The organism is Prosthecobacter sp., assembly GCF_014879935.1.
In the GTDB taxonomy this organism is placed as follows: domain Bacteria; phylum Verrucomicrobiota; class Verrucomicrobiia; order Verrucomicrobiales; family Verrucomicrobiaceae; genus Prosthecobacter.
The window spans coordinates 1-57671 of the sequence record NZ_JACSRD010000195.1 but is presented as its reverse complement, the minus strand read 5'-3'; the positions used below and the strand labels follow the sequence as shown (position 1 = coordinate 57671).

46 protein-coding genes and 1 pseudogene (1 of these 47 running past the window's edge) are annotated in these 57671 nt (G+C 62.6%); 26 read left to right on the top strand and 21 right to left on the bottom strand.

The features are described from left to right. The 10 genes from IAE77_RS21530 to IAE77_RS21485 all read left to right on the top strand — a co-directional run. Positions 1-1754, top strand: partial view of a BatA domain-containing protein gene (locus IAE77_RS21530; protein ID WP_294231229.1) — the 3' portion only. The gene continues 217 nt to the left of window position 1, outside the view; 1754 of the gene's 1971 nt are visible here — the last part of the coding sequence; the start codon falls outside the window, past its left edge; its stop codon occupies positions 1752-1754. Then, positions 1754-3937 (top strand): hypothetical protein, encoded by a 2184-nt coding sequence (locus IAE77_RS21525; protein WP_294231228.1) that lies wholly within the window; start codon positions 1754-1756, stop codon positions 3935-3937. The genes IAE77_RS21530 and IAE77_RS21525 overlap by 1 nt, the downstream gene beginning before the upstream one ends. A gap of 50 nt (positions 3938-3987) precedes the next feature. Next, on the top strand, positions 3988-4230 hold the full coding sequence (locus tag IAE77_RS21520) for a UPF0175 family protein (RefSeq protein WP_294231227.1): 243 nt from the start codon (positions 3988-3990) through the stop codon (positions 4228-4230). Next, a complete protein-coding gene (locus IAE77_RS21515) occupies positions 4227-4643 on the top strand; it encodes a DUF3368 domain-containing protein (protein ID WP_294231226.1) in 417 nt (138 codons plus the stop codon). Before IAE77_RS21520 ends, IAE77_RS21515 begins: the two co-directional genes overlap by 4 nt. Before the next feature lie 71 nt (positions 4644-4714). Beyond that, complete coding sequence (locus IAE77_RS21510) at positions 4715-8035, top strand: hypothetical protein (protein ID WP_294231225.1); 3321 nt, start codon at positions 4715-4717, stop codon at positions 8033-8035. Beyond that, a complete protein-coding gene (locus tag IAE77_RS21505) occupies positions 8032-10380 on the top strand; it encodes a hypothetical protein (RefSeq protein WP_294231224.1) in 2349 nt (782 codons plus the stop codon). Before IAE77_RS21510 ends, IAE77_RS21505 begins: the two co-directional genes overlap by 4 nt. Then, entirely contained in the window at positions 10377-11450 is a 1074-nt protein-coding gene (locus IAE77_RS21500; RefSeq protein ID WP_294231222.1) for a squalene--hopene cyclase, read from the top strand. Before IAE77_RS21505 ends, IAE77_RS21500 begins: the two co-directional genes overlap by 4 nt. A 6-nt stretch (positions 11451-11456) precedes the next feature. Then, positions 11457-14744 (top strand): TlpA disulfide reductase family protein, encoded by a 3288-nt coding sequence (locus IAE77_RS21495; RefSeq protein WP_294231221.1) that lies wholly within the window; start codon positions 11457-11459, stop codon positions 14742-14744. A gap of 41 nt (positions 14745-14785) precedes the next feature. Next, a complete protein-coding gene (locus IAE77_RS21490; RefSeq protein WP_294231219.1) occupies positions 14786-15013 on the top strand; it encodes a hypothetical protein in 228 nt (75 codons plus the stop codon). Then, a complete protein-coding gene (locus IAE77_RS21485; RefSeq protein ID WP_294231217.1) occupies positions 15010-16533 on the top strand; it encodes a sodium:solute symporter family protein in 1524 nt (507 codons plus the stop codon). Before IAE77_RS21490 ends, IAE77_RS21485 begins: the two co-directional genes overlap by 4 nt. Before the next feature lie 116 nt (positions 16534-16649). On the opposite strand, the gene IAE77_RS21480 is transcribed toward IAE77_RS21485, so the two are convergent. The 3 genes from IAE77_RS21480 to IAE77_RS21470 all read right to left on the bottom strand — a co-directional run bounded on the left by IAE77_RS21480 (position 16650) and on the right by IAE77_RS21470 (position 24673). After that, entirely contained in the window at positions 16650-21164 is a 4515-nt protein-coding gene (locus IAE77_RS21480) for a hypothetical protein (protein ID WP_294231215.1), read from the bottom strand. Between the two features lie 133 nt (positions 21165-21297). After that, a complete protein-coding gene (locus IAE77_RS21475; RefSeq protein WP_294231213.1) occupies positions 21298-23901 on the bottom strand; it encodes a serine/threonine-protein kinase in 2604 nt (867 codons plus the stop codon). A 16-nt stretch (positions 23902-23917) separates the two neighbouring features. Beyond that, the gene (locus IAE77_RS21470; RefSeq protein WP_294231211.1) at positions 23918-24673 is read right to left on the bottom strand and encodes a hypothetical protein; all 756 of its coding nucleotides are present in this window, start codon (positions 24671-24673) and stop codon (positions 23918-23920) included. Positions 24674-24759: 86 nt separating this feature from the next. On the opposite strand from IAE77_RS21470, the gene bioA reads away from it, so the two are divergent. The 3 genes from bioA to IAE77_RS21455 are packed head-to-tail and all read left to right on the top strand — an operon-like array spanning position 24760 to position 26857. After that, entirely contained in the window at positions 24760-26013 is a 1254-nt protein-coding gene (gene bioA, locus IAE77_RS21465) for an adenosylmethionine--8-amino-7-oxononanoate transaminase (RefSeq protein ID WP_294231209.1), read from the top strand. Between the two features lie 30 nt (positions 26014-26043). Continuing rightward, positions 26044-26442 carry a hypothetical protein gene (locus IAE77_RS21460; protein WP_294231207.1) on the top strand — a complete coding sequence of 133 codons (399 nt, stop codon included), beginning with the start codon at positions 26044-26046 and terminating at the stop codon, positions 26440-26442. Next, positions 26435-26857 carry an HNH endonuclease gene (locus IAE77_RS21455; protein ID WP_294231205.1) on the top strand — a complete coding sequence of 141 codons (423 nt, stop codon included), beginning with the start codon at positions 26435-26437 and terminating at the stop codon, positions 26855-26857. The genes IAE77_RS21460 and IAE77_RS21455 overlap by 8 nt, the downstream gene beginning before the upstream one ends. A 10-nt stretch (positions 26858-26867) precedes the next feature. Here IAE77_RS21455 and IAE77_RS21450 read toward each other — a convergent pair whose 3' ends face one another. Together IAE77_RS21450 and IAE77_RS21445 are read right to left on the bottom strand one after the other, a co-directional pair. Next, a complete protein-coding gene (locus tag IAE77_RS21450; protein ID WP_294231203.1) occupies positions 26868-27962 on the bottom strand; it encodes an inorganic phosphate transporter in 1095 nt (364 codons plus the stop codon). A gap of 20 nt (positions 27963-27982) precedes the next feature. Beyond that, positions 27983-28615 carry a DUF47 family protein gene (locus IAE77_RS21445; protein WP_294231202.1) on the bottom strand — a complete coding sequence of 211 codons (633 nt, stop codon included), beginning with the start codon at positions 28613-28615 and terminating at the stop codon, positions 27983-27985. A gap of 353 nt (positions 28616-28968) precedes the next feature. Between IAE77_RS21445 and IAE77_RS21440 the strand changes: the two genes are divergently transcribed. Genes IAE77_RS21440 through IAE77_RS21425 form a run of 4 tightly spaced genes read left to right on the top strand, consistent with a single transcriptional unit; the run spans position 28969 to position 35173 of the window. After that, a complete protein-coding gene (locus tag IAE77_RS21440) occupies positions 28969-30024 on the top strand; it encodes an efflux RND transporter periplasmic adaptor subunit (RefSeq protein ID WP_294231200.1) in 1056 nt (351 codons plus the stop codon). Continuing rightward, on the top strand, positions 30021-30716 hold the full coding sequence (locus tag IAE77_RS21435) for an RraA family protein (protein WP_294231198.1): 696 nt from the start codon (positions 30021-30023) through the stop codon (positions 30714-30716). Before IAE77_RS21440 ends, IAE77_RS21435 begins: the two co-directional genes overlap by 4 nt. A 15-nt stretch (positions 30717-30731) precedes the next feature. Further along, entirely contained in the window at positions 30732-33851 is a 3120-nt protein-coding gene (locus IAE77_RS21430) for an efflux RND transporter permease subunit (RefSeq protein ID WP_294231196.1), read from the top strand. Further along, entirely contained in the window at positions 33848-35173 is a 1326-nt protein-coding gene (locus IAE77_RS21425) for a TolC family protein (RefSeq protein ID WP_294231194.1), read from the top strand. Before IAE77_RS21430 ends, IAE77_RS21425 begins: the two co-directional genes overlap by 4 nt. Before the next feature lie 228 nt (positions 35174-35401). On the opposite strand, the gene IAE77_RS21420 is transcribed toward IAE77_RS21425, so the two are convergent. Next, a complete protein-coding gene (locus IAE77_RS21420) occupies positions 35402-35800 on the bottom strand; it encodes an EF-hand domain-containing protein (protein ID WP_294231193.1) in 399 nt (132 codons plus the stop codon). Positions 35801-35972: 172 nt separating this feature from the next. After that, positions 35973-36464, bottom strand: a complete 492-nt coding sequence (locus tag IAE77_RS21415) for an MOSC domain-containing protein (RefSeq protein WP_294231191.1) — start codon at positions 36462-36464, stop codon at positions 35973-35975. A 117-nt stretch (positions 36465-36581) separates the two neighbouring features. On the opposite strand from IAE77_RS21415, the pseudogene IAE77_RS30955 reads away from it, so the two are divergent. The 3 genes and pseudogenes from IAE77_RS30955 to IAE77_RS21400 form a co-directional block, all read left to right on the top strand. Continuing rightward, positions 36582-36665: pseudogene (locus IAE77_RS30955) on the top strand (exonuclease); the annotation flags it as partial. Between the two features lie 128 nt (positions 36666-36793). Then, positions 36794-37882 carry a Fic family protein gene (locus tag IAE77_RS21405; protein ID WP_294231187.1) on the top strand — a complete coding sequence of 363 codons (1089 nt, stop codon included), beginning with the start codon at positions 36794-36796 and terminating at the stop codon, positions 37880-37882. Further along, complete coding sequence (locus IAE77_RS21400) at positions 37875-38423, top strand: hypothetical protein (RefSeq protein WP_294231185.1); 549 nt, start codon at positions 37875-37877, stop codon at positions 38421-38423. Before IAE77_RS21405 ends, IAE77_RS21400 begins: the two co-directional genes overlap by 8 nt. On the opposite strand, the gene IAE77_RS21395 is transcribed toward IAE77_RS21400, so the two are convergent. The 6 genes from IAE77_RS21395 to IAE77_RS21370 all read right to left on the bottom strand — a co-directional run bounded on the left by IAE77_RS21395 (position 38410) and on the right by IAE77_RS21370 (position 41445). Continuing rightward, complete coding sequence (locus tag IAE77_RS21395) at positions 38410-38703, bottom strand: DUF1778 domain-containing protein (RefSeq protein WP_294231182.1); 294 nt, start codon at positions 38701-38703, stop codon at positions 38410-38412. The two genes, IAE77_RS21400 and IAE77_RS21395, sit on opposite strands and share 14 nt — an antisense overlap. Positions 38704-38802: 99 nt before the next feature. Further along, entirely contained in the window at positions 38803-38976 is a 174-nt protein-coding gene (locus IAE77_RS21390; RefSeq protein ID WP_294231180.1) for a hypothetical protein, read from the bottom strand. A 23-nt stretch (positions 38977-38999) separates the two neighbouring features. Further along, positions 39000-39350 (bottom strand): DUF6527 family protein, encoded by a 351-nt coding sequence (locus IAE77_RS21385; RefSeq protein ID WP_294231178.1) that lies wholly within the window; start codon positions 39348-39350, stop codon positions 39000-39002. Positions 39351-39352: 2 nt separating this feature from the next. Continuing rightward, positions 39353-40720: a ThiF family adenylyltransferase gene (locus IAE77_RS21380; RefSeq protein ID WP_294231177.1), complete on the bottom strand. Its 1368-nt coding sequence runs from the start codon at positions 40718-40720 to the stop codon at positions 39353-39355. Next, positions 40717-41118, bottom strand: coding sequence for an E2/UBC family protein (locus tag IAE77_RS21375; RefSeq protein ID WP_294231175.1), 402 nt, complete (start codon positions 41116-41118; stop codon positions 40717-40719). The genes IAE77_RS21380 and IAE77_RS21375 overlap by 4 nt, the downstream gene beginning before the upstream one ends. Positions 41119-41124: 6 nt before the next feature. Further along, positions 41125-41445: a multiubiquitin domain-containing protein gene (locus tag IAE77_RS21370; RefSeq protein ID WP_294231173.1), complete on the bottom strand. Its 321-nt coding sequence runs from the start codon at positions 41443-41445 to the stop codon at positions 41125-41127. 7 nt (positions 41446-41452) lie between these two features. Here IAE77_RS21370 and IAE77_RS21365 point away from each other — a divergent pair, with 7 nt between their 5' ends. After that, positions 41453-41962, top strand: coding sequence for a helix-turn-helix domain-containing protein (locus tag IAE77_RS21365; RefSeq protein ID WP_345781004.1), 510 nt, complete (start codon positions 41453-41455; stop codon positions 41960-41962). Continuing rightward, a complete protein-coding gene (locus IAE77_RS21360; RefSeq protein ID WP_294231171.1) occupies positions 41949-42821 on the top strand; it encodes an ImmA/IrrE family metallo-endopeptidase in 873 nt (290 codons plus the stop codon). Before IAE77_RS21365 ends, IAE77_RS21360 begins: the two co-directional genes overlap by 14 nt. 4 nt (positions 42822-42825) lie before the next feature. Here IAE77_RS21360 and IAE77_RS21355 read toward each other — a convergent pair whose 3' ends face one another. From IAE77_RS21355 to IAE77_RS21320, 8 genes are all read right to left on the bottom strand, one after another. Beyond that, on the bottom strand, positions 42826-45024 hold the full coding sequence (locus tag IAE77_RS21355) for an NADP-dependent isocitrate dehydrogenase (RefSeq protein WP_294231169.1): 2199 nt from the start codon (positions 45022-45024) through the stop codon (positions 42826-42828). Positions 45025-45209: 185 nt separating this feature from the next. Beyond that, positions 45210-48428: a DUF4838 domain-containing protein gene (locus tag IAE77_RS21350; RefSeq protein ID WP_294231168.1), complete on the bottom strand. Its 3219-nt coding sequence runs from the start codon at positions 48426-48428 to the stop codon at positions 45210-45212. A 137-nt stretch (positions 48429-48565) separates the two neighbouring features. After that, entirely contained in the window at positions 48566-49225 is a 660-nt protein-coding gene (locus IAE77_RS21345) for a hypothetical protein (protein WP_294231166.1), read from the bottom strand. Between the two features lie 40 nt (positions 49226-49265). Then, a complete protein-coding gene (locus IAE77_RS21340; RefSeq protein ID WP_294231164.1) occupies positions 49266-49388 on the bottom strand; it encodes a hypothetical protein in 123 nt (40 codons plus the stop codon). 43 nt (positions 49389-49431) lie between these two features. Next, positions 49432-50550, bottom strand: a complete 1119-nt coding sequence (locus tag IAE77_RS21335) for a sialidase family protein (RefSeq protein WP_294231162.1) — start codon at positions 50548-50550, stop codon at positions 49432-49434. Between the two features lie 57 nt (positions 50551-50607). Continuing rightward, positions 50608-51873, bottom strand: a complete 1266-nt coding sequence (locus IAE77_RS21330; protein WP_294231160.1) for a DUF1552 domain-containing protein — start codon at positions 51871-51873, stop codon at positions 50608-50610. 64 nt (positions 51874-51937) lie between these two features. Further along, entirely contained in the window at positions 51938-52804 is an 867-nt protein-coding gene (locus tag IAE77_RS21325) for a nucleotidyl transferase AbiEii/AbiGii toxin family protein (protein WP_345781003.1), read from the bottom strand. Beyond that, positions 52791-53333: a type IV toxin-antitoxin system AbiEi family antitoxin domain-containing protein gene (locus tag IAE77_RS21320; RefSeq protein WP_294231157.1), complete on the bottom strand. Its 543-nt coding sequence runs from the start codon at positions 53331-53333 to the stop codon at positions 52791-52793. The genes IAE77_RS21325 and IAE77_RS21320 overlap by 14 nt, the downstream gene beginning before the upstream one ends. Positions 53334-53701: 368 nt before the next feature. On the opposite strand from IAE77_RS21320, the gene IAE77_RS21315 reads away from it, so the two are divergent. The 4 genes from IAE77_RS21315 to IAE77_RS21300 all read left to right on the top strand — a co-directional run. Continuing rightward, positions 53702-54937, top strand: coding sequence for a glycosyltransferase family 4 protein (locus tag IAE77_RS21315; RefSeq protein WP_294231155.1), 1236 nt, complete (start codon positions 53702-53704; stop codon positions 54935-54937). Further along, a complete protein-coding gene (locus IAE77_RS21310) occupies positions 54898-56055 on the top strand; it encodes a DegT/DnrJ/EryC1/StrS aminotransferase family protein (protein ID WP_294231153.1) in 1158 nt (385 codons plus the stop codon). The genes IAE77_RS21315 and IAE77_RS21310 overlap by 40 nt, the downstream gene beginning before the upstream one ends. Then, the gene (locus IAE77_RS21305; protein WP_294231150.1) at positions 56048-56635 is read left to right on the top strand and encodes a GNAT family protein; all 588 of its coding nucleotides are present in this window, start codon (positions 56048-56050) and stop codon (positions 56633-56635) included. The genes IAE77_RS21310 and IAE77_RS21305 overlap by 8 nt, the downstream gene beginning before the upstream one ends. After that, positions 56635-57671 (top strand): glycosyltransferase (locus IAE77_RS21300; protein ID WP_294231147.1); only part of this gene is annotated, 1037 nt, incomplete at its 3' end. The genes IAE77_RS21305 and IAE77_RS21300, both read left to right, overlap by 1 nt.

Below are 57671 nucleotides of genomic sequence, written 5' to 3'. Positions count from 1 at the left end.
TCACGCGGCCGATGGCGGGCGGTTTGCTCGGGCTCACCGGCGGCGTGCCGGATACCGTCATCGTGCTGCTCGACCGCTCGGCGAGCATGGAGCAGCAAAACCTCGCCACAGGCAGCAGCAAGCGCAGCGCGGGCCTCGCGAAGCTCTCGCAGGCGCTGCGCGACACCGTGGGCACGCGCTCGAAGCTCGTGCTCATCGAAAACGCGCACCTCCAGCCGCAAGCGCTCGAAAAGCCGGAATCATTGACCGATCTGCCGATCACCGGGCCCACGGACACGAGCGCGGACGTGCCCGCGATGCTGCAAAGCGCCCTCGACTACATCGCCACGAATCAAACCGGCCGCACGGATGTGTGGGTGCTCAGCGACCTGCGTCAAAGCGACTGGGATGCCGGCGGCGGACGCTGGCAGGCACTGCGCAGCGGCTTCGCCAGCCTCAAAGGCGTGCGTTTTCATCTGCTGACGTATGCGCAACCTGCCGCGCAGAATTTGAGCATCGCCGTCGAGCGTGTCACGCGACGCGAAACCGCCGAAAAAGCCGAGCTGCTGCTCGATGTGCGCGTCACGCGAGCGGATGCGGCCAAGGAACCACTCGAACTTCCGCTGCGCTTCGTCGTGGGCGATGTCAGCACGAACTTCAAAGCCGAGATGAAGGACTCGCAGCTCGTGTTGCAGGCGCACGCCATCCCCATCGCCAAAACGATGAAGCAGGGCCACGGCCGCGTCGAATTGCCCGCCGATGCCGCGCCGAGCGACAACGTCTTCCACTTCGTCTTCGCGGAACCGCCCGTGCTGCGCAGCGTGATCGTCAGCGACGACGAGGCCACCTTCACGCCGCTGCAGGCCGCGCTCGAAGCCGCCGCAGACCCGACGCGGAAGTATGCGTGCAACGTTTTGCCGCCCTCGCGTGCCGCCGAGATCGCGTGGGACGACACCGCGCTCATCGTCTGGCATGCACCGCTGCCGAAAGAGGGCGACCTCATCGCCAAACAGCTCGCCAATGCCCGCTGTGTGGTCTTTTTGCCGCCCGAGACGCCAAACACCAACGCCTTCGCCGGTCTGCAGTGGGGCGCGTGGAGCGGCGACAGCAAACCCGCCACCGTGAGCTGGTGGCGCAACGACGCCGGCCTGCTCGCAAACACGCGCAGCGGCACCGCGCTGCCTCTCGGCGACCTCGAAGTGCAGCGCCGCTGCGACATTCTCGGCGAAGGCACGCCGCTCGCCCGTCTCGGCGAAAACCAGCCGCTGCTCATGCGGGCGAACACCACCGGCGAAAACCAAATCTGGTTCCTCGGCACGCTGCCTAGCTCTGGAGCATCGACTTTGGCCCGCGATGGTGTCGTGATGTTCGCCATGCTGCATCGCGCCCTTCAAGATGGCTCCAAAGGCCTCGGCAAAGCGCAGCAGCGTGAAGCCGGAGTGAATGCCCTCGGGTCCGGTGAGTGGAAAAGACGCGGCGAAGCCGTCTTGAGCACCGAACTGCCTCTGCGAGCCGGAATCGCCGAAAGCGGCGATAAACTTGTCGCGCTCAATCGGCCGCTCCGTGAAGACGCGCCGGATTTCCTCGGCAAAACAGCCCTCAGCGAGCTTTTCGCCGGTCTCGACCATCACATCATCGAAGACCAGGTCGAAAACGAAACCAGCCTCGCCAGCGAGATCTGGCGCACGTTCCTTTTCCTGATGGCGATCGCACTTCTTGGTGAAGCGCTGCTGTGCATGCCTCCGAAGCGTGAAATCCAACCCGTGAATCCTTGATGCAGCCAACGACCAGCCAACTCGTCTTCAATCCCACGCCTGAGGCCTTCGCCATTGGCGTGGCGTTCGTCGTGGCGGTGGCGGGGCTGGCGTTCATGGCGTGGCGGCGCAGTGGCTGGCGGACGATGACCGGCTGGCTGGAACTGCTGCGCGTGATCATCGCGATCGGCATCGCGATCACGCTGTTGCAGCCGGAGTGGCTGGAGACCTTCAAACCGCAGACGCGGCCCGTTTTGGCCGTGCTGGCGGATGTTTCGGGCTCGATGAGCACGAAAGATGTCATTCGCGGTCAGGAAGCCATCGCGCGCGAGGAACTCGTAAAGCCGCTGATAGACGAAAAACTCTGGGCGAAGCTCAAAGAGCGCATGGATGTGGTCATCGAGCCGTTTTCACCTGCGACGACCGATGGCACGGACATTCACGCGGCCCTGCTCGGTGTGCTGGAAAAGCAGCCAAACCTCAAATCGGTCGTTTTGATCAGCGATGGCGATTGGAACATGGGCCAGCCGCCTTCCCAAGCCTCCACGCGGCTGCGCATGCGCGAGGTGCCGGTGTTCACGGTGCCGGTCGGTTCAGAGACGCGGCTGCCGGATGTCGAATTGAGCGGCTTTGACGTGCCCACCTTCGCCGTGGCGGGCAAACCGTTGCGCATTCCGTTTGTCATCGACAGCTCGCTACCGCGTGACGAGGTCGTCGTGCTCGAAATGAAATCCACGAGCGGCGAGATAATCACCAAAGAGGTCACGCTGCCTGCGATGAGCCGTTATCAGGACGCCATCGCGTGGAAGCCGGAGAAACCGGGCGAAGTGAAGCTCACGCTCACGATTCCGAAGACGCCGAACGAACGCTATCCCGAAAACAACACGCAGGAAGCGCCGCTCAGCGTGCGCAAGGAGCAGCTCAAGGTGCTGGTGATCGAAAGCTTTCCACGTTGGGAGTATCGTTACCTGCGCAATGCGCTCGAACGCGATCCCGGCGTCGAGGTGAACTGCCTGCTGCTGCATCCCGGTCTCGGCAAAATGGGCGCGGGACGCGGCTACCTCGACAAATTCCCGAAGGACGAGGAGTTGACGAAATTCGACGTGATCTTCCTCGGCGATGTCGGCACGCAGAAAGGCCAGCTCACTGGCGAGCAATACACCGCGCTGCAAAAGCTCGTGCGCGATCAAGCGGGCGGCCTCGTCTTCATGCCCGGCTTCCACGGTTTTCAATCGTCGCTGCAAGAGACACCTCTCGCCGACCTGCTGCCGGTGATTTGGGATGCCGCGCAGCCTCGCGGCTGGGGATCGAGCGCACCGGGCAAGTTCGCGCTCACCGAAGCCGGCATGCGCAGCCTTTTGACCAAGCTCGAAGATACCGACGAAGCCAGTGCCCGCGTGTGGAGCACGCTGCCGGGCTTCCAGTGGTATGCGCCAGCGCTTCGCGCGAAAGCAGGCAGCGAAGTGCTCGCCATCCACGGTAGCGAGTCGAATCAATTCGGCCGCGTGCCGCTCATCGTCACGAAGACCTACGGTGCGGGCAAAATCCTCTTCATGGGCACCGACGGGGCATGGCGCTGGCGCAAAGGCGTCGAGGACAAGTATCACTACCGCTTCTGGGGGCAGGTGGTCCGCTGGATGGCCTATCAGCGCAACATGAGCAGCGGCGACAAGATGCGCCTCTTCTACTCGCCCGACCGTCCCCGCACAGGCGATGTGCTCACGCTCAACGCGAACGTCATGAGTGTGACCGGCGAGCCGCTGCGCGAAGGCGCGGTCATCGCCCAAATCGCCGCGCCAAGCGGCAAAGTGAGCAGCGTGCGCCTTCTCCCCGCCGGCGAAGAAGCCTGGGGCCTCTTCAACGGCACCTTCACACCGAACGAACCCGGCGAGCACGTCGTCGAACTGAGCTGCGCCGAGGCTGGATCGCGTTTGGAGACCAAAATCTCCATCCAAGGCACCAGCCGCGAAAAACGCGGCCAACCGGCTCGCATCGACGTGTTGAAGGAAATCGCCCAATTCACCAAAGGTGCCGTCTTGGATGCCACGAAGCCGCAAAGCATCGTCGATGCCATCGCCGCCATCCCCGAGGCCGCTTATCAAGAACGCCGCCTGCCGATTTGGGCACATCCAGCCTGGGCGGGAGTGCTCGTCGTGCTGATGGGCGTGTTCTGGGTGGGAAGAAAGGCTGCCGGGGTGTTCTGACCGCCAAATCACGTCTTGTCAGCGGCGAGGCGGTTGAATAGACTCCGTTCATGATCTTGGAACTTCCTGAAATCAGCGCCATTCGACGTTTCAGCGCGGATGATCTGCGGCTGGAACTGGCATGCGCCTTGTACGCACGCGACCGGATCAGCGCGGTGACGGGCGCGGACATTGCGGGTATCGACTTGGTGAGTTTTCAATGCGCGCTGCACGAACGTGGGATTCCCCGTCAGTATTCAGCTTCGGATCTCAAGGAAGACCTCGCCACGTTGGACAAATTGTTTCCGGCATGATCGTCGTGGCGGACACCTCGGTGATCTTGAATCTCTGCTGTGTGGGGCAGGCCGACTTGCTGCAGGCATTGTTCAAGCAGGTATGGATTCCTGAGGAGGTGAAAGCAGAGTTTGAGAGGCTGAGCCAGCACCGGCAACGTTTTCAAGGCCTGCAGATTCCTGCCTGGGCTGCCATCCGGCCGGCAGTTGCCATTCCAGCGCACCTTTCAGCGATGCCAAATTTGCACGCCGGGGAGACCGCCGCCCTGGCGCTGGCCCTGGACTGTCATGCGGATGCCGTGCTGCTACAGGCGAGGCGGGCAGGCCTTCTTTCGGCCATCAAACCTGTGATCGAACGCCTCGAAACGGATGCTGGATTCTGGCTTGCCCCTGCCCTGGTGACGGAGGCGCTGGAAAACTGTGGGGAAACTTGATCTCCAGGACATCGAAACCCAATCAAAAACTCGCCGCCGGCGTTAGATAGGGAAGCATCACTCGACTCACCATGAAAACGCCACTGCCGCCGATCCTTGAATCGAAGCTCGCGGATTTTCGCAAGCGCGTGTGGATGGTGAAGATCCTCGAAGGGGTTCTGGCAGGTGTCGTCGGCGTTTATGCGTCCTGGCTGATCCTGTTCGTTCTGGATCGTGTGATGGAGACGCCGGTCTGGATGCGCTGGACGCTGATGATCGGTGGAACGTCGGTGCTGGCCGTCGGACTGCCGTGGATGTGGCATCGCTGGGTGTGGCGGTTGCAGCGGCTGGAGGATGCCGCACGACTGCTGCGGCGGACGTTTCCCCGTCTGGGCGATCAACTGCTTGGCATCGTGGAACTGGCGCGGCACGAGGATGCGAGCCGCAGCGAGCGACTGGTGCAGGCCGCGATGGAGCAAGCGGCCAAGGCTGTGCAAGATCGCGATCTGAAGCCGGGCATGCCGACGACGCTGCTCAAGCGCTGGACGTGGGCAGCGAGCGCTCTGATTGTTGTTTTTGTCGCTGCATGGTTCGGCGTTCATGAAGCAGCGAAAAACAGCCTGGCCCGCTGGCTGATGCCGTGGAAGAACATTGAGCGCTTCACCTTCGCGAAGATTGAGGCGCTGCCGAAGCGGCTGGTAGTGCCGTATGCGGAGCCGTTTGACCTGGCGGTGCATCTGCAAAAAGACACGCGCTGGTCGCCGCAGCAGGCGAAGGCGTGGATCGATGGCCAGCCAGTGATCGTGAGCGCTTTGACGGACGGCAGGTATCCATGGGCGTTTCCGCCGCAGAAATCAGACGTCGAGCTGAAGGTGTCTCTGGGCGATGTGCGAAAGACGGTGAGCATTCTGCCCCGCCTGCGGCCGGAATTGACCGCGCTGGCGCTGCGCACACGGCTTCCGGCTTATCTGCAATACAAGACCGAGCCGGTCATCGACGCACGGAGTGGCACCATCAACGTGCTGACGGGTTCACAGGCGGCGCTGGAGGCCACGGCTTCGCGGGAACTGGCCAGCGCGCAGGTGAATGGCGAGCCGCAGCCGGTTTCGGGCGAAACGATCAAGACCTCCTATGAACCGGTGACGGCTGACACGGAGAAGCGGGTGATGTGGAGGGATCGTGACGGGCTCACGCCGCTGGAGCCGCTCGTTTTGAGGATTCGTGCGGTGAAGGACGAGCCACCGCGTCTCGCCGCCCGTCGGGAGACTTTGGAGCAGGTGGTGCTCGATTCTGAAGTGGTCGTTTTCGATGTGAATGTGCAGGATGACTTCGGTGTCCGGCGCATGGGCCTGGAGTGGCGGAGCGTGAATGACGACAAGACGAAAGGAGACCGCATCGCCGCCGCAGGAGCGCCGGAGAAGAAGGAGCTGGCTGCCAAGGCGACGTTTTGCGCGTCACGTGACGGCGTGGAGCCGCAGACGCTCGAAATCCGCGCCTGGGCGGAGGATTACCTGCCGGACCGGAAGCGGGCGTATTCGGCCGCGTTTGTGCTGCACGTGCTGAACAAGACGGATCACGCGCTTTGGCTGACGGAGCAGTTCGGCAAGTGGCTGGAGTCGGCGCGCGAGACCTATGAGCGCGAGCAGCAACTGCACGCAACGAACCGGGAACTGCGCCAATTGACCGCCGCGGAGCTGGACCGCCCGGAAAACCGCCGCCGCATCGCGCAGCAGGCCAGCGCGGAGACCGCGAACGGATCGCGGCTGAGCTCGTTGAACCAAAGCGGCCGCAGTTTGGTGGAACAGGCGACGCGGAACGATGAGTTCGACGCGCAGCGGCTCGAATCGTGGGCGACGATGCTCAAATCGCTGCAGGACATCGCCAGGAACCGCATGCCGAGCGTGGCGGAGTTGTTGAAACAGAGTTCGGGGGCCCAAGCGGGCGCGAAGGGCGAAGGGCAAAGGGCGGAGAGTTCGCCAAGCGGGAACAAGCCGCCGAGTGATCAGAAGCCGCAAGGGGGCGAAAGCAAGGCGGGGAAGCCAAGTGCGCCGCAGATCGCGAACGGAGCGGAGTTGCCGAAGGGGACGCAGGGCGGGAAGGCTTCGACGGAGGAGTCGAAGAAAGAAAACAAGCCGAGCATCGCGGATCGTGAGGGATCGATGAGCAAGACGGAGCCGAAGGCGGCTGATGAAAGCGCCAAGCCAGCACCGCCGTCGCCCGGCGGGATGAAACTGCCGACAACACAGCTGGCAGCGGCCGCGTCGAAGAAGAAAGAGGGTGAGGAGGAGGCGAAGCCGGCGGAAACTCAGGCGCAGCAGAAGATGGACGAGGCAATTGACGAGCAGAAGCTGCTGCTGGCGGAGTTTGCGAAGGTTTCCGACGAACTGGCGGCCGTGCTGGCGAGCCTGGAGGCGAGCACGTTTGTGAAACGCCTGAAAAAGGCGTCACGGGACCAGATGATCGCCGCGAAAGACCTGAACACGAAGACGCTGAGCGCCTTCGGCCTGGACCGCAAGCCGGTGAAGGAGGCCGCGGACATCGCCGAGCACGAAAAGAAGCAGAGCGAGGTGGTGCGCCTGATTCAGAGCGATCTGGAGGCCTACTATGCGCGCAAGCCGGAGATGCATTTCAAGAACGTCATCGGGCAGATGAAAGACACGCAGGTGGTGAAGGTGCTGCAGTATCTGGGCGATCAGGCGGCGGTGAACCTGAGTGGCAGCAGCATGGCGGGCGCGGAGTTCTGGGCGGACACTTTTGACCGCTGGGCGGAGGAAATGGTGGCGGCGAGCGAGTGCAAGGCGTGCAGCTCGTGCAGCGCCGACAGCCTGCCGCCTGAAATCGTGCTGCAGGTGATGAAGGCGCTGCGTGATGAGATGAAACTGCGTGACGAGACGCGGGAGCTGGAGAATGCGAAGCCAGCGCTGAAGAGCGCGGAGCACGGGCGGCAGGCGGCGAACCTGGCCTCGAAGCAGTTCGGCATCCAGGCGAGCGTTCGAGGCGCGTTCGACGACATCCTGCACCTGCCGCAGGGGAAGGACAAATTCAGCCGCGAACTGCGACTGCTGGGCGCGACCATGGACGTGATGATGGAAGCCGCAGGCCTGCTGGACAAGGCCGACACTGGAGATCCGGCGATCGCCGCGGAGACGGAGGCGATCGAGCTGTTGCTCCAGGCCAAACGGCAGGGTTCCAAGGGCGGTGGCGGCGGGGGATCGAATCCCGGTGGCGGCGGCACGGCGGCGGCAGCGTCGGAAGCGGCGCTGGCGGATCTGGGCGACGGTTCAGACGCCGAGACAAAGGCTGAAGCGCGGCCGGTGGGCCAATCGACCGGAAAAGCCGGACGGGAGCTGCCGGAGGAGTTCAAGACGGGACTCGATGCCTATTTCAACAAGCTGGAGGCCGGTGATCGATGATGCGGCCTGCGCTTGTCCTCACTCTCTGGCTTGTTCTCTCCGGTTTCGCGGCGGCGCAGACCTATCACACCCGTGCGGAGTTGAAAAAGCCGCTTTCGGACCAGGTGGAGAAGGCGCTGGGCGAGTTCATCGAGCTCTGCGGCCCGGAAAAGCAGAAGCAACTGGCCGCGCACATGGAGGAGGTGATCAAGGCCATCGATGACGCGGCGAAGCTGACGGCGGATGAAAAGGCTGCCCTGCAATCCGCGGCAGACAAGGCGGTGGAAGGTGCCGTGAAAGCCTGGAAGCAACCGGCCACGCTGGCGATGCGGACGTATCTTTCGCGCACGTCTGAAACGGCGGCCTTGCGTCATGTGGGGACGTGGAAGCCTGAAATCGCCGCGTCGAACGAGCCGGTGGAAGGCTGGACGCCGCCACAGGAGGACCAACAGTGGCTCGCCACGCTGGAAAGCACGCTGGGCGCAGAACGATTCAAGGCCTGGGGTGATGTGGAGGCGAAGGCAAAGACGGAACTTGGCAACGAAATCGACCGTTATCTCACGCGATGGGGTGGAGAGGCCCGAGGACCGATGAACGACGACTTGCAGGCAAAGATCACCCTGATGAAGACCGCGCTGAAACTCGATGAAGCGAACGGGAAGGCGCTGGAGAAAGCGGCGGACGCGCTGCTGACGCGGCTGGTGGACTCGGAGCGCAAACGCGCGGCGGAGATGCTGCGCACGATGGTTCCGGCGGCACGGAAGAACATCATGGGCCGCAGCTATTTCTATGTGCGCTTTGACCGGCCGCGTGGGGAGGCCTGGGACAAGCTCTGGCAGGAAACTGCGGCCAAGGTGCTGCCAGCGCCGCTGATGACAGCCTGGCTCAAGGTGGAGGCGGAGGAGCATGCGAAGCTCCAGGCGGAGCTGGAGGACATGATGAAGCCGTCAGAACAGCAGGCGCGGCAGCAGATGGAGACCGCCTTGAACACGGAGATCGACAACATGGCCGTCACGTTGAACCTGGACAAGGAAAGGCAGAAGGCGCTGGAGACGCTGTCGAAGGAGGCGATCGACCAGTCATTGCAGCAGGCACGCACAGGCTGGCTGCAACAGGCACGCAACTACACGGCCACGGAACGCAAGCGGGTGGCCGGGAATGTCTATTTTGGCGTCAGCGAGGAGCAGGCGGCCGGAGCGCTGCCAGTGTGGAAGGATGGCTTGAAAAAGATCCTCTCCGAGGCCGAGCTGGCTCATCTGGAGTCGGACACGACCCAGCGCAGGGAACGCACGACCCGGGCGACGGCACGGGCCTGCCTGGCGGAAATGGACAAGACGCTGGTCCTGAGCGCCGGGCAACGCGACAGGCTCGAACCGCTGCTGATGACGGCGATGGAGCCGCTGATCGGCCAGCGCAGCCAGCAATACTGGAGCTACAACCCGGTGCAGTTGTTCCAGCGGGCCGGAAAGGTGGAGGAGAAGCTCGTGCGCGACATCCTGGATGACAAACAGCACGCACGCTGGGTGGAACTGGTCAGGCCGGCGGGAGGCTCGTCGCGCAATGCCATTCCAAAGGCCTCCACCTCCGGCGAGGTCGGAGACATGGAGGTGGCGATCGCCGCGCACCTTTACAAACTGTTCGTGACCGAGCGCAAACGGGTGCTCGAAAACATGATGCCGCTGGTCGAGGACGCCCAGCGCGTGCTGAGCCTGCCTCCAGACGTGGTGGCCCGTCTCACCACGGCGGCCAAAGGGGCCGTGGAAGAGAGCCTGGGGCTGTGGCGGCAGAACACGGAGCGCTATGTGCGTCAGACGGTGCAGTCAGCCACGCCGAAAAACGTCCTGCAGGCCCTCGCGGCCACGGAACGGGTCTCTTTTGGCCGGATGGAAGGCGCCGCGCAAAATTCAGCGCTGTGGCAGACGGCTCTGAGCACCAGCCTCGATGCCGGGCAGCGCCAGCGGCTCAAGGAGGTGACGGATGCGCGACTGAAGTACCGCCTGGGGGCGATGGCGGCCATGAGCGTGTCGGAACTGGATCGCCGTCGCCGCCTGAGCACGGATCAAAGCGCGAAGCTCGAGGAAGCGATCCGGAACGTCGTGGCCGAGTATCTGCCGGAGATCGAGCGCCACATGTCGTTCCAGTGGTTCCTGCAATACTACTACGCGCTGGTGCCGCTGGGCGGAGTTCCGGAGAAGGAGTTGCAGGCGATCCTGACGCCCGAGCAGTGGAAGCTGGTCAAAGAACGCGACCTGCCCGACGCCATGCAGTATTGGGAGGGCATCAAGACCAGCCACGACCAACGCCTGAAGCAGGGCGGGAACGCGGGGCAGAACTTGTTTAACGGAGGAATGATCATCGACCAATGAACAAGAGCGAAGAGCGAAGGGCGAAGGGCGAAGGGCACTGGCAGCGAATGGCCCTTGTTGCGATTTATGGCTGGGGTGCTGCCCTTTGCCCTTCGCCCTTTGCTCTTCGCGCCCAAGACCCCGCCCTGCGCTTCGGCGGCGCCATTCCGCAGGAGGTGGAGACGGTGTATGAGCGCGGTCTGGCGTGGCTGGCGTCGAAGCAGTCCGACCAAGGCGGCTGGCAGGGCAGCAACGATGGCGCGGGCGTGGATGGCATCTGTGTCATGGCGTTTCTGGCCAGCGGGGAGGATCCGAACTTCAGCCGCTACGCGCCGAACATCCGGCGTGCGCTGCGGGCGATGATCCGGTCGCAGGACGCCACCACGGGTTACCTGCCGAACAGCATGTATCATCATGGTTTCGCGATGCTGGCCCTGTCCGAGGCCTATGGAGCGGTGGACGAGGCCCTGCTGTGGGAAGGAGAGAAACCGGTGCGCACGATCGGACAGGCGCTCGATCTGGCCATCCGCTGCGCCGGCACCGCGCAAAAGGTGAACCGCTGGGGCGGCTGGCGGTACATGCCCAACTCCACGGACGCTGACACCTCGGTGACGGGCGCCGTGCTGATGGGCCTGCTGGCCGCACGCAACGCAGGCATGGAAGTGGCCGACGAGGTCATCGACGCCGCGCTGGAGTACATGCGCCGCAGCACGGGGAAGGACGGCAGCGTGGCCTATGCCGGTGGTTTTGGCGGCTTTGGTGAGTCGATGAACCGCAGCGCCATCGCCACGCTGGTGGCCGCGGTGTCGAAGCACAAGGACAGCGATGAGTTCAAGGCCACCCTGAAGCACATCACCGACCGCCTGGAGCACAACGAGGGCAACTACAGGGAGTACTTCCGCTACTACATGGCGCAGGCCTTGTTCCAGAGCGACTACGCGTCGTGGCAGAAGTGGAACACCGCCACCGCCCGCGCGCTGGGCGACACACAGGCGGCGGACGGCAGCTTCAACAACGACGCCTACGCCACCGGCATGTCCCTGCTGGCGTTGGGGCTCAATTATCGCTTCCTGCCCATCTACGAACGCTGACGCGGCATGACGAACCCCACTCCAGCCACGAACCCCCGAGACGGCAGCCCACGCGCCGGTCTGCGGCTCCATTCGTCATTCGCCATTCGTCATTCGTCAATTTTCACCACGTTTGTCCTCCTTCTCAGCATCACCCTCCTCCCCGCCTCCGAGCTGCACTGGGAGAATGGCGAGTGGATCGGCGGTCATCCGATGGAGATCACGAACGACCACGTGGTGTGGCGCTCGGAAATTTTCACCGAGCCGCTGAAGGTCAGTCTCAGCGTGCTGCGGCGCATCCGCAAACTGCCGGAAGACCGGCCGACGAAGGAGACCTTCAGCCTGCGCATGGCGGACGGATCGCGGCTTTACGGCAGCATCATCGCCATGGATGCGAAGACGGTCACGGTGAAGGCGGCCCGTTTCGGCACGATCAAAATCGAACGCAGCGCCGTGGCCAGCATCAAGCGGCTCAAAGGCGCGGGACTGCTCTTCGCCGCGCCCACCAGCACCAGCGGCTGGGTGGAAAAAGACGTCAAAAACAACAACAAGCTCTGGCGTGTCGTCGGAGGGGCCGCGTTGAAGCAGTTTGGGTGGAACCGCAGTGTGACCCTGCCGCTGGAGCTGCCGGAGCTGGTGGAGATGCAGTTCGATCTCTCCGCCACGGTGCGGCCGGAGTTCAAACTGACGCTGAAGGCCTCGGCGACCGAACAAATCAGCATCGAGACCTGGATGGACGAGCTGGTGCTGAACGGGCGCTCGTTTCAAGCGCTGCGGACTTTGAAGGAGAGTGATCACCGCGCGACGCTGACGCTGGTATGGAACCGCAAGACCGGCCTCTGCGCGGTTTACAGCGCCGACGGCAAAAAACTGGCCGAAGCCAGCGAACGTCCGCCCGAGGCAGCCAAAAAAGAGGACACCAAGGCTGCGAACGATGCGAAGCCGGCCGGCGGCGGCCTGTTCGGCGCCCTTCTCGGCGTGGTGCAGGGGGCGGCACAGGCACAGATCAATGCCCTGCGAGTCCAGGCCGAAGCACGCGGCCAGCCGCAGCCGGAAACGATGTCCGCCGGAGTCACGCTGCTAAACAAAGGCCCCGATTTGCGGCTGGAGGGCCTGCGCATCCGCGAATGGAGCGGTGTGCTGCCCACGGATCTGACCAACTCGCGACCCCGCGTGGAATTGAGCGACGGTCATCATCTCAAGGCCTCCGTCGTCAGCGCAGACGCGGCCGGTTTGACGCTGCGCAGCAAGGACAACGGCAGCCAGACCACGCTGTCGTGGGACAAGGTGCTGGCGATCGAGATGGAGCCGCATTCGCCGTTCTTTGGGTCGCTTTCGCCAGGCACGGAGCTGTGGTTCGCCGACGGCGAGTGGATCTCCGGCCTGCTGCTGCACCTGCGCAATGAAGTGGCCACGATGGTGACGGGCTGGTGCAAAGATCCCGTGTCCTTCAAGTTCGGGGAGGCCCGGCGGTTCGATCTGCGCGAAAACAAACCCGGACCTTCATCGCCGCCACTCAACACGCTCGATGTCCTGACGATTGGCGACAGCAAAAAGGCGCTGCACGGCACGCTGGATGGCGACGGCCAGCCACAACCCAGCTGGCGCGTGGTTGGTGGCTTGCATTCAGCCCGCATGATCAATGCCGGCAGCTTCCAGATCACCCGTGCGGCCCGGCCTCAGGCCGATGACACGCGTGCCGCTGCCTTGTTCTACCTGAGCAGCGGTGACACGCTGCCGGGAACACTCCGTGCCATCGACTCCAGGCAGGTGGACATCGATTCCAGCGTCTCGAGTGTGAAGCATCTGCCTGCCGACAAGCTGCAGGCGATTCAATTCGGCGGAGCGCCTCTGAATCTCGATGGCTTCGAAGATCCCGGCTGGCAGCGCATCCGTGGCGGTGCCAGCACGGTCAAGCGCAGTGGCAAGGCGGCGCTGGAGCTGGAGCCCGGCGGCTCGTGGGCGCATCCTTCGTTCATGCAGGTGAATGAGATCAGCTTCTCGCTGCTGAGCACCGGCTTCAACGCGCTGCGGGTGCGCCTGTTCTGCGAAGGCGTGAATCCCGCCGCGCCCAGCACGAACCTGCTCTTCGGCCACATGGGCAGCGAGGTGTGCTTCGGACTCGAAGCCAGCGGTGACCAGATGGACCGGCAATTCCGCGTGAGCAGCAGCGGACCTGCGAATGTGCGCATCGTGACCGGCGAAAACGACCTCGAAATCTTCATCAACAACGTGTCCGCCCGCAGGATCAATCTGGGAGCGAAGCCGCGTGGCGGCGGCGGCATCATCATCGAGCCTTTCAGCCTCTGGGGAAATGGCGAGCGGCAGGTGAAGATCCAGGAATTCAGCGCCCGCATCGCCCCCGGCCGCGTGGCGGTGCCGATCGTGGACACCAAGTCGAAGGAGCACGCCCTGACCGTGCCACGCTTCCGCAAGGAGGATCCGCCGCGCCATGCTTTGCTGGCGGCGAACGGTGATCTGCTGCGTGGCGTGATCGAAGCCGCCACGGCGCGGCATTTCGCCATCCGCTCCGGTTTGGAGACGATCCAGGTGCCACGGGACCGCGTGAAGGCCGCCGTCTGGCTGGTGCAGCCGGCGGATGCAGTGAGCGCCGCCTTCGCCGCGGAGCAAGCCGTGCCGCCTGTCATCACGCACTGGCTGCTGCTCAACAACGGCGGCCGTCTCGGCCTGAAGGTGGACCGTTTCGATCAAGACGCGGTCGTCGGCAAAAACGAGCTTCTGGGCGACTGCCGCGTGCCGCTGCCGCAAGTCCACATCATCCGCACCACCACTCCACCGGAAAGCGCCGCCCTGGCCGCCCTGCGGGACTGGAAGCTGAAGTATGCGCCTGAACCGGTGCTGCCGGAGTCAGGCGGCCAGAGTTCACCGCTGCTGAACCAGCCCGCGAAGACCTTCAAACTGCCGCTGCTGGCGGGTGGGGAGCTCGATCTGGCGCAGGAGAAGGGCAAAGTCCTGGTGCTCGACTTTTGGGCGACGTGGTGCGGCCCGTGCATCAAATCGCTGCCAGACATGATCGACCAGATGGCGGGTTTCGATCCACAAAAGGTCCGCTTCATCGGCGTGAACCAAGGCGAGGCGAAGGAGCAGGTGAAAACCTTCCTCGAAACGCGTGGCTGGAAGTTTGAGGTGGCTTTTGATGCCAACCAGCGCATCGGCCAGTCCTTCGGCGTGGAAGGCATCCCCCACACCGTCATCATCGATGAGCACGGCAGCGTGGCCTATGTGAAGACCGGCTACGAGCCTGATGGTGCGAAGAAGATCGCCGAAACCGTGAAGAAGCTGCTGGAGAAGTGAGACCGGCGGCGTTTGGAGCAGGCGCGAAAAAATACCTTCTGATGACCGACCCCGGCCGAAACTACCTCTCCTGGAAGATCTGGGCCGTGTATGCGGCCCTGTTTGGCATTTCGATCCCGTGGTACTGGCCGGTGGAGGATGCGCGGACGCTGGGCGGCTTTCCGCTGTGGGTGGTGGTCTCCATTCTCGGCTCAGCGGCCATCTCAGTCTTCACCGCCTGGCTGTTTCTGCGCTGCTGGCCGGCCGATGAGGAGGACGAGGCGGCATGATCCTGGCGGCGGCAGCGGATGTGATCCCTTTCGGCCCGTGGGCGATGGTCTTCATCGCCCTCTACCTGCTTTCCATGGTGCTGATCGGCTGGCTGGGCATGCGGGCACGGCAGGAGAACACGCTGCGCGATCATTTCATCGGCGGCTCGGGCGTGGGCTTCTTTGTGCTGCTGCTGACCTTGTTCGCCACGCAGTACAGCGGGAACACGATCCTGGGTTTCTCGGGCAAGGCGTATCGCATCGGCTTCGCGTGGCTGACGTGCGTGCACTTCATGACGGCGATCATCGTGACCTACCTGCTGTTTGCGCCAAAGCTGTTCAAGCTGGCGAAGCAGCACGCGTTCGTCACGCCGACGGACTATTTGCAGCATCGCTTCAATCACCGCGGGCTGAACCTGCTGGCGACGCTGATCATGGTGGCGTCACTGTCGAATTTCTTCCTCGCCCAGCTCACGGCGATGGGACGTGCGGTGGAAGGGCTCACGACCCTGCATCCGGAGACGGCCTTTGCCTGGGGCGTGGTCATTCTGGCGGCGATCATGCTGGTGTATGAGACGATGGGCGGCTTCCGTGCCGTGGCGTGGACGGATGTGATCCAGGGCGGGGTGCTGGCGCTGGGTTTCGCCGTGCTGCTGGTGCTCATCTTCAAGGAATACGGCTCGATGGAGGAGACGACGCGCAGATTGCTTCAATCCGCGCCCGAGAAGGTGCGGCCGCCGAAGGGCATCGAACTGCGCAACTGGATCAGCTACATCTTCCTGCTGGGTGTCGGGGCGGCCTTGTATCCACAGGCGATCCAGCGCATCTACGCGGCCAGGTCAGCCGCGACTCTGCGCAAAAGCATGGCCGTCATGGCCTTCATGCCTCTGGGCACGGCCTTGATCGCGGTGCTGGTGGGCGTGACCGCGGCCGCGCATCTCTCCAGCGAGCTGCAAGGTGCCAGCACCGACGCGGTGCTCGGCGTGATGCTGCGCCACGTGCAGGAGCAAAGCCTCTTTGGCCATGCGGTCGTGGTGGTGGTCTTTGCCGCCGTGCTCGGTGCCATCATGTCCACCGCCGATTCCGCGCTGCTTTCGATCTCCAGCATGGTCACGAAGGACCTGTATGCCGGTTTTGTGAATCCCACGATGGAGCAAGGGGCGCTCACGCGGCTCGGGAAATGGATCTCCACCGTCTTCATGGTCACTCTGGCGGCCCTGGCTGTGTGGCTGAACAATTCCGGCACGAAACTGACGCTGGTGGAGCTGCTGGAGATGAAATTCGACATGCTGCTGCAGCTCGCGCCGGCCTTCATGATCGCGATTCATTGGAAAGGCATGCGGTCCGGCCCGGTTTTCGCCGGAATGCTCGTCGGACTGGTGTTTGCGCTGTCCTTTTTCTGGGTTCCGGCCCAAGGCGGCGGCTTCATGACCGCGCTGAAGACTTCGGGCTTCCATCCCGGGCTGTATGCGCTGCTTTTGAACATCGTGATCGGCGTCGCAGGTTCGTGGATCGAAAATGCCCGCCGCTCCAGTACGTGAAACAGGCGCGACCCCCATGAAAAGATCGCGCCTGCGTGGTTCAAGTGATCGGAAACTCCCCGGATGCGCAGAGGCGTTCGGCAACAGCCGCCGGCATCCGGGAAGCCCGGGGACCACTAGAAGTTGACCCGGATTCCGCCCTTCACGTAGTGGGCGTTCTGGCCGCCGTAGTGGCCTTCATAGCCGGCATATCCCGAGATGGATTTCGCGAAGGAGTAGCTGGTGTTGAAGCGCACAACGGCCTGGGTGTCGCTGTTTCCGGCGAAATTGACCGGATAGTTCACCGTGGGCACGGAGGCGATGTTCACCGCCATGGCGCTCTTATCATTGACCAGGAGCTGCTGCACGAAGGCGGCGAGTTCCACGCTGAACGGACGGCCGGCTAGTTCGGTGCTCCACAGGGCGGAGAGACCCGCCTCGGCCATGAAGCGGCGGTCGCTGTAACCACCGACGTTCAGGGCGTCAATGGCACCCGATTCGCTGAAGCCACCAACGCTGGTGTCCGAATACGTGAGGGACAGGCGTGGGGCGATGGAGACATCACCGACGCGCCAGCCTTTGTATTGAACACCGAGGAAGCCGACGTAGCTGCTGGCATCGGTGGAGCCGGTGACGACGCCGTTCACCGTCTGACGGGTGAGGTCGAAGTCCTGGCTGTAGTAACCGAAGCTGCCGAAGACGGTGAAGCTCTTCGCCACGGTGAAGCGACCGAACAGCATGGCACCGAAGCCTTCCGACTCCGCATTGCCGAGCGGGGCGCTGATGCTGCCCTCGCTCATGCTGCCGGCGATGCCGACGGTGTGGTCTTCAGAAGCGAGGAAGTTCAGCCCCGCGTAGTAGTCGTTGCGGCTGACGTCGGCATTGTCCGCCGTCGTCTGGTTGCCGTAGGTGTAGCCGACGAACATGGACATGTACTCAGGAGAGTCGGTGGGGCTGTCCTCGCTGATCTGGGCCGGAAGGTAGGTCATTGGAGACACACGGTCCTGGATGCTCTGCACCAGCACCTGGTTGCCCAGGAAGGCATAGTCGGAGATGGAGCCGTAGTAGTCAGGGACGTACTTGGCGAGGTCGCTGGAGGCGCTGCCGGTGGCATCGATGATCTGCCTGGCCAGGAAGCCGACGTTGGAGAAGGTGCGGTCAGAATCGATCTGATTCGTCACGCCTGGGCCCACAGCGGCGAAGGCGACGCTGAAGAGCGCGGCGGCGGCACCGCTCTGGTTCGCATTGGCACCCAGTTCGGAGAAGGTGCTGGTCGGACCATTGAGGCCGGTGGCGGTGATGTCGCCCGTGTTCACATCGAACACGACAGCGGCATTGGTCACAGGCAGACCTGCACCGGCTGCGCCGTCCGCGTCGAAGGTCACGCTGTTAAAGTAGCCCGTGGAGCGGATGGGAGCGCCGAGATTGGTGGCGATGATCTGGAAGCTGTCGCCCTGGGAGGGCAGGAAACCGTTGAAGCCCTGAACATTCAGCACGCTGGTGGCGATGTTGAGCGTCACCGTGCCGGTGGTGGTGACCTGGTCGTGGCCGAACGATCCTGGAGGCACGTTGTTGACTCCCGGACCGGCAAGGCCGCCGATCTCCATGTTCGCCGTGGCGTTTTCCACGTAGTTCCCGACGATGGCCAGGATGCCCGGAGATGCACCAGGCGCGAGCGTGCCGTTGTTGATGAAGTCGCCGTTCACAGTGAGGAAGCCGCTCACGGTGGAGCCGTTCGGATTGGTGAAGCTGCCGCCTGTGTTCACCGTGCCGCCCACAGGGCCGACACCGTTGAGGACGTCATAAACGATGCTGCCGTTGGTCAGGTCCAGCGTGCCGCCGGAGTTCACGGTGATCGTGTTGCTGTCCAGAACGCCGCCGCCGGTGACGGTGAGGTTGTTGTCCACCGTGGTGGTGTCCGTGGTGGTGGTGCCACCGCCGACACTCACGCTGCCGCCGCTGAGATTGGTGTTCGGAGCGTTGAGGGTGCCGGTGAAGCCGGAGCCGTTGGTGACGATCAGCCTGCTGGCGTTCGTGTTGACCGTGCCGCCGCCGAGCAGCGTCTGGAAGGTCTCGTTGCCGCCATTGAGGTTGAGCGTGCCATCGACGGTCACCGAAGCGGTGTCGAGGATCAGTTCAGGGGCGCCAAGGCTGAGCGTGGAGCCGGCTGCCACGTTGATGGTGCTGGCATCCACCGTGCCGTTCAGCGTGACAGCACCCGCTGTGTTAAGCGTGCCCGCTCCCAGCTTCGCGTTGAGCACGGAGCCGTTGTTCAGGTTGTAAGTCGCTGCGGTGAGCGTTCCGGTGCCATTGATGGTGCCGGTGTTGGTGAGGGAGGCGATTGTGTCATCGACCGAGCCGAGGTTCAGCGTGCCGTCATTGGTCACTGCCGTGGTGAGGTCGAGACCGCCGTTGCTGCTGTCCAGCGTGGCCGCCGCAGCGATGCTGACAGCCCCGCTCTTCACACTGCCGGTGAGTTCCACCGTTCCAGCGTTGATGCTGGTGCTGCCGATGTAGGTGTTGGCGCCCGCGAGCACCACTTTGCCCGTGTGGTTCACGTCACCGATGGTGAGCGAGCCATTGCTGATGACACCGTTCATGACGGCCCAGTCCACGTTGGCGGCCACGTTGTTAGCCGGATCGGCGTCATTGGCCTTCACGAGGATCGTGCGGTTGCCGCCGCTGAGATTGATGTTGTTTTCGAAGTTCACCTTGTCCGTGGCATGCTTGGAACCAAAGATCAGTGCGTTGCTGTTCTGCACAAAACTACCGCTGCCCCAGACCATTGTCTGGCCGTTGCTGAGCTTCACATTGAGCTGACCATCCGCAGCTGCGAAGCCGCCACTGCCTGTCCACTGCACACGATTGCTCTGCGGACCAACGTAACGGGTGAAGTCCCCATTGGTCATCAGCACCGCATCAGACGTCGCAGTGCCAGCGAAGTTCACGTTGCTGTTCTCATTGATGCCAGTGCGGTCTTGCGCCTGAAGCGTCCCGCCTTCGAGGATGGTCTGGCCCGTGTATGTGTTGAAACCATTAAACTGCACCAGACCGCTTTGGATGTGAATGCTGGCCCCGGTGCCAGTGCCAGGCGCAATCGCTCCGCCCGCAGGAAGAATGGATGCCGCACTGTCATCGGCTATGGAGCCATTGAATGTGATTTTATTCCCCGTGCCTGGATTGAGATTAACGGTGGCTCCCGTCATCATGAAAAGATCCGAACCTGCGCCCACACCACTTTTTCCTGCGACGGTGCCGCTGTCTGCCGCCTGACCGCTGCCGCCGACGGCATTGTTGCCATCAAAGAGGGCATTGCCTGTGATGTTAAGCGTACCACCGGTCCTGACGAAAATCGCTCCGCCAAAGCCGCTGCCGCCATTGCCACCCGCAGTGGGAGTCAAATTGTCAACGCCACTGGTTCCAGTGCCGCCGCCAAAACCGCCTGATCCGCCAGCGCCGCTGGAACCGTCCAAGCCGTCGTCACGCTTTCCTCCGGGCAAAGCTGCGTAGCCAGGTGACCCGGCAACGGGCTGGACAATCTCGGTGTAAGGTGCCTGATAAGCATGCGCCACGGCGTACTTGGGGTCCAGGCTTGGATTGCCATCGGGATCAAAGCCTGCGAGATTTGCCAGCACCTCGGGAAAGAATGCAGCGCTGCCTGTAACAGCAGCGACTGCCGCAATCTCCGCCCAGCCGGTGTAGCTCGCGCCAGTGCCGCCTGCGCCGCCGTTGCCTCCTGAGCCACCGCCAGCACCGAAGCCACCGAGTCCCCCTGAACCGCCACCTCCGGCGTCACCGCCAGCGGCACCACCTTGGAAAAGGGAAAGCGCCCAGTTGGCCCCACCCGCACCGCCGTCGCCGCCATTACCGCCAGCACCACCGCCGTAGCCGAAGGAACCCGTCCCGCCAACGCCACCGGTTCCGCCACCACCGCCACCACCGATTTGACCATCTGCCAGGGCTTTGTCGAAAGCCCCAAGGGCCGCAATCGCTGCCACTTCGTTGACCGCAGCCTGAACCACGGCCGGAACCTTGCCCGACGCCACGTTTGCTGTCACAGGATTCGACGCTGCCGCATTCAGTTCCCCGATGGCAACGATAAGCGAATAGGTATTCTGCTCCACACCGATAATGAGCGAAGGGCTCGAATTTCCACCGTCTCCACCATCTCCGCCGTTTCCGCCTTTGGCACCGACACCGGAGGTGTTGCTTGCTCCGTTTGTTCCCTTTGTTCCTGACGTGCCATCAACCCCAACCAGGAGGTCCAAGGGAGGAGTGACGCCCGATTTACCGTCAGGAAGCAAGGTGCCACCCAGAAAGATGCCATTCAGGGAACCTCCGATTTTTCCAACCCCGCCCTGTCCGCCGACTACGGTGTTCGTCAGTAGGTTCACATTATTCAGGGTGACCGTTGACCCCTCATTCACGAAGATTGCTCCGCCCAAACCAGCACCACCACCGCTCCCGGACCCGCCAACAGTGTTGAAGTTTTGCAGCGTGGCGTTGCTGATCGCCATCGTGCCTGATGTGACGAAATAGCCCACGCTGTTGTTGCCGTTGATCGTGGCGCCGGCGGCGTCAAGACTGTTGCTTCCGTTGAGAAATGTTCCCGGCGTCGGCTCCACCGCCCAGGCGGGCAGGGCGAGGTTCATGGAGAGGACCGCAGCCAGTGCCGCATGCGGCAGCCGGTTGAGGAAGGTCGGCTTGCGCCGCGACTTTCGAGTGTGTTTTCATGGGTATGCACGAGGTCGTGCATCCCGCATCCACAGATTCCCTGTCCGCGTGTTACCTCGCCGATGAATCTTTTTTTGAAGACGCCGTCGCCGCAGCCTCGACGAGCTCGTTTTTCGCCAGTTCCAGCCGCTCTTTCGCGCGTCGCAGCTCATACTGCGTGAATTTGGCGCTGGCTTCGGCACCCCTGGTTTCAAAGGCCCGGATCACCTCCTGCAAGACTGGCAGGGCCTCCTGCGGACGCTGGAGCTTGATGAGCACGTCCGCCAAGTCGGACAGATCCGCCTGGCGCTGCAAGGTGTCCGACTGCCGGACATCGTGGATGGCGGCCAGCTCCCGCAGCCGCGCCTCGGCCTTGTCGAGCTTGGGGATGCTGCGGAGCACGTTGGCATGCAGGCGCAGGAGCTTTTCCGCCTCCACGGGCAGGGTGCCATCCGGCTGGCGCAGACGTTCCAGCCATTCATGAGCCACCACGCCCGCGTCGCGGTGCCGTTTCAGGAACATCAGGAGGGAAACACGGGCTTCCACCAGCTCCCGCGTCCTGGGATGCATTGGGCCGCCCTGCTGGTCGCAAAGCCGCGAGGCATCCCGCAGCAGGGTCAGCCGTCCTTCGCCATCACCTCGCTCTTTGAGGCATCCAAGCATGAACCAAAGGCAGTCGCTGGCGAATCCATCCACGGGTCCGACCGAGCTCCAGTAGCAGTCCAGGGCCTTGTGACCGGCGCTCAAGGCCTCCTCCGTGAGGCCGGCTTCGTGGCAGTTGCGCGCATGCTTCTCGAAGGTAAGCGCCGTGCGCACATGATCGGCACCGATCTCTGTCACGGCTTTTTCGCAGTTTTGCCGGCCAATCTTCAATGCCTCCTCACGGCGTCCGGAACGAAACAGGGCGTTGGCGTGAGTGAATCGAATCCGCAGCACATAACTCTCCTGCAACTCCTCCTTCTCCAGGCTTTCGGCCAGCCGCAGCGCCTCCGCGAGCAGCGGCACTGCCTCAGCGGCCCCGGCATCACCCTGCGCGATGAGGGCGTCTGAGAGTGACACAAGGACCATCGCCAGATCCGGGCTGCCGCCTGGCTCCGGGTGGCTGCGCTGCCAGGCCAGCACCTGCCGCAGCAGCGCGATGGCTTCCTCCCGCCGGCTCTTGTCGGCAGTCAATGTGATCCCCAGATGATGGCGGAGCCGCCAAAGCTCCGGCGCGTCCGCGTCGGCCGCCGCGCCGAGTTCCTTGAGGGTCTTTTCCTGCGCTGCCACCGCCTCGGCACCGCTCTCCTGCAGCCACATGCCGCTGATCAGGGCCGCCTTCCGAACCGGGCTCACGGGATAGTCGCGCACGCGCTGGAGCAGCTCACGCCGAGCGACTTCGGGATCGAACTGACGGCCGTTGCTCAGGTAGTCCAGGCCGTTGAGCGAATCCAGGATGATGGCGGACACGTTTTCCGCCTCATCCCTTTCTCGCAGTGCCTCTGCCTGGGCCTTTTTCGCCTCCCGCGCCTGCCAGACGGACACCACCGTGCCGATGATCAGCGACAAGGACGTGCCCACAATCGCAAACGTGACCGCCTTGTGCCGCAGCGCCAGCTTCCCCAGCCGCTCAAACGATCCCACCGGCCTGGAAAGAATCGGCACTCCCTTCAAAAAGCGCTCCAGTTCATCCGCCAGGAACCCCGCTCCCGGCAGCCGCCGCGCAGGCTGTTTTTCCAGGCAACGCAGGATCAGCGTCGCCAGGTCCGCCTGGATCTCACGGATCGGGGCCATTGACGGCTCCGCCTTCACCGCCTCTTTCTCCCTCGAACGTGAGACCAGCTTCCCCGTCGAGCTCAGTTCCGGCTCCTCCTCCGTGATCCGCTTCATCACCTCCACGGCGCTGCCGCCCTGGAACGGCAGCCGACCGCTGAGCATCTGGTAAAGCATCACGCCCAGCGCCCACACATCACTCGCCGTGGTGATCTCCCGCGCCTTCCCCGCCGCCTGCTCCGGGCTCATGTAATGCGGCGTCCCCACATGCGCCTGGCTGCGTGTGAGCTGGAACTCCGCGTCCAGCACCTTCGCCAGTCCAAAGTCCGACAGCATCGGCTTCCCGCTCACATCCAGCAGGATGTTCGCCGGCTTCAGATCCCGGTGCAGCACCCCGTGCTCGTGCGCATGCTGCACCGCACGGGCGATCCGGCTCATCATCTGCGCCGCCTCACGCTCGGACAAAACGCCCTTCCTCTTGAGCCGGTCGGCCAGCGTGCCGCCCTCCGCCAGCCGCATCGTGTAATACGGCAGGCCCTCCTCCTCCCCGCTGTCATAGATCGGCACGATGTCGGGATGATCGAGCTGCGCGATGGCCTGCGTCTCCGCCTTGAAGCGACCCGCCTCCTCACGCGTGGCAAAGATGGCATTGCGAATGACCTTCAGGGCCACCACGCGCTTGAGCTTCGCATCCTGCGCCTCATACACGATGCCCATGCCGCCGCTGGCGATCTCCCGCACCAGCCGGTAGCCGGCAAACTCACACGGCAGCACCAGAGTGCGCACCGGAGGCCGCAGACTGCCGTCCGGCGGAGCCGTTTCCGCCGCGATGCCCTCATTGAGCAGGCACACCAGGCACACGCCGTCACTCTCCAGCCGGCCAGCGCAGACAGGGCAGAGTTTCTTGGCGGCGGCATCGCTCATGACACAAAAATTCAGCTTAGTTGGCCGACAACAAGCCCACGAGGTAGCGCAGCTCGTCCTCCACCTCGTCGTCGCTGGACACGACGTTTCTGACCTCCTCCCGCAGCAGTGCTCCAAAGCGGCGGCGCAGATCGGTGGACGCTTTCCGCACCGCTCCATGCGTCATTCCGTGTCGTGCGGCCATTTCCTCCCAATCCGGGTTCTGGCCGTCGGTGGCGAAGGTTTTCCGGCGCAACTCCTCCAAAAACGCGCAGCGCTCCCGCACCGCCAGTTCACGCTCCAGCCGGGACATCGCCTGGTCCACCATCGCACGCGCCCAGCCGCGGTCGAAGGCATGATCCGGCGATTCTCCTTCGATCAGGGCCGGTTCATCGGCACGCGAGCCGAATTCATCCACGTCGAGAAGCGGCGCACCGCCGCCCCGCTTCGCCGCATGCGCCTTCTCATGCTCATTGGCCAGCCAGTTGCTGAAGCACCGCAGCAGAAAACTGCGGAAGCGCACCTCCCCGCGCTGCACATGCCGCAGCATCTCGTGGGACAGCAGATGCTCGAAGAAACCCTGCACCGCATCCGCCGCCGCATCGTGATCCACACCACGCTGGCGCATGAAAATGTACAAGGGCCTCCAATAAGCCCGCCCAAGCCGTTCCAAGGCTCCCAGGGCCTCTTCCTCGCCTTTGGCGGCCAGAATCATCGACCACATCGTCGCCGGAAAAAGCCCGCTGTTGGCGGGCTGCTTTTCTGCTGAGGCTGCCAAGGATTCATCGTGCATGACCGGGGCCAGAATACGCGGAAGGAAAACCGCGAAGAAAACAAGATTTGTAAATAGAACGCAAGCCGCTAATCCCCTCATTCGCCGTGACCGACCTCATCGCCCTCGACAAACGCCATCTGTGGCACCCCTTCACGCCGATGCAGCCTTGGTGCTCGCCGGATCATGAGCCGCTGCTGCTCGTTTCAGGCAACGGCTGCACGCTTCGTGACCAGCATGGCCGTGAATACCTCGACGGCAACGCGTCGATCTGGACCAACATCCACGGCCACGGCCATCCCGTGATCAATGAGGCGATCATCGAGCAGCTCGGCAAGGTGGCGCACACGTCGTTTCTCGGCTTCACGCATGAGCCGGCCATCCGACTGGCGAAGGAACTCGTCGATCTCGTGCCGGGCGGGAAACTCACACGTGCCTTCTTCACGGACAACGGCTCCACCGCCATCGAATCCGCCGTGCGCATGGCTTTGCAGTTCTGGAAGCAGAACGGCAGGCAGGAACGCGACACCTTGATCGCCTTCGACCGCGCCTATCACGGCGACACGCTCGGCGCGGCCAGTCTCGGCGGCATACCTCTTTTCAAAGGCAGTGGCAATGACTTCGGCTATCGCGTGGTGACCGTGTCGTCCATGGACGAGCTGGCGGGCCTCGCGGCGGATCGCGTCGCCGCGGTGATCCTTGAGCCGCTCATTCAAGGCGCGGCCGGCATGCGTTTGTGGCCGCAGGGCATGTTGAAGTCACTCGACGCCTGGTGTGACGCCCACGATGTGTTTTTGATCCTCGATGAGGTCATGACCGGCTTCGGACGCACTGGCAAAATGTTCGCGTGCGAGCATGAGGACGTCGTTCCGGACTTCCTCTGCCTCGCCAAAGGCATCACCGGCGGTTATCTGCCGTTTGCGGCCACTTTGACGACGGAACGCGTGTTTGAAGGCTTCCTCGGCGATCCGGGCGAAGGCCGCACCTTCTTCTACGGCCACAGTTATGCCGGCAGCCAGCTCGGTTGTGCCGCCGCGCTGGCCAGTTTGCGCGTTTTTCGCGATGAACGCGTGCTGGAGCAGCTTCCCGCCAAAATCGCGCGCCTCCGCGACGGCCTCCGTGATCTGCCGGCCTTCCGCCAATGCGGCATGATCGCGGCGATCACCGTGGATTCGCCAGATCCGAGCGCAGGCGTGAAAATCTGCCTCGCCGCGCGCAAACACGGCCTCCTGACACGTCCCGTCGGCAACACCATCGTTCTGATGCCGCCGCTGTGCGTGACGCTGGGCGAAATCGACCGCATGACCGCCGCCCTGCGTGCCGCTTTGGCGGAGGTGGCTCCTACTGAAAGCACGGCTTGAGTTTTTGTCCTGGCACTCCAATTTTCCGCCATGTCGATGTCTGCAACACGTCTCACTCCAGCGCGAATTCTTCGAGAACTGGCGAAGATGAGCGTCGTCGAAGTGGAAGGTGTCATGGGGAGGCTCCAGAAGATCACGGCGGTAAAGCGGGGTGCTTTGAAGCCCAGCGAGGCCCGGCTGCTGGAGGTGATCAATGCCACACTGCCCGCCGGGGAGCGGGCGGAGTATCGAAAGCTTGTGAACAGGCGCAGAAACGGCACGCTCACACCGGCTGACCAACGCAGACTGCAACATCTCTCCGACCAGGTGGAAACACTGCATGCCCGCCGTGTGCAGAGCGTGGTCAGGCTGGCGGCGCTGCGAAAACTGACCGTGGCTGAAGTGATGAAACAGCTCGGTCTGCCCTCCCTCGTCACCGTGCATGGCTGACACCGTCAGTGTGGCGCTGCGCCGGCTGGTCCGCGCCCGTGCGCACGGACGCTGCGAATACTGCCAGACGCCTGAGGCTTTTGCCCCCGAGGCATTTTCAATAGAGCACATCATTCCACGCAGCAAACGAGGCACCACTCATGCAGGCAATCTCGCCTTGTCCTGCCAGGGCTGTAACAACCACAAATTCACACGGACACGTGCTGTGGATCCCGTGACCGAGCTTCCCACGGCTCTGTTTCATCCGCGTGCGCAACGCTGGAAAGAGCATTTCGCGTGGTTGCCGGACGCGAGACGCCTTGTCGGTCTGACGCCTGCTGGACGTGCGACGGTGGAGACACTTCGTTTGAACCGTCCGGGACTGGTGAATCTGCGCGCGGCGCTGATCGCCGTCGGCATTCATCCGCCTGTTTGAGCCCAGCCAATCACGAACCGATCAGCTTGTAGAACACCCAGCCAAGGAGACCGGTGGCCGGGATGGTCATGACCCAGGCCCAGACGATGCTCTCGATGAGCGGCCAGCGGATGGATCCCCAGCGCTTTGCCGCGCCGACGCCCATGATGGAGGTGGTGATCGTGTGCGTGGTGGAAACCGGCATGCCCATGTAGCCCGTGGTGGCCAGGATGGTGGCCGCAGTCGTTTCCGCGGCGAAGCCGTGCACGGGCTTCATCTTCACCATCTTGTGGCCCAGCGTCTTGATGATGCGCCAGCCGCCCGCATACGTTCCGGCAGCCATGACAAAGGCGCAGGTCATGATGATCCACAGCGGAATGCTGGCGCCTTTGTCCTGGATTTTGAGGAAGCCCAGCCAGGAGGGCAGGCTGTCGAGATCTCCCGCCTGCGTCGCTCCATAAAGCGTGAGCATGATCACGCCCATGGTCTTCTGCGCGTCCGCCATGCCGTGGCCGAAGCCCATGTACGCGGCGCTGAAGATCTGCAGATTGCCGAAGGTCGTGTTCACCGTGCGCGGACGCCAGTTCCGGATCAGCCAGAACAGGAAGCCCATGATAAAGAACCCCACCACGAGGCCGAGCGCCGGGGAGGTGATCATCGGGATGACCACCTTGTGGTAAATGCCCTCCATGCTGACCTTGCCGGTCACCTTGTCCACCTTCTCACGGGACCAGATCAGCACGTTCCAGTTTCCCTTGGCCGCGGCGAGGCTCGCTCCGATGAGGCCGCCGACCAGCGCGTGCGTGGAGCTCGATGGCATGCCGAACCACCACGTGATGAGGTTCCACACAATGCCGCCCAGCATGGCGCACAGGATCGTGATGGTCGTCACGGCCACCACCTTGTCATCGACAATGCCGCTGTGGATCGTCTTGGCCACGGCCTGGCCGAAGAACGCGCCGACCAGGTTCATCCCGGCGGCCAGCACCAGCGCCTGCCGTGGCGTCAACACCTTGGTGGAAACGACCGTGGCGATGGCGTTCGCCGTGTCGTGGAAACCGTTGATGTACTCGAAGGCGAGCACGACAAACAGCACGAAGAAGAGCAGGAGCAACGCGGTGGTCATGGGGCGCGAGGCGCTGCGGATCAGGAGTTCTTCAACACGATGTGGGCGACGACGTTTCCGGCATCACGGCAGCGGTCCACCACCTTCTCAATGAGGTCGTAGAGGTCCTTCAGGATGACGATGAGCACCGCGTCCTTTTCCGCGGTGTAAAGCCGGCGCAGGCAGTCTAGCATCAGCTTGTCCGCGTCGCCTTCGATCTGCTGGATCTGCTCGTTGAGGCTCTTCACGCGCTCCAGGTGCAGCTTCTGGCGCAGCTCGGTCACGATCGTCACCACGATGTCCGCCGCGGCGCCCATGTGCTTGATCTGGGCGGAGAAGTCGGTGCCAGCCACCCGCTCGCGGCAGATGAGCACGCGTTCGGCGATTTTTTCGACCGTTTTCGGGATCTTATAGAGAGCATTGGCCAACGCCTCGATGTCCTCACGCTCCAGCTCGGTGACAAAGGTCTTGCACAGCGCCTCGTCGATCTGGCGGGTGATCTTTTTGTCCTCGCGGCGGGTGGCGGAGAAGGCGTCGATGTTCAGGGAAGGGTCGGCAGGCTGGGAAAGCAGCTTGTTCAGCGACTGGACGCTCTGGCGGGCCTGGGCCGCGCTGGCTTCGAGCAGGTCGTAAAAGACATCCGTCTTGCCGAAGATTTTTTGGAAAGAGATCATGTGGGAGTGTTCGCCCGGGGTTGGCGGGCGCGCCAGTTAGAGCGAGGGGGCGCAACTCTGTCAAGGAAGGTCAAAATCCGCCTGTGTGACGGATTCGTAACTCAAAACGGCTTCCTCCGAAGAATGGCGGAGAAACTCGCTTACACCGGCGGCCGCAGGTCGGCGTCAGGACTCCAGCCACATTTTGCCTCCCAGGCTCTGCTTTGTGACAATATTGTAACAAATAATTCCTTGCGGTCGTTGGATTTCCCATCGCGCCAATGCCCTCCCTCTGTCGAAAACCACCTCTTTTCCTTCCCTGCCTCCTCCTGGCATGCCTGTGGACCACAGCCAAAGGCACCGATCTGCCCACCGTGGCCGTTGTCCCGGTGAAGAAGGGCGAGATCTACCGCGAGGTGGCATTTGACGCCGAGCTGCGGCCTTACAAGGAGATCGAACTGCATGCGCGAGCGACGGGCTACCTCGACAAGATGCTTGTGGACGCCGGCGATGGCGTGAAGGAGGGGCAGCTCATCGCGGAGCTGGACGTGCCGGAGCTGAAGTTTGACCTGGAAAACGCCCAGGCTGCCGAACGCCGGGCCCAGGCGGACATGGAGAAGGCCACGGCGGCCTACGAGGAGGCGCATCTGGCCCTGTCACGGTTGGAGTCAGCGGACAAGGCGCAGCCGGACCTCATTGCGAAGCAGGACATTGATTCGGCACGGCTGCGTGACCAGTCGGCGCGGGCGGCGCTGAATGCTGCCAAGGAGGAGCAAAACGTGGCGGCAGCAACCAAGAGCCGCTTTCAGACGATGCTGGACTACACCAAAATCTCCGCGCCGTTCGCAGGCGTGATCACACGGCGGTATTCGGACCCGGGGTCGCTCATCCAGTCAGGAACGAGCTCGGGCTCACTGCCGCTGGTGCGGCTGTCGCAGGTCGATCTTCTGCGTGTGGCGTTTCCGGTGTCTGTTTCCTATGTGGCGGGCGTGAAAGTGGGGGATGAGGCGGAAATCCGCATCCCGTCCCTCACGAGGAAGTTCCAGGGCCGGATCACACGTGTGTCGCAGAAGGTGGAGACGGCCACCCGCACCATGGAGGCGCAAATCGACCTGCCGAACCCGGACCGCAGCCTGATCGCGGGCGTTTATGCGACGGTGATGCTGAAAATCGACCGCCGCAGCAACGCGCTGATCCTGCCCATCGAGGCCGTGACCCGGGACAAGAGCACCGCCAGTGTCTATTTGATCAAGGACAACAAAATCGAGGCACGGAACGTGATGGTCGGCACCGAGTCGCCGACGCACCTGGAGATCGCGGAGGGACTTGCCGAAGGCGACCTCGTGATGGTCGGCAGCCGCGCGCAATTCAGCCACGGCCAGAGCGTGCAACCCAAGCCAGTCGAACTGCCGACCCTCGACAAGAAATGAAGCCCGCCATCGCTCCTGAAACCCTCCAGGCACTGCAAAAAATCGACACCTGCACGGTCGCAAATGCGATCGAGACCTTCAACGTCCGCCTGCGCAACGAGGGCTATGCCGATTCCAGCATCCGCTGCATGACCAACTGCGATTCGCCGGTCGTCGGTCATGCGGTGACCGCCCGCATCCGCTGCTCCAGCCCGCCGGTGACTGGCGGCACCTTTGTGGACCGCACGGACTGGTGGGACCACATCCTGACCATTCCAGGACCCCGCATCGTCGTGATCGAGGACGTGGATGAAGCTCCCGGCGCCGGCGCTTTCCTCGGGGAGGTGCATGCCTGCATCCTGCACGGCCTCGGTTGCGTCGCAGCGATCACGAACGGCTCCGTGCGCGACCTGCCTGCGATCAACCAGGGCAGCTTCAAGCTCTTCGCCAATCACGTCTCCGTCTCGCATGCCTACGTGCACGTGGTGGAGTTCGGCACACCGGTGAAAATCGGCGGACTGGAGGTGAGGCCGGGCGATCTGCTGCACGCGGACTGCCACGGCGTGCTGTCCGTGCCTCATGAGATCGCGGACCGCATCCCGGCCGCGGCCGCACAGATCACCGAACGCGAGCGCAAGGTGTTCGAGCTCTGCCGGGCGGGCGAGGTGACCGTGGACAAGCTGCGCAACGCTGTGCGCGGAGTTTTTGACTGAACCGGAGACTGACTCATGACGCGCTTCGCCCTTCGGTATCCATACTTCATCATCGTCTCCTGCCTCGCAACGCTGGTGGTCGGCCTCACCAGCCTCGTTCGTCTGCCGGTGGACTTGTTCCCGGAGATCAAGATGCCGGTGGTCATCGTGGCCACCTTCTACCCCGGCATGCCGCCGGAGCAGATCGAGCAAGATCTCACCTCCCGGCTGGAACGCTTCCTCACCCTCGCGGGCGGCATCGACCACATGGAGTCGCGTTCCCTCCCCGGCGCGAGCTTGATCAAGATCTACTTCCAGCCGGGCATCAGCGCGGACTCCGCGGTGAGTTCCATCGGAAATCTGGCGATGGCGGAGCTGCGACGGCTGCCGCCAGGCACATTGCCGCCGGTGGTGCTGAAGTTCGACGCGTCCAGCCAGCCGGTGTGCCTGATCACGCTGAAGGGCGAGGGCATGAATGAATCCCAGCTGCGTGACGTGGGCCACTACAAGGTGCGCACGCAGGCCGCCGTGGTGCCCGGTGCCGCGCTGCCGCAGCCGATGGGCGGCCGCTACCGTCAGATCCAGGTCTATGTCGATCCGCTGAAGCTCGAGGCTCATCAGCTCAGCCTCATGGACGTGGTGCGCTCGGTGAATGATTCGAACCTCATCCTCCCCGCTGGCGACGTCCGCATCGGCCCCTTCGACTACAACATTTACGCGAACACCCAGGTGCCCACCATCGCGGACATCGCGAAGATCCCGCTCAAAACCGTGGGCCAGTCCTCCGTGCTCGTCGGTGACATCGGCGAGGCCAAGGACGCCTCGCAGGTGCAGTACAACCTCGTCCGCGTGGACGGCCAGCGCTCCGCCTACCAGCCGGTCCTGCGCCAGGGCGGCGACTCCAACACGATCTCCATCGTCAGCGGCGTGCGCGACATCCTGCGCAAGCTCGTCGATGTGCCCAGCCAGCTCGTGACGAATGTCGTCTTCGACCAGTCCATCTTCGTCAAGAAGGCGGTGGACAATCTCCTGCACGAAGGCGGCATCGGCCTCATCCTCACGGGTGTGCTCATCCTGGTCTTCCTCGGCAGCATGCGCGCCACCGTGGCGGTGTTCCTGTCGATCCCGCTTTCCGCGCTCGCCATGTTCATCGCGCTGGCGCTCGGCGGCGGCACGATCAACACGATGATCCTCGGCGGCCTCGCGCTCGGTTTTTCGCGCCTCATTGATGACTCCGTCGTCGTGCTGGAAAACATCTTCCGCCATATGGAGCACGGCGAGACGCCGGAAGTCGCCGCGGAGAAAGGCGGCCGCGAAGTGGCGCTGCCCGTGCTCGCCGCGACCTTGACCACGGCGGTGGTGTTCTTCCCCGTCATCTTCCTGTCCGGCGCCAGCCGCTACCTGTTCATGGCGCTCGGCCTCGCGGTGGTGCTGTCGATTCTCGCCTCCTACCTCGTGGCGATGACGGTGGTGCCGCTGTTCTGCGCCAAATGGATCAAGAAGGTGCAGCCGCATCACTCGCCGGACGCCAGAGGCTTCAACGCGTGGTTCAACCGCCGCTTCGACGGCCTGCTGAACGTCTTCGAGCGCGTGTTGCGCACCGCCTTGAAGGCCCCCTCCCTCATTCTCATCCTGCTGGCCGCCGCCATGGCCTGCTCCGCGCTGCTGCTGCCATGGATCGGCATGGCCTACTTTCCCCGCACCGACGCCGGGCAGTTTTACATCTCCTTGAAGGCTCCCAGCGGCACGCGGCTGGAGGTGACGGAGAAACTCGTCGAGCAGGTCGAGAACATCTGCCGCGAAGTCGTCGAGAAGGACGACATGGACGTCGTCGTGTCGAACATCGGCATCACCGCCGACTTCTCCGCCATCTTCAACCCCAACACCGCCCAGCACACCGCCACGGTGCAGGTCAGCTTGAAGGAGGACCACCACGTCGGCAGCTATGAATACATGCGGCGTGTCCGCGAGCGCCTCCGCACCGAGCTGCCGCATGTCAGCGCCTTCTTCCAATCCGGCGGCCTGGTCGATTCCGTGCTCAATCTCGGCCGCCCGACGCCCATCGACATCCAAATCAGCGGCAGCGACATCAAAGCCACGCACAAGACGGCGTCCGAGCTGGCCGCCAGGATCCGCCAGCTTCCCGGTGTGAGTGATGTGCTCGTGCCGCAGGACATGGATTACCCCTCCATCCGCATGGACCTGGACCGCAAGCGCATCTCCGAGCTCGGGCTCACGCCGAAGGAGGTCACCCACAACGTCATCACCGCGCTCATGTCGAACGGCCTCATCGCGCCCACCTTCTGGGCCGATCCGAAGAGCGGGAACGACTACTACCTCACCGTGCAGTATCCCGAGGGTCATGTGAGGGACTTCGAGATGCTGCGGGCCATCCCCATCCGCGGCCCCGGCATGGAGAAATCCGTGCGCCTCGATGCCGTCGCCACGCTGGAGCCCATGCTCGGCCCCACCGAGATCACGCACTACCAGATCCGCCGCATCATCAATCTCTTCGTCGCTCCGGAGGGTGAGGACGTGAGCCTCGTCATGAAAGGCGTGGAAAAGATCCTCTCGGAAACCAAGGTGCCGGAAGGTGCCAAGATCGACCTGCGCGGCAGCGTGGGGAACATGAACGAGTCCTTCCAGACCTTCGGCCTCGGCCTGATCCTCGCCGTCGTGCTCGTGTATCTCATTCTCGTCGCGCAGTTTCAGAGCTTCCTCGATCCGTTCCTGATCCTGCTGGCCATTCCCACCGGCCTCATCGGCGTCGTGCTCATGCTCTGGGCCACCGGCACCACGCTGAACGTCATGTCCCTCATGGGCGTGGTCATGATGATGGGCATCGTCGTCTCCAACAGCATCCTCATCGTCGAATTCGCCCGCCACCTGCGCCAGGACGGCGTGCCGCTGCGGGATGCCGTCATCACCGCCTGCCGTGTGCGTCTGCGGCCCATTCTCATGACCTCCCTCGCCACGCTCATCGGCCTCGCTCCCATGGCTCTCGCCCTCGGCACCGGCAGCGAGGCCTACGCGCCCCTCGCCCGCGCCATCATCGGCGGACTCGGCGTCTCCGTCGTGCTCACGATGTTCGTCGTGCCCGCCGCCTACCTCATCGCGCATCGTCGTCGCGAATCCACCGCCGCTGTTCCCTCATGAAACGCCTCGTTTTGACCTTCCTCCTCGCGGCGCTCGCCGCCCATGCAGGCGATAAAACGCGCACTCTCAGCCTTGGTGAGGCCCGCGTCCTCGTTTTGAAGCGCCATCCGCGCATCAACGCCGCTGATCTCACCGTGCGTGCCACCGAGGAAATCGTGAAACAAAACCGCGCCGCCTACCTGCCGCAGGTACAAGGCATCGCCGCAGGCGTCATCACCAGCGATGCCACCGGCGGCATCAAGGCCTCCACCGATGCCCTCCAGCTCGCCGGCGTGTACAACCGTGCCTCCGGTGCCGTCACCGTCAGCCAGCTCATCACCGACTTCGGCCGCACGAGCAATCTCACCGCCAGCTCACGCCTCCGGGCCGAGGCCGAGGCGGAGAACGCCCGCTTCACCCGCGCCCAAATCCTTCTCGAAACCGACGCCGCCTGCTACGCCATCCTGCAGGCCCAGGCCTTGCTTGGAGTCGCCGAACAGACCATCAAAACCCGCCGCCTGCTGCGGGACAACACCGTCTCGCTGCAAAAAAACCAGCTCAAGTCCGCCATCGATGTCAGCTTTGCCGAAGTGAACGCCAAGGACGCCGAGCTGCTGCTCGCTCGTTCACAAAACGACCTCAAATCTGCCCACGCCACCCTCGCCCGCTTGCTGCTCGACCCCGAAAACAGCGAATACCACGTCATCTCACCCCAGCAGCCCGTGGCGCTGCCTTCCAAGCCCCACGGCCTCATTCAGATGGCGCTCAATCTGCGGCCCGAACTCGCCAAACTCCGCCTGGAACGCGACGCCGCCCAAAAATTCGTCAAAGCCGAAAACGCTCTCAGCCGTCCGCGCCTGACTCTGCAAGGCACCGCCGGGACCATGCCCTGGCGTGATCGTTCCCTCGATCAAAACTACGCCGCCGCCGGAGTCGTGCTCACTTGGCCGCTCTTCACCGGCGGGCTCAACACCGCCCGTCAAAACGAGGCCGAACTCCGCGCTCAGGCCGCCGAGCAGACCCTCAAAGACCAGGAAGCCGCCATCACCCGCGACGTGCAGATCGCCTGGCTCAACGCCACCAACGCCCTCGAACGCCTCAACATCACCGCGAAGCTCCGCGAGCAGTCCGCACAAGCCCACAGCCTCGCCGAAGCCCGCTTCCAGGCCGGCAGCAGCAGCGTCGTCGAGCTCAGCCAGGCCCAGCTCACCCTCACCGCCGCCGAGATCAATCAAACGACAACACGCTACGAGTATCTGCTGCGTCGCAGCATCCTCGACTTCCAGACCGGCCTCATGACCCGCCCCGCCACTCCGCCCGACGACACCGGGCGTGACCGCTAGGATGTGGCTCAAACGAGGCCCGCCGCGCATCGCGAAAAACACGGTGTTCACGGTTCAGCGTGCCACATTCGCTGACGCGTGAAGAACCACCGACCAAAGCCGGTCCATCCCCATGTATCCAGGCGGGACTGCCTTTTCTCATCCCAGCTCATGCGGGAGATGGTCTGCGGTGTCGAAGCCGCAGGCCATCTCCATTGCTTACTGCCAGATCTTCACTGACGGGTGCGCTCAGCGGGAGTTTTTGTCGGAGTTGGTGCTTGTGGAGCCGCTCGTGCTGGAGCCGCTGGTGTTCGTGCCGGAGCCCGTGGTGCCGCGGTCGGTGGAGTCGGAGCCGCTGGTGCCCATGCTCTGCATGTCGAGCGTGGTGACGCGGGAGAATTCCTCCTTGCTCAGCTTGCCATCGCTGTCGGTGTCGAGCTTGCGGAACACCTCCGCCTCATTGCTGCTGGTGATTCCAGTGGCATTGGCCGATCCGGTGGTGGTGGTGCTGGTGTTGCCGGAAGTGCTGGTGCCGGAGGATCCGGTGCCAGAGGAGCCCGGGTTGTTGGTGCCGGAGGATGACTGTGCCGAGGCGCTGATGGCGGCGGCAGCAAGAAGGGAGAAGGCGAGGCTGAGTTTTGCTTTCATGGTGGGGGAACGTGGTTGTTTTTGGATTGGAACCATCATGTGATGGCGCTGGTTTTCGCCCTTCAGCCCCGGCATGGCTGTGCGGCCTGTCCTTAGCGAATGGTCAGGTACGAAAAAAGGGAACGTGTGATGACTTCAACGTCGATGCCGTCCGCACAGGCCGACGCATCGCTCACGGCAGCCAGCGCTGTGACTGCGGATCGCCCTCCAGCACCTGGATGGTGTCACCCTCGCGCAGGATTCCGGATTCCAACACCCGCACGCCGATTCCCGCCCCCTTCCCCAAGGCCCGGGTCATGCCGGGCTCGGTCAGTCGCTGGACGTAGTCGCACGGCGGACGTGGGCGGTCGTATTCCAGCAGCACGTCGCCAATGCGCAGCCGCCGGCCCTTCATCTCCCGCAGCGCCAGCCCGCGCGTGACCAGGTTGCGCCGGTGCTGGCCTTGGTGGATGCGGATGCCATGCTCGCGCTTGATGGCGTCCAGCACTTCGCCCTCGATCAAGGTCACCTCGCACACATCCCGCGGTGAGTAGTATCCTTCGCCTTTCGCATAGCGATCCCCGCGCAGTCCCACGCCCGCGAGTGCCTCGACCTCCGCCACACGCATCATCGGCTCACCGGCGCGAGGGGTGATGAAAATGGCTTCAAGGAAGGGACGGCTCATGGAGCTGGGACATCTCAGGGCTTCAGGGTCAAAACGCGAATGGATGCTGCCTGCTCCCACCCTTCACCCGCCAGCACCGAGTTCCAGAGCGGACACGATGCACGCGACGTCACGGCCCACCACCCCGTCGATGACGCCAAAGGCAACGCCGAGGCGCTGCTGACGATGAAGGAGCAAATGGGGCTCAAGATTCGGCTGTGACCAGGAGCGGCGGATTGGTCAAGTATAAGTCAAGTTGTTGGTCAAGCAGCGTGGCCTCTTATGACGTCTTCCTGCCGTTTCATGACGGTTTATTGACGTTTTAATGACGGGGCTTACCTTGGTCAGCCATGCCCTTTCAACCCGTTTACCGCATCACGCCCGCTTCGGCGAAGGCGCTGATGGCCATCGAGGCTTCGCGGGTGGCGGTGGATCGGCTGCCGGTGACGCCGCAGATGATCGCTTCGCTGCGGGAGTCGGCGCGGCTGCTGACGACGCATTACTCGACGCAGATCGAGGGGAATCGCCTCACGCTGCCACAGGTGGAGGAGGTGATCGCGGGCGGCGGCGGCTTTCCGGGTCGCGAGAGGGACGAGCGGGAGGTGCAGAACTACTACAAGGCAGCAGATGAGGTCGAGTCGCTCGCTGCTTTGAAGCGGAAGCTCACCGAGAAGGACATCCAAACGATTCACGGACTGGCCTTCGAGGGTAAAAAGCGACCCACGCCTTATCGCGACGGCCAAAACGTGATCCGCAACAGCTCCAACGGTGCCATCACCTACCTGCCGCCAGAGGCGAAGGAAGTTGCGGGGCTGATGGGTGAGTTGGTGGCATGGATCAATGACGAGATCGAGTCTCGCGACCTGCCCGTGCCGGTCATCGCCGCGCTGGCGCACTACCAGTTCGCCACGATTCACCCTTACTACGATGGGAATGGGCGCACCGCGCGGCTGCTGACGACGCTGATCCTGCATCGCTGCGGCTATGGGCTGAAGGGCATCTACTCGCTGGAGGAATACTATGCCCGGCATCTGCGCGGCTACTACGACGCGCTTTCGGTAGGTCCGAGCCATAACTACCACCTCGGTCGTGCCGAAGCGGACGTGAGCGGCTTCGTGCAATACTTCTGTGAAGGCATGTCCGATGCTTTCGCCAAAGTGGCCGCCCGCGCCGAGGCCTCCAGCCTGTCCGCGCCGCAGGACAAAGCTGCGCTACTGCGCGAACTGCGTCCGCTGCAACGCCAGGCGCTCGGCCTCTTCGCGAAGCATCGCATCGTCACCTCGAACGAACTTGCCGCTTACCTCGGCCTCTCGCCCCGTCAGGGGCGAGAGCAGTGCGCCAAATGGGCGGCTGAGGGCTTTCTAGCCGTCGCCAATGCTTCAAAGAAGGGACGAAGCTACCGGCTGGCGGAGAGGTTTGAGGGAGCGATTGTTGAGTAATCCAGCCGAAAGGCTAAACAGCCACATGAGTCAAACCTTCATCGTCGAACCTCTCAATCCGGCCAAACACTGCCGGGAGGAGTTTGATTGTGGAGTTGAGGCATTGAATGACTTCCTCCGGCTTCGCGCCCGCAAGGAAATGGAGGCCGGGACTTCCGCCTGCTTCGTGATGGTGCCGGAGGACGAGCCTAATGTCATTGCTGGCTACTACACGCTTTCAGCAGCCACGGTGCTGAGAACGGCCTTGCCAGAATCGGTGACCAAAAAGCTTCCGCGATACAATGAACTGCCAGCGACCTTGCTGGGCCGTTTGGCGCGCGATTTGAGGTTCAAAGAACAGCAGATCGGCGAAAGGCTCATGGCAAGCATGCTACATCGGTCAGTGAGAGCTTCCGAAGAAGTCGCCTCGTGGGCGATTGTGACCGATCCCAAGGATGAAAAGGCACGGGCGTTTTATGCGAGCTTTGGCTTTCAACCCCTGACGGAGTACCGCCAATTCATCACGATGAAGTCGGCGGCGCAATGGATCAGCGCTCGATGACCGTCTTGCGATGCAGGTCCAAAGCCGTGCGCATGCGCTTGGTGGGGGCTTTGACGGGTGCGAGGAGGGCTTCCACAAAGCGACGCGACTCGGTTTGACTCAATTTCACCGTATCATGGCGGCGGACGATTTCTTCCGCCGCAGCACGCACATGAGAAATCACGAACACAGCGACGGAACAGCCTTCCAATCCAGCCGCACGCTCCAGCAAAGCCTTGTCATCCGATGTAACTCGGGCGACGAGGCGATTCGAGCGGCGGGCAGTGGCGACGGCAGGCATGGTTTTTGTGTGCCAAAGTGTGCCACACTGTGTGCTCGCCGCAAGAGTGGATTTTCCTTCGCTTCGTGCCAGAAGATCGCGATCGCCGTCGTGGTGCAGCTACTTCGTGCGGTCCACCAGCTTGTAGGTCTGGCCCGGTTTGGGCGTCGGCGGGAGTGTTTTGCCGCGAACGCCGGTGACTTCTTGGTGAAGGTATCCACCGCGAGGGCCGAAGACGCCGTATTGACCGGAAGTGGGAACGGACTGACCAGGTTTCAGATGAGGTTTAGACATAGGATGCATCAGGTTTGGGTTGTTCAGTGTCGGATCGTGGGTCCACACCACTCGATGCGGCTACGACGGACAAAGAAATGGCTTCGGCATCCGGTGGTGCGCCACACGGAGGGAAAAAGAGAAAAGGTCTGATCGCGGTGACGCGTCAGTTCCCAGCGAGGAAAGTCATCAGGAAGCAAATTGAGATAGATCGGTTCGCAACATCCACAGGGGCAGCTCATGACGACATGCCATTCGTGGCCGTTTTCACCGATCACATATCCGACTCGCTTCTTGAGACGGTCGGGAACCTCCTCTACCGAAACCAAAGCCATCTTCGGCATTGGGATGACCCAGCGCCAAAAGCGTTTCAGAAGTCGGCGAATCGTTTTCATCCTTAGCTTTGCAGTCCGAGTAGAGGTTCCATGTCTCCTTTGCCGGCATGGCGGTTGATTACTGGGCAGGGCTGACCGTCCGAAGAGCATTCGACGAACGTTCCGTTCAGACTCAGACAGGTTGAGGCGTAGCGGCCATTCGGGTCATCTCGGAATGGATGCAGGCGTGCGAGCATCTCCGTGACGGCTAACCCTGCGTAAACTGTGTTCACACTAATGACAGCAGGACGACTTTCCTGAACACCTTTGATGTACTTCTCCGCGAGACGGGCTTTGTAGGCTTCGGGATCGCCCTTTTTGAGCATTTCGGCTTCAAAGTCTTGAAGGGTGTAAAGCCCACGGCTGAGAAGGCTTGAACCACCTGGCTGAAGGTAGTTCACCGAGCCACAAACATGCGAAATGCTCCCAGAACCATCTGCGACGAGACGCACTCCAACGTCGATGTAGGGCAGGCAATAAGTCGCCGCGAGTTTGTTTAAGACGTGACGGCCGGAAGCGCTGTCCATGCACCCGAAAACCAGATCACATTCTGCCACAGCCTTGATGGCATCTGGATTCATCACATCGCGTGGCAAGGCCGTCACACGAGTGCCCAGTCCCATCGCTTCGACGGAGCGCTTGAGCACTTCGACCTTAGGGCGACGGCACTCCACATCTTCTGCTGTGAGCCCGATGATGCGATTCGAGTTCACGTCCTCAGCGCAATCAGGGTCGATTAGAATGAGTTCACCTACCTGGAGACGTCCGAGTTGTTCGATCACGACTGATCCCGTGCCGGAGCACCCGACCACGGCAATCTTGAGTCGTTTCAGCAGCAAGGTCGTTGCAGCGCCGAATGCTCGGGCGTGACGGTTCGCAGTCGTCGGCACTTCGCCAATGTGGGTCTCGTGGTCCCAGATGCGAACATCATCACCAGCCACCGCGACCCGGCGAATCGGTGTAAAGCGTCCTTTGTCACTCACATGGCGTCCAAAGATGCTCCCGTCCGGCAGCATGACAGCGCTGGCGTGCGGGCCATCCGTCCAGCCATACAGCGAGGGAAACAGTTCCTTGTCTGATGCGTCATCCGTGCGCGAAAAGTCCGCGTAACCTCCTGGATGACTGTGAATCTTGAGAACCGACAGGCCTTTTGAAGCAGCTTCTTCGAATGCAGCTTCGACGGCATCGGTGCGCCAGTGGAGAAAGTCGGGGTGGCGAACGACACAGGCTTCGAGTGGTATGGGGACCACTTTTTGGCCGATCAGAATGGTTTGAGAGTCAGTGACACACCGGCCGCAGAGAACGATTGCCGCAGCTTCGTTGGCATCTTGGAGCAGGTGGGACTGGAGCGCGGCATGTTGGTAGCCGCTGAGTTTCAAAGTGTAGTTCATGGTTTGAGTCGGAATTCACGTTCGAGCCAATCATCCACGAGGGCCATATGGCTGCCGATGTAGTCTTCACCTGGCCGCCAGGGATTGGCCGGAGTCCGGTGGCGTGACCAGCGCTGGTAGATCTGGCCATCGATGGTCTCGTGTGTGAGGTTGTTGATGGTTTTGCCATCCTGCCGGACGAGAGCCGGGAAAAAATAGGCCATGTCGATTTGAGCGTCGTCATAGCCTGGGTCGATCTTGAGTGCCGTGATGACCTCCGGGATGTTGTAGCCGGAGGGCACCGGATAACCGTGGATCAACACATACCGCTTGCCCGGCAGGCCTATGGTTTCCCAAGGCCTGCCGGTAGAATCGAGGAACTTCACGTCCCTCTCAGGAAGTTGAAATTCTCGGCGCATGGCGGCTTAACCTTCGGTTTGGTCACACGGGAGGGTGAGGAACTTCTCCACGCCGGGTGTGGTGAAATCGACTTTGTCGTCCAGTCCGATTTTCTTGAGTTCACCAGAAGCGAACTTCTGGCGGAGCTTCCATTTATCGGGCTCGCATTTGCCAGCGAGTTCCAGAATCTGGCGGCCGGTCATGAAGCTGACGGGGCTCACGTAGGGTTCTTTGTCGACCTTGATGCGGTAGTGGCGGTCGCAGCGGGGTGCGCGGCCTTCACGGCAGCAGACTTCGAGGTCTTCGATTTCGTCTTCGGGGATATGATGTTTGTCTGGGTCTTTCATTTTGAGAATGAGAGGGGGTTGTCCTCTGCTGCTTAAAGTTTTAAGCGCGCTTGTCGAAGTGTGCAAGGAAAATTTAACACGCTTGATAGATTTAGCAGATCAGCTAGTTTCCGGACAGATGCCTTCCCCGCCCATCCAACCGACTGCAAGCCAACGTGGTGCCCTTGGCTCGTACCTTTGGGACACCAGAAACGCACTTGGCATGAGCCTCCGTGAAGCCGAGGACGCTTCTGGGGTTTCAAATGCCTACATCAATCAGATCGAGACAGGTCGAATAAAATCACCATCGCCCGCTATCCTCCAAAAAATTGCCACCGGCTACAAGGCGCCTTATCAACACCTGATGGAGCTAGCCGGGCACCTAAAGGCAACGACCGGAAATGAAACCAAACGTCGAGGCGCTTTACCCACGTCTACTCTCGCGGATGTGGAGTTGACCAGAGAAGAGGAAGAGAAGGTGCGCGAGTACATTGCCTTCTTGAAAATGAAAAACCGCAGAACCGATGAAAACGGATGACTACAGCCTGCCTGATGCCGACATCGCGCATATTCAAAAACATGCAGATCAACTGCTGAGAGAGGCGGCTGCATATGGCACCTTTCCAACGCCAGTTAAGGACATCGTGTCTGCGGCAAAGTTGAAGTTGAAGCCCATGACTGAGCTTCCGATCCCTGACGGTGTTGACCCCGCCGCGATCAAAAAAGCGATGAGTAAACTCCAAGGATTCTTGGACCGCCGAGATCGCACCATCTATCTGGATCGTTCACTTCATTCCAGCCGCCGCAAGTCCCTCGCTCTCCATGAGATCGCGCATGACTACCTTCCGGATCAACGCATGACATACGAAATCCTGGAAGATTCTGAACACGAACTCGACCACGAAACGCACGATTTGTTCGAGAAGGCTGCCAACTGCTTCGCCAGTGAAGTTCACTTCCAATCAGATTCATTCACCAATGATGCGCGGGATATCCGGTTCGGCATTTTCGAGCCAGTGAGGCAACTCACGAAGCGATACGGCGCTGGCAATTACTCAACGTTGAGGCGCTATACCGAAAAGTGTGGGCACACTGCGGCCCTTTTGGTATGTGATCTGAAGAAAGATGATCGAGCATGGCTGGCTCCACGGCGATTCATTCGCTCTTCAGGATTCAAAAACGCCATTGGCTCCATTAGGTGGCCGCAGGTTTTCAGCCCAGATTCTTGGTTTGTGGAAAACCGTCCCAAGAACGTCTTTTCCCTGATGGACGTGGTTCACCTGACAACAACTACTGGAGAACTTAGGCGATTCTATGTCGAGGGATTCGATTCGACCCGCCAAGTTTTCTTCTTGTTGAAACCGATGGACCTAGGGCACACGGCACTATCTGCGTAAGCCCTCACACCCCCGCCAGGATCCCATTCAGCGTCGCACTCGGACGCAGCGCGGCATCGGCCTTCGCGTTATCCGGCTTGTAGTAGCCGCCGACGTCGGCTTTCTGGCCTTGGACGGCGAGGAGTTCGGCGACGATTTTGGACTCGTTGGTGGTGAGGGACTCGGCGATGGGTTTGAAGGTCTTTGCGAGGTCGGCGTCGGCGGTTTGGGCGGCGAGTTCCTGGGCCCAGTAGAGGCAGAGGTAGAAGTGGCTGCCGCGGTTGTCGATGGTGCCGAGTTTGCGGCCGGGGCTGCGGTCGTTTTCGAGGAACTTGCCGTTGGCGGCGTCGAGGGTGTCGGCGAGGACTTTGGCCTTCGGATTCTTGAAGGTGTCGGCGAGGTGCTCGAAGGACGCGGCGAGGGCGAAGAACTCGCCGAGGCTGTCCCAGCGGAGGTAGTTCTCTTCGCAGAACTGCTGCACGTGCTTCGGCGCGGAGCCGCCGGCACCGGTTTCAAAGAGGCCGCCGCCGTTCATGAGCGGGACGATGGAGAGCATCTTGGCGCTAGTGCCGACTTCGAGGATGGGGAAGAGGTCGGTGTTGTAGTCGCGGAGGACGTTTCCGGTGACGGAGATGGTGTCGAGACCTTTGGCGATGCGTTCCAAAGAGAAGGTGCAGGCTTCGGCGGGCGGGAGGATGCGGATGTCGAGCCCGGTGAGGTCGTGGTCTTTGAGGTATTTTTCGACCTTGGCGATGATCTGGGCGTCGTGGGCGCGAGCTTTGTCGAGCCAGAAGACGGCGGGGGTCTGGGAGGCGCGGGCGCGGTTGACGGCGAGCTTCACCCAATCCTGCACGGGGGCGTCCTTCGTCTGGCAGGCACGCCAGATGTCGCCCTGCTCGACGCTGTGCTCAAAGAGCACGTTGCCGGCGGTGTCGGTGACTTTGATGGTGCCGTCGGCGGGGGCTTCGAAGGTCTTGTTGTGGCTGCCGTATTCCTCGGCGGCCTGGGCCATGAGGCCGACATTCGGCACGCTGCCCATCGTCTTCGGATCGAGAGCGCCGTTCTTTTTGCAGAAGTCGATCGTGGCCTGGTAAATGCCGGCGTAGCTGCTGTCCGGAATGACGGCGAGCGTGTCCTGCTCCTTGCCGGCGGCGTCCCACATCTTGCCGCCGCCGCGGATCATGGCGGGCATGGAGGCATCGACGATGACATCGCTGGGCACGTGGAGATTGGTGATGCCTTTGTCGCTGTTCACCATGGCCAGAGCGGGGCCGCTGGCGTAGGCGGCCTGGATGTCGGCCTCGATTTCGGCTTTTTTGTCGGCGGGGAGCTTGTCGAGCTTCGCGATGAGATCGCCGAAGCCGTTGTTAAAGTTCACGCCGATCTCAGCGAGCGTCGCGGCGTGTTTGGCGATGAGGTCTTTGAAGAAGACGCTGACGGCGTGACCGAAGATGATGGGATCGCTGACCTTCATCATGGTGGCCTTCATGTGCAGCGAGAAGAGCACGCCATCGGCCTTTGCCTTGGCGATCTGCTGCTCGAAGAAGGCGACGAGGGCCTTCTTGCTCATCTTGGTGGCGTCCATGATCTCGCCGGCTTTGAGAGCGAGTTTGGGGAGGAGGGTTTTGGTGCTGCCGTCTTTGCCAGTGAACTCGATTTTGACCTCAGTGGCCGCGGCGACGCAGGTGGATTTCTCGTTCGAGAAGAAGTCGTCTTTGCCCATGGTGCCGACGGTGGTCTTCGAGTTGGCAGACCAAGCGCCCATTTTGTGCGGGTGCTTCTTGGCGTAGTCTTTGACGGCCTTCGGCGCACGGCGGTCGCTGTTGCCTTCACGCAGCACGGGATTCACGGCGCTGCCCATGACCTTGGCGTATTTCGCTTTGATCTCCTTTTCCTCGTCGGTCTGCGGGTTCTCGGGCAGATCGGGCAGTTTGTAGCCCTTCGACTGCAACTCGGCGATGGCGGCTTTCAACTGCGGCACGGACGCGGAGATGTTCGGGAGCTTGATGATGTTCGTGGTCGGCTCGAGGCAAAGTTTGCCGAGGTAGCTCAAATCATCGTCCTGCTGGCCGAACTGGGCCAAAATGCGGCCTGCGAGCGAGATGTCGCGCGTTTCGACCTCGATGCCCGCCGCCTTGGTGAAGGCCTTCACGATGGGCAGCAGCGAATACGTGGCGAGGAGAGGTGCTTCGTCGGTGAGGGTGTAGATGATTTTGGCGGACATGAGAGGCGAGGAAAGGCGGTTTTGAGGGCGGGAGAGGTAAAAAGGGCGGCGGAAGGGTCAAGATGCTTCGCGTTGGAAGGTCAAGTGCAGTGCGTCAATGGCCCCAAAAGGTCAAAAATGGGCGCGGGGCTGCGCAAAAGGTGGCGAGAGCACCTTTTTGACCACAACGGTTGGCAACTGCGCCCTTACTGTCCTTGCGCCTTTTTGACAGCTTCAATGGATTTGTCGAAGTTCGTCTTCCAGACGCCTTGGAGTTTATCGGGTTGGGCGCGATCGAGGGTCTTCAAAGCCTCTTCAAACTGCCCGCGACGCGTTTGGATGCGGGCGATGCCTTGCAGGGCGGAATATTCGTCGGCACCGCCGAGGCGGGTTTTGCCTTCGAGGATGGCTTCGTAGGCTTCGAGGGCCTTGGCGTCGTCTTTGAGGTTGTTTTCGCGGTTTTGGGCGAGGACGAGCATCGCTGACTCGCGGACTCGGAGATCGCCGATCCAGTCCAAAGCGGCGCTGAGATCGGCTTCGGCTTGCGGGCCGTTTTTGACGATGAACTGAGCGCGGCCGCGATGATGCAAACCATCGCCACGCTTCCAGAAGGGCCACTTCGTGAAATCTTCGGCGGCGAACTGCTTCACCACATCAGGCGCTTTCGCGTTGGCGAGGAGGCTTTGCATCTGCGCGGTCTTCTTCACGGGTTCGAGCGGAATGCGCTCGATGATCGCATCGGCAGCGCCGCGGGAATAAAACGCGGCCTGTTCCAGCGCGGCGGATTTTTGCAGGTCGGTGATCTTTTCCATGTCTGCGAGCGCGAGGAAGGCCTCGGACTTGCGCTTCTGCGCGGCCTGACGGAAGCCGATGACGAAATCGGTGACGGTGGGATCGGCCTCGAACTGATGCGAGCGGCCGTCGTAGAAGTGCGCGAACTTCATCGGCTCATGGAAGCCGCTGGTGCCGGTGGGCGAGAGGGCGCTGAGCTCCTGGCCGTCCTCACGGATGCGCTGGCGGCAGAGATTGATGTGCCACGGCAGGCTCTGCGTGGGATGACGGCCGATGACCTGATGCAGCGGATCGTTTTCATCGGCGGTGACTGGAAAGCGAATCTCGACGGTCCAGTGATCGTCGGCGATGTGCGTGGCGACCTCCGCCTTCGAATCCCAGCCGAACCACTGGCCCTTCGGCGCTCCGCGGTCGAGATCGACGATGTGACCGGCGGGACTGACGGCGATCTGATAATAGGAGTGCGTTTCGGTGGCGAGCTCGATCTCAATCGCATCGCCATGCCAGAGCGCCTGGTCGCCATCGCGCGTGGAGGCGATGTTCGGCTTCTCGCCGGGATGTTCGTCACAGCGAATCGCGAAGTAGAGATTACCGCCCTGCCACCCGGCCTTGAACGACGTGCCAAAGACGGGCGTGCCGCCGGTCTGCAGCTCGCGGAACTTGCCCGTCGCCGCGACGGGACACTTCTGCCAGTATTTGTCATCGAGCTTGCCATCGATGACGATGTCATGCGCATCGCCGACGAGACGCACTGCCGGCACAGGGCCACGCTTCTGGCCGAGCTGCTCGGTCTTCATGCGCAGACCCTTCAAGTAATCATCGGTGAGGGCGATGCGTGCGGCGTAGGTTTGTAGAGGAAGACGTGAGTCTTCCCCGATGGCGGGCGCGTTGTCGGAAGTCTCACGACTTCTGCTACGGACTTTGGCTTTCGCCTTTTCAAAAAGCGCGAGTGCTTCATCGGCCTTCGCCTTGTCCTCCTCCATCGCGACCCAGTTCTGTTCGCTGTAGTTGAAGAACGCGAGCATCTCCTGCTCGGCGGGACCGTAAAACAGGCGGCAGTATTCGCGCAGCATCGCGTCCGCATCCACGTTCTTGCCGCCCCAGTAGGCGCGGGCGGTGAAATAGACGAGGAAGTGATTGAACCCGACGCCCACGGTGTCGAAATCCTGCCGCACGCTCAGCCAGATGTCTTCGCCAGCGGAGATGCCCTTCGTGGCGTTCACGCTGTTCACGAGCGAGTGCGCGGCGTAGCTCGGCAGATACCAGCCGCGATCGGTGAAGGGATAGTTTTCGAAAATGAGCAGCGGATTGTCCGTCTTCTTCGTCCACGCGGCACGCAAGGCCTCCGGCGCGGACTCACCCTCGCCTTTCACACCGCCTTTGTTGATCGGACGACGGCCGCCGACGATGCAGACCTGCACATTCGGCTCCAGCTTGTCGATCTTCAGCGGCGGCAGCGTGTAAACGCCATACGCACAGTTCAGCACCTTCGCCTGAGGATGCGTCTTCGCGATCTCCTTCGCCACGCGATTGACGAAGTCCCACACATGATCGCTCAGCAGGCCGCGCTCGTTGCGCTCGGGCGAATCCTTGCCCTTGCACTTCTCGCACTGGCAGATCGCGGTGTAGCCGTCCGGCGGCATGATCGACACCGTCTTGAAATGATACGTGTCGAGCAGCGCACGGGCGTAAAGCACAGTCTCGCGGAAGAGTTCCTCGTTCGAGTAGCAGAGCTGGCACTTCGAGTCGCCGGGGCGGAAGTCCGGCTTGCCGCCGTAAATCGCGAACCAGTCCGGATTCTTCGCGAAGACCTCCTCACGATTCGTCATGCCCGCCATGCCGTGAGCAATGTGCAGGCTCTCGTCACTGCGCGTGCCGAGATGCATGACCCACATGGCGTTGTCATAACGCGCCGTGCTGAAGCGGAAGTTGAACTGCCGCAGCGCGAAGTCAGGATGCACCGTCTCATCGATCTTCGGCACTGGGATCGTCTTCATCGACGGCATCACCTCGCCCAGTTCGCCCGGCAGATACCAGCGCGCACCGAGCTTGGAAAAGAACGCCGTCACGGCATTGAAGCTGCCGCGTTCATCGAGCCCCCAGATGTCGAGTGTTTCCTTTGGCGTCGTGGTCGCACCGTCGGGTTTGCCCGTGTCGCCGGGAATGCGCAGCCGGTTTTTATACAGGCCGCCGCCCGGCATGCCGTACGGCGCGCCGATGATCTTCTCCCACTCCGCCTGCGCCCGCGGGATGTCGCTGTTGCTTTTCGCCCACGGTTCCGTCGGCTCGAAGTCCGTGTCATCACCGACGAGCGCCAGCCAGTCGTCGCCCGACTGAATGCGATACGCGCCGTCCTTCAATCGCTCCGCCTTCACCGGATTCTGCGTGCTCTCGCCGATGAACACCTTCACCGCTTTTCCTGTCGGCTGCGTGACGATCGGCAGCCGCGCACCGCTGATCTTCTCCACATTTGTGCGAAACTCCGCCGCCGCGACACGCTGCATGCGCGTCGGATTGTCCGAAATCACGATCTCCGCAAACGGCTGGCCGTTTTCGACGAGGAAGGAGCCGGCAGCGCGAAGCTGAAGTGCGAGGGCCGGGACAACAAGCAAGATCAGAAGGCGCGCATTCATGGTCGAACGTAAACGTGTGCGAACCTTGGTTCTGACGAACACTTGAACTCCAACTCCTCACGACTGGCCCGCGTGGCGTGGTTCCACGACGGATGGTCACCCTGTTGCGGGCGAACAATTGCGGCATCTCGCTTTGCTCACTTCCCATGGAGCCGCACGTCGTCGAAGTCGTCCATGTCATCGAACGAACCGATGCCGATGCGGCCTTTGCCGAAGGTCTTGTCGTTGGCGCTGAGCTGCGGGGTCGTCATGTCATCGAAAAAGACCTCGATGCTGCCCTTCGTTGAATCGCGCACGACTTTGACCTGATGCCAGCCGTCGGTCCATGGCACGTTTTTCGTGTTCCGGGTGATCGGCGTGCGTGGCGCGTTTTTCACGATCATGATCTGGCCGCTGTTCGGGTCCGGTTTCGCGCCGAGGTGGGCGTAGTAGAAGTTGGCGGCGTCCTGGTGGTTGAAGATGATGCAGCAGTCGCGGTGGTTGCCGGTGTCCTTCGTGCTGCGCACACGGAAGGAGAGCACGAAGTCCGCCACCGAGACATCCTTGATCAAGGCGATGTGAAACGGACTGCGATACGGCGGTTTGTAGGAGCTCTCACGCTGATTGATCCCGAAGACGGCATTCCCATCGATCACGCGATGCGTCCAGGTCTGCGGGTCCAGAACCTCCCAGCGGTCAAAGCCCTTGTCGAAATCCTCGCTGAAGATGAGTGGCATGGTGCCAAGCATGGCCGGGGGTTCCGCCTGGCTCAACGAGGTGATGGCGATGCAGAGGAGCGTGGCGAGGTGTGTTTTCATGGCTGGCATGCTGTCAGTGAGGATCGTGTCTCCATTCAAATCAAGATCGTTGGCCCGCTTCTTCTTCGTCTTTGGCGGTCGCGGCGGCACGTCTGTGAAAACGATGATCGGGACCGGCGGGATCTCCGAACATCGTGAAGCCGAGTGCCGTGGGATGTTTCATGCGCTTGGACGCGTGAGGACGAAGGGCGAACCCGGATGTTGCGTCACTTCAACAGCGCATCGGTCGTCTTCAAATCAAAGCGCAGGCTCACCACGCTGTGCTTTTCCTTGCCCGGCGCATACTTCAGGTAGGTCGTGGCGACGATGGTGCCGTCGGGCAGCAGCTCCATGCCAGGATAACCGCAGTCGCCCACACGCTCGGCGTGGCTGTGGAGGAGTTTGACGCGGTATTGGCCGGGCTTGCCGTTCTTGATGTCATCATAAGTGCCGACCCACGCCACGAAGTGGCCTTTGGTCGGGCTGTTGAGCGCTTGATCGCGAAACGCGACGACCATGCGGCCATCCGCGGTGAACACACCCGCATGGCGGTCGCCGGTGAGGCCCCAGTTCGTATTCGCAGGCGTGCTCCACGTTTGACCTTCATCGCGGCTGAACATCACGAGGCTGCGTTCCTTGTGCGTGTTCTCGCGCATCAGGCAGCAAAGCTCCGCGCCGTCTGGCGAGCGAAAGACAAACGGCTCGCACGGATTCTTGCCCGTCACGCTCGCGACGACCTTCGGCTCGCTCCAGGTGAAGCCGCCATCGGCGGTGATCGTATGCAGCACTTCGAGCGGTGCCCTGTCCGCACCGCCGGGGCCTTTGTGGAAGAGCCCGAGGTAATGCCCATCTTTGAGCCGCACGATGCTGCTGAAAGTCATCACGCAGGGGAAACCGAGCGGCGGCATTTCCTTCCACGTTTTGCCCGCGTCCTCGCTCATGATGCTCGGCATGCCCGGACCTTTGCGATTGCCTTTCGCCGCTGAAAACACCCACAGCCGCTCTTTGCCCGCCGAATCCGTCATGCGGTAGATGCTCGGGCAGTTTTGATGTGTCTTGAAGCCCGCCGGCAGCGTCTCGTCGATCCGCGTCCACGTTTGGCCACCATCATCGCTCCGCGCCATCGGCCCCGCCGCTCCGCCGTGATTGACGCACCATACGCAGAAGATCGTCTTGCCATCGGCGAGCAACGTGGTCGTCGGATGCCCCTGATACACCTCCTCGGTGCCTTGCGCGATGATGGTGTGGCGATCCTTCTCGCCCGACAGGTCAATGATCGGCAGATCGGGTTTTTCTTCAGCAAAGACGAGCGTGGTGGCGAGCAGCAGCGGGGTGAGGCGGATCATCGGGAATCAGACGTCGCCCAAGTCCCAAAACTGTCACGTTTCACATGTTCGCGTCACTCAAATCGTCAGCGCACCGGTGCTTGTGGCGAAGGTGTCGGCTTCGATGCCCATGTTTTGGAGGAGGCGGACGAAGAGATTTCCCATCGGGGTGTTGTTCTTGGCGTCGCCGGTGTGGTGCTTGCCGTGCTGGAAGCCGCCACCGGCGAGCAGGAGCGGCAGGTTGTGCCAGTCGTGCGAGTTGGCGTTGCCGAGGTTGCTGCCGTAAAGCACGGCGGTGCTGTCGAGCAGGCGCTTGGAGCCTTCTTGCTTGGTTTTGAGCTTCTCGATCAGCGTGCCCAGCGCTTTGAGCTGCGCGGTTTCGATGAGCCGGAGCTGCGCGATCTTTTCCGGGTCCTGGCCGTGGTGGGAGAGGTTGTGGTGATCCGTTTTGACGCCGGGAATCGCAGGCACATCGCCGCGGCCCTGCACGAGCATGGTGATGGCGCGTGTGCTGTCCGTCTGAAAGGCGAGCGGGATGAGGTCAAAGAGGAGATTCATGCGGCCGATGAGGTCCTTCTCGTCTTTGATGTCTTCAGGCGGCTGCGCATCGACTTTGGGCTTTGGTTTCTGCACCCAGGCCTCGGCCTTTTGCAGGCGCTGCTCCATCTCGCGGACGCTGGTGAAGTATTCATCGAGCTTATCGCGGTCGGCGCTGCCAAAGCGGCCTTGCAGGCGCTTCGCCTCTTCGCCGACGGTGTCCATGATGCTGCGGCCTTCATGCAGCTTGCGCATCTGCTGCTCGATCTCCCACTGGCTGCCGTCGAGGAAGAGCTTGGCGAAGATTTTCGAAGGTCTCGACTCCGCGGGGATCATGACGCCGCTGCGTGTGTAGCTCTGGCTGTTCCCGCCGCCCGTGTTGAGCTGCAACGACGGGTAGCGCGTCTCAAAGCCGATCTTCTCCGCGATGAATTGGTCCAGCGAGATCGTGTTGCGAAACCCTCCGAGGCCCGGATGCCGCGCTCCGGTGAGCCAGGTCATCTCAGAGGCATGCCCATCACGCCCGTTTTGATCTGGATGGCAAACATTCGAGAAAACGGTGAAGTCCTTCCGATGCGCCTCGATCATCTTCAAATAAGGCGTCGGCGTATAAGCCTCCCCACTCTCCGCCGGAAAGAAATCCGGCCCGTAAATGCCAAGCGACGCACAAATCGTCACCAGCCTCTTCGGCGGCACGGTTTCGGCCGCTGCGAGCGCTTTGCGTCCCCACATGGCATCAAGAAACGGCAGCGCGAGTGAGACGCCTGTGCCACGAAGGAAGGTGCGGCGGGAAACGTGGGAGGTCATGGAGGGTAAATGAACGTGGCGGATTGAAAACTGCGAACTGGGAACTGAAAACTGAAAATTGGACTTATGAGATGGCCTTCAGCGCCTTTGCCGCCTGTTCGCCGATCACCTGGGTCAGGTAGCTCCACCAGGACTCCTTTTCGACCGTGTCACGAATAGCCGTCGCTGGCAAAAAGCGGCGCATTTCCTTCACGAAGTCGTCGCGGTAGGCAGGCTGTGTTTTGAGCGCGGTGGTGCGTGCTTGAAGGGCGGTCGCGAATTCGGCGTCGCTGTGCTGATGATCGCGAATCTTGAGCGGGATGAGCTTTGCAGGCAGTTCGACGCCCTGCTGCACCAGCCAGCCGATGTCCCACAGGTCGCGGTTCTTGATACGGTTCTCGCGAAAGGCGAGCGCGATGAGTTTATCGGCCAAAATCTCCTCACGGCTCTGCGCCTGCAAAATGAGGCCGGAGGTGCCGAGGTCGATGCCGTAGAGATTTCGCAGCATCATCGGGCGCGGGTCGTGACTGGAGATCGCGCAGATGTCGAGGTGGATGCGCTGCGCGGGCAGGTGGCGCTGGCCGGGCCGTGTTTCGAGAGTGAGCTTCCAGGTGGAGACTTTGCCGCCGGTCTTGACCGGCTCGCTCACGCTCACAGGCAGGCCGTAGCGTGTTTGCAGGCGGTCCGTGAGCACGCGGGCGAGCTCGGCGAGGTCCTCCTTTCTAAAATCACGGCCGCCGGTGAAGTCGAGGTCCTCGCTGAGCCGCTGCGAGCCGTAGCAGGCCCTCAAACAGGTGCCGCCGATGAAGGTGAGGCCTGCGAGCAACCCGGCCTCGCTCATCTCCCGCAGGATGTCGTGATGCAGCAGCTCTTTTTCCACCACGGGCCGCAGCGTGGCGAGATCGGCCCGCGTGCGCAGCGCCGTGTCCACGAGTTGGTCAAACAAGCTCACGCAGCACCTCCTCGTCCACGAGTTCCAGGCTGCGGCGCGTGGCCTTCATGTCCCGCAGTGCTTGCTTCGGCGAGGCACGCCAGAGATGCCGCTCCGGGTCGTAGGCCAGCTCCGCGCTCACCTCGTCCGGCTTTTGCGCCGTATGCACGAATTCGATGTGCCCGTAGTCGCCGCAGTCCACCACATGGCTGCGACCGGAGGTCATGAGGCTGATCCAGTTCATCGGCACCTGCGAGATGGCACCCGCATCGCTCAGCACGGTCTCGAGACTCAGGTAATTGAACTCCCCCGCCCGCAAACGCGCCGCCGCATGGAAAAGCAGGTTCCCCGCCGGGTAATCCGGCACCGGGTAAAGGTAGATGCCCTTGCACACCCGCTTAAGCAGTCCCGCCTTCGTCGCCCGCGACAGCAACACCGCCAACTGCCCATTCCCCGGCACCGCCGCCGCAAGGTCCGAGGCCGCAAAAACGCAGTGCTCCCGATCCGCCAGCGAGCGGAGCGTCTCAGAGAGCTGCTTGAGGGGCTGCATGGCAGGACTCTACAAAACATTGCATAAAGTGCAATGTTTTGTGCAGCATAGTTCAATCCTTCTTCACCAGGAGCCGTTCCACCTCGCGGTCCCAGTCGCTCATCTGGAGGCGGCCCTTGATGACACGGAACTTCTCAAACTCGGACTCGGCGTGTTGTCGGGCCATCTCGGCACAGAATCGTTCGCTAGGGTAGCTTTTGCCATCAGTGGCAGTTATTCGGAATTTTCGAATAACTGACTTCTCGGGCGAGTTCCCTGGTTGCATAGACTTTTTCAGATGCTCGCTCGCCGCACTCACATCATGAACACTCAGCTTGGAGAAATGAGGTGTTCAAAGGCGGTCCGAATGTATAAATGAGAAAACTTTTATGCAAATTTTGATGTTTACCGAGGCTTGGCCGCCGCTTTCTGGCGGGGTAGCCACTTCCGCGCACCGCGTCGCGACGTCACTGGCGGAACTGGGCGGGCATGAGGTTACGGTGTTCACGTTCGACAGCAGCGAGGTGGTGACTTCGCCACCCTATGTGAAGGAGGCAACTGTGGCCGTGGCGGGGGTGAAGGTATTGAAGTTCGGGCCTTTCTTCCTGAAGCGTCCGAGCGATGAGATCGCAGGCATCAATGAAAAGCACAGGGCAATCCTGCGCCGACAGGTGTTCGACCGGATGGTGGAGGCCGTGGATGCGATGCCGACACGGCCTGAGCTTGTTTTCTCCATGTATGTCGTGAACGCTGGTTGGATGGCGACTTACCTAGCAAACCACATGGACGTGCCGCATGTGCTAGGGGTGCGCGGGAATGATGTAGGGCGAAACATCTTCTCCGTGGACCGGCTTTACCCGGTGGCGCTGGCGGTGCGAAACGCGGCGGCGGTGGTGTGTGTGAACAGTCACCTGCGGGAGCGGCTGATGCTGGCGTTTCCGGAGGCGGGCGAGAAGACGCGGATGATCGAAAATTCCTGCCGCCTGCCGGTGCTGCCGGTGATGGATCAGGCGGCGGCGCGTAGCACGCTGCTGGGGCGGGCAGGCTGGCCGGACTCCAGTGTGGTGGTGAGCTTCATCGGCGCGGCAAGGGAGAAGAAGGGCATCCGCGCGTTGCTGGCGGCGCTGCTGGAGCCGGGGGTAAGCCGAGACCTGCGGCTGGCGTTGATCGGCAGCCGCCCAACAGCGGCGGATCAAAGATTGTTCGGCGACCTGTGGGCGCGGCTGGAGGATGAGGGGCGACTTTTCTGCAGCGGCCAGCTGGACCGGGCGGAGGCGCTTGGGCTGGCGCTTGGGTCAGACATCGGGACGATGCCAAGCATCGAGGACGGGCTGGCGAACGGGCTGCTGGAGTCGATCTGCCTGGGGCTGCCGGTAGTGGTGTCCGACCTGTTTTCGGAGGTGGTGGTGGAGGGTGTGTCCGGCCTGGTTGCGCGGCGGAATGATGTGGCTGGGCTGGCGGCAGCGCTGACTCAGCTGGCGAGGGATGCGGGGCTGCGCGCGGCGATGGGCCGGGCGGCCCTGGAGCGGGCGACGGAGCGATACTCACCGCAGTTTGAGGTAACTAACTACGAGGAGGTGTTTTCATGCGTGCTAAAGCGATCCCTGTCTTCCGCCCCCCTGTAGCGCCTTCGCTAGATAGGCACCTGGCCGCGGTAATCGAATCGAGGTGGTGGAGCTACGGGAGTCTGTGCAGGAGCCTGGAGGAGGAATTGGCCCTGGCGCGGGGCAGAAGCTCTGTGCTGCTGACGACATCCTGTACAGCGGCTCTGGGGCTAGTGGCGCGCTGCATCGCGGCGCAGCGTGCTTCTGCATCATCATGTTCTTCTGGCGGCACGGCGGAGGAAGGGGCGCTAGAGGTGATCGTGCCGGCGATCACATTTGTAAGCACTGCGATGCCGTTTGTGGAGGTGGGCTGGCGGGTGCGTGTGGCGGATGTGAGTGCGGAGACGGGGCTGATGGATGCGGAGAGCGCTCGGCAGCTAATCACGGCGCGAACGGCGGCGGTGGTGGCTGTTCACCTTTACGGGCAGAAGGCGGACTTAGGAGCGTTGCGAGGGCTGTGTGATGCGCGGGGGCTGGCCTTGATCGAGGACGGGGCGCACCGGGTGGACTGCCTATTTGAGGAGAGTGTGGCAGATTTTTCCGTGTGCAGTTTCAATTCAGTGAAAGAGCTGCCGGCGGGGGAGGGTGGTGCGCTGTGGTGCCGTGACGAGGCGGACGCGGAGCAGGCGCGATTAGCGGCCTACCTGGGGATGCGGGTGGACACGCCGCAGCGGAGCGCGCAGCCGGTGCACCTGCCGTACGCGTTCAGCGGGGTGCCGGGGGGAAAGCACCGGATGACGGATGTAGCGGCGGCCTTTGTGAAGGCGGCGCTGGAGGCGCACGCAGTGAACCGCGAACTGCGCCGGGCAGTGGCGCGGCGGTATGACGCGCTGCTGAGGCCGCTGCAGCCAGTGCTGGAGTGCCTGCGGCGGGATTACGCGCGGGACTCGGCGCTGATGTACGTGGTGCGGGTGTCGTCGGGGCGGCGTGAGGCGCTGCGGGAGGTGTGCGCACGCGGCGGCATCAGCACAAGCGTGCACTATCCGTCATTGGCGGGGCACCCACTGTTCGCGGCGGATGAGTGCCCGCGGGCAGCGCTGTTCGCGGAGGAGGTGGTGACGCTGCCGTGCTACGCGGACCTAGCTGATGATGATCACCTTTTTGTTAGTCGGGAGGTGGCACGTGCGATCCATGGATGAGCCGTCGGCGGGAGTGTCCCCATCCGGGGCGGAAGAGCCGATCTCCGAAGACTGCGTGGAGCTGTGGCGGCCGCGGTTTGAGGATGTGCCCTGGCTGGTGGAGCTGCGGAACCGCCGTGCGGTGCGGCAGTGGTTCCACCACTCGGAGGTGATCCTGCCGGAGGTGAGCGGGCGCTGGATCTCGGCGCGTATGACGGATGATGACGACGCGCTGCGGGTGTTGCGGGTGTGCGGCATCGACCAGGGGCTGGGCACCATCGGCTGGGAGCGGAGCAGGACGGAGCCGGACCGGTACGAGGTGGGGCGGCTGGTGCTGGACACTGTGCGGCTGCGGGGGCTGCCGACGGAGGTGCGCCGGGAGGTGACGGCGGCGCGGCTGACCGATGCGGCGTGCCGTGCGGTGCAGGAGCACCTATTCATGACAAGAGGAGCGCAGGCGCTAACGGTGACGTGCAAGGCGGGGAACCTGCGCGGGCGGCACGTGGCGGAGCGCGGCGGGGCGGTGATGGAGGGCGTGAGTGACGACAGCGCGAACTACGTCGTACTTCGCGGGTTGTGGCTGGAAAGGAGGGAGCGGTAATGCGGGTGGCGCTGTTCACAAAGCACTTCCTGGAGCCGACGCACCTGGCGATGGCGCAGATCCTGCACGGGCTGGAGGCGTTCTCCTTCGTGGTCTTCTGCAAGCGTTGGGAGCCGCCGCACGAGGTGGCGCTGCCGCACTGCGCGCGCGGCGCGGAGCTGTCTGACGTGGAGGCGGTGCAGACGGAGGTGGCGGCGTGTGACGTGGTGCACGCGGTCTTCGACGGCACACTGGCCTTGCGCGCGTACGACATCGCCCGCACGCTGCGGAAGCCCTTCATCCTGACCTTTCACGGTGGATTCGACATGAACGCGAAGATCTGGAAGGACAACCTGCGGCACCTGGTGCGGTGCGTGTGCGAGCATGCGGACGTGGTGACAGTTCCGAGCGAGAGGGATCGCGCGCTACTGGCGGGGCTGGGCGTGCGGCGTGAGCCGGTGGTCTCACGCGTGCCGGTGGACCTGCGGCGGCTAGAGGGGCTGCGCGGCACCACGCGGGAGCCACGCCGACTGCTGTGCGTGGGACGGCTTGTGCCTAAAAAAGGTTATGCCACGGCGCTGCGGGTGCTGGCGGGGCTGGGGCCGGAGCACAGGCTTACCATCGTGGGTGACGGGCCAGAGCACGGGGCGCTACAGCAGCTGGCGGCGGACCTAGGCCTGGCGGGGCGGGTGGACTTCACCGGCTACCAGCCGCCCTCGCAGATGCTGCGTACGCTGGCCTCCGCAGCGGTGCTGCTGCACCCGGCGGTGAAGGCGGCGGATGGAAATGCGGAGGGCACGCCGCAGATCATCCTGTGGGCGCAACTGCTGGGCGTGCCGGTGGTAGCCTGTGACAGCGGTGCGCTAGCGCAGGTGGTGCGGCATGGTGAGACGGGATGGCTGCTTGCGGAGGGAGATGAGGCGGGCCTAGCGGCAGCGGTGGAGGCTGCTTGCGGCGGCGGGCCGCGCGTGGCGGAGGTGACGGCGGCGGCACAGGCGGTGGTGTGCGAGCGGCATGACCTGTGGCACATCGTGGAGGAGTGGAAGGCGATCCCCCG

Excerpts from the sequence above, each read along its gene's own strand:
- IAE77_RS21320 (WP_294231157.1), bottom strand. The coding sequence starts at position 53,333 with ATGCAGCCCCTCAAGCAGCTCTCTGAGACGCTCCGCTCGCTGGCGGAT.
- IAE77_RS21415 (WP_294231191.1), bottom strand. The coding sequence starts at position 36,464 with ATGAGCCGTCCCTTCCTTGAAGCCATTTTCATCACCCCTCGCGCCGGT.
- IAE77_RS21510 (WP_294231225.1), top strand. The coding sequence starts at position 4,715 with ATGAAAACGCCACTGCCGCCGATCCTTGAATCGAAGCTCGCGGATTTT.
- IAE77_RS21335 (WP_294231162.1), bottom strand. The coding sequence starts at position 50,550 with ATGATCCGCCTCACCCCGCTGCTGCTCGCCACCACGCTCGTCTTTGCT.
- IAE77_RS21455 (WP_294231205.1), top strand. The coding sequence starts at position 26,435 with ATGGCTGACACCGTCAGTGTGGCGCTGCGCCGGCTGGTCCGCGCCCGT.
- IAE77_RS21420 (WP_294231193.1), bottom strand. The coding sequence starts at position 35,800 with ATGAAAGCAAAACTCAGCCTCGCCTTCTCCCTTCTTGCTGCCGCCGCC.
- IAE77_RS21460 (WP_294231207.1), top strand. The coding sequence starts at position 26,044 with ATGTCGATGTCTGCAACACGTCTCACTCCAGCGCGAATTCTTCGAGAA.
- IAE77_RS21450 (WP_294231203.1), bottom strand. The coding sequence starts at position 27,962 with ATGACCACCGCGTTGCTCCTGCTCTTCTTCGTGCTGTTTGTCGTGCTC.
- IAE77_RS21385 (WP_294231178.1), bottom strand. The coding sequence starts at position 39,350 with ATGAAAACGATTCGCCGACTTCTGAAACGCTTTTGGCGCTGGGTCATC.
- IAE77_RS21480 (WP_294231215.1), bottom strand. The coding sequence starts at position 21,164 with ATGAACCTCGCCCTGCCCGCCTGGGCGGTGGAGCCGACGCCGGGAACA.
- IAE77_RS21435 (WP_294231198.1), top strand. The coding sequence starts at position 30,021 with ATGAAGCCCGCCATCGCTCCTGAAACCCTCCAGGCACTGCAAAAAATC.
- IAE77_RS21485 (WP_294231217.1), top strand. The coding sequence starts at position 15,010 with ATGATCCTGGCGGCGGCAGCGGATGTGATCCCTTTCGGCCCGTGGGCG.
- IAE77_RS21405 (WP_294231187.1), top strand. The coding sequence starts at position 36,794 with ATGCCCTTTCAACCCGTTTACCGCATCACGCCCGCTTCGGCGAAGGCG.
- IAE77_RS21470 (WP_294231211.1), bottom strand. The coding sequence starts at position 24,673 with ATGCACGATGAATCCTTGGCAGCCTCAGCAGAAAAGCAGCCCGCCAAC.
- IAE77_RS21500 (WP_294231222.1), top strand. The coding sequence starts at position 10,377 with ATGAACAAGAGCGAAGAGCGAAGGGCGAAGGGCGAAGGGCACTGGCAG.
- IAE77_RS21355 (WP_294231169.1), bottom strand. The coding sequence starts at position 45,024 with ATGTCCGCCAAAATCATCTACACCCTCACCGACGAAGCACCTCTCCTC.
- IAE77_RS21310 (WP_294231153.1), top strand. The coding sequence starts at position 54,898 with ATGCGTGCTAAAGCGATCCCTGTCTTCCGCCCCCCTGTAGCGCCTTCG.
- IAE77_RS21305 (WP_294231150.1), top strand. The coding sequence starts at position 56,048 with ATGGATGAGCCGTCGGCGGGAGTGTCCCCATCCGGGGCGGAAGAGCCG.
- IAE77_RS21350 (WP_294231168.1), bottom strand. The coding sequence starts at position 48,428 with ATGAATGCGCGCCTTCTGATCTTGCTTGTTGTCCCGGCCCTCGCACTT.
- IAE77_RS21445 (WP_294231202.1), bottom strand. The coding sequence starts at position 28,615 with ATGATCTCTTTCCAAAAAATCTTCGGCAAGACGGATGTCTTTTACGAC.
- IAE77_RS21345 (WP_294231166.1), bottom strand. The coding sequence starts at position 49,225 with ATGAAAACACACCTCGCCACGCTCCTCTGCATCGCCATCACCTCGTTG.
- IAE77_RS21380 (WP_294231177.1), bottom strand. The coding sequence starts at position 40,720 with ATGAACTACACTTTGAAACTCAGCGGCTACCAACATGCCGCGCTCCAG.
- IAE77_RS21360 (WP_294231171.1), top strand. The coding sequence starts at position 41,949 with ATGAAAACGGATGACTACAGCCTGCCTGATGCCGACATCGCGCATATT.
- IAE77_RS21525 (WP_294231228.1), top strand. The coding sequence starts at position 1,754 with ATGCAGCCAACGACCAGCCAACTCGTCTTCAATCCCACGCCTGAGGCC.
- IAE77_RS21395 (WP_294231182.1), bottom strand. The coding sequence starts at position 38,703 with ATGCCTGCCGTCGCCACTGCCCGCCGCTCGAATCGCCTCGTCGCCCGA.
- IAE77_RS21475 (WP_294231213.1), bottom strand. The coding sequence starts at position 23,901 with ATGAGCGATGCCGCCGCCAAGAAACTCTGCCCTGTCTGCGCTGGCCGG.
- IAE77_RS21520 (WP_294231227.1), top strand. The coding sequence starts at position 3,988 with ATGATCTTGGAACTTCCTGAAATCAGCGCCATTCGACGTTTCAGCGCG.
- IAE77_RS21365 (WP_345781004.1), top strand. The coding sequence starts at position 41,453 with ATGAGAGGGGGTTGTCCTCTGCTGCTTAAAGTTTTAAGCGCGCTTGTC.
- IAE77_RS21330 (WP_294231160.1), bottom strand. The coding sequence starts at position 51,873 with ATGACCTCCCACGTTTCCCGCCGCACCTTCCTTCGTGGCACAGGCGTC.
- IAE77_RS21505 (WP_294231224.1), top strand. The coding sequence starts at position 8,032 with ATGATGCGGCCTGCGCTTGTCCTCACTCTCTGGCTTGTTCTCTCCGGT.
- IAE77_RS21490 (WP_294231219.1), top strand. The coding sequence starts at position 14,786 with ATGACCGACCCCGGCCGAAACTACCTCTCCTGGAAGATCTGGGCCGTG.
- IAE77_RS21375 (WP_294231175.1), bottom strand. The coding sequence starts at position 41,118 with ATGCGCCGAGAATTTCAACTTCCTGAGAGGGACGTGAAGTTCCTCGAT.
- IAE77_RS21390 (WP_294231180.1), bottom strand. The coding sequence starts at position 38,976 with ATGTCTAAACCTCATCTGAAACCTGGTCAGTCCGTTCCCACTTCCGGT.
- IAE77_RS21340 (WP_294231164.1), bottom strand. The coding sequence starts at position 49,388 with ATGAAACATCCCACGGCACTCGGCTTCACGATGTTCGGAGATCCCGCC.
- IAE77_RS21425 (WP_294231194.1), top strand. The coding sequence starts at position 33,848 with ATGAAACGCCTCGTTTTGACCTTCCTCCTCGCGGCGCTCGCCGCCCAT.
- IAE77_RS21370 (WP_294231173.1), bottom strand. The coding sequence starts at position 41,445 with ATGAAAGACCCAGACAAACATCATATCCCCGAAGACGAAATCGAAGAC.
- IAE77_RS21315 (WP_294231155.1), top strand. The coding sequence starts at position 53,702 with ATGCAAATTTTGATGTTTACCGAGGCTTGGCCGCCGCTTTCTGGCGGG.
- IAE77_RS21495 (WP_294231221.1), top strand. The coding sequence starts at position 11,457 with ATGACGAACCCCACTCCAGCCACGAACCCCCGAGACGGCAGCCCACGC.
- IAE77_RS21430 (WP_294231196.1), top strand. The coding sequence starts at position 30,732 with ATGACGCGCTTCGCCCTTCGGTATCCATACTTCATCATCGTCTCCTGC.
- IAE77_RS21515 (WP_294231226.1), top strand. The coding sequence starts at position 4,227 with ATGATCGTCGTGGCGGACACCTCGGTGATCTTGAATCTCTGCTGTGTG.